Here is a 45,964-nt window from a genome sequence, read left to right as displayed (position 1 = left end):
CTCGCTGTCATCCAGGGGCTGACCGCGCTCGACCTTGCGCTCGCTCTTGCGATTTACCGCAAGCAAAGCGGCTGATGCGGCTGACAATCGTTATCCGGCATCCGCAATCCGCATGGTCGCGCCGGCATCCGGCTGCGCATCCAGTGTCTTGACCGGCCTGCAGCAGCCGACCGGCTCGTTCGGCGCCAGGCGCCTCGCCCGCGAGCACATTGAATTTGCCGCGCAGCCGCGCTCCCTGAATCGCAAGCTCGGTCTCGGGCCTGCCGGCATCGTGTGTTCGGCTTTGATCGGACGGCGGTCCTTCGCGATGAGGCGGACTGACGGGCGCGTGATCGGGCTGACGTCGGCGTTAGATTCGAACCGGTCTCTGCGCCAAAAATTCGAAATGACTTCGAAACGTATTTTCGGGGGCCAGGGAAAGAGCGCGGAATCGCGGGAGCTTCGACGAAATAAGGCTCCGCAAAGACTCTGCTGGCAGCAAAACTGAGCCGTGTTTGCGGTGAAATGGCCGGAGATTAGGAAAACCCGGGGACAAACTTCCTAGTGTGGTGGCACATACAGCAGCGCGCGAACGAGCCGCTGCATGAGGGTTTCCCTGATAACAGGGAAAAAAAAACAGGGCAATTCGCGGCTTTCGACGTTCCCATAAGGACAGCGAACCAGAAAAGTCTCTGCTTTCCGGGAACAACCCCGCATTTTTCCCTGTGACCCATAACAGCATATTTTTTCGCTGAAACAGCGAACCGAACAGCGAACGCCCAGAACTTTTTATCTAGACCTTGAATAACGGCACGAAGCGCCAAGCCTCCAATACCAGATCCCTACTCTTCAGCATTCCAAAGCTGTCTTATGCGTCATGTGGCTACAGGCCATATCCCAGTGATGTGATCATGACAGGGGCCCCCGGAAGGGGTCGGCCCCGTTCATCCCGGCGACATTCTTAGGAGAAGAGTGACGCATGTCGGCCAGATGACCACATTTGTACACTCATAAGCTCCGTCCGTCGGCTTACCTCGGCCGGGAAACGTCGAGGATCACGCCCATGCTGATACGCCCCAGGTCTAGATTACGCGATACAAACTCGGCGCCCTGGTTCATTTCCTATTCCGCAACCAAGATCGACGAAATTGCGAGGATGTTTGAACGCAACCCCAGCCACCAAATCGTGCGCAGGGCGTAAGCGCCCGCCACCGCACTTGAGATACGATCGCCGAGAAGATTCTCCCAGAATATCGTGTCAACGCTTGGTACGGCATTTTTGGACCAGCGAAGATCCAAAGACGTAGCGGCGAAGATCGAAGGAGATCAAAGAGATTCTCGCCGAGCCGGCGATCCGTGACCGCTTGAGCGGACAGAGCTTTAATCCCGTCGGACAGGACAGTGGAAAGCTGGCTGCAATTATCGAGCGTGACTTTCCGGTGTGGCGCGACATCGTCAAGAAGCCGAGCGCATGTAATTGGGGGCTGTAAACGTTGTATTTTCTGGGGATGACATCCGAGCTAGCTTCCCTCGCCGATTAACATCCCGCTTATGCCGCCGCATTCCACAATTCGCGTGACGCAATGCGCGCGCCCTCGGCCATGCACTGCAACTTCGCCCACATTACCGTTGGATGAACGCGACGAGTAAACGGGCTTTGCGCGAAGCCGCAATCCGTGGAAGCGATGACGTTCTCCCTGCCGACGATCCCGGCAAAGCGCACCAAACGATCGGCAATGAGTTCGGGATGTTCGACAACATTCGTAGCGTGGCTAACCACCCCCGGCAGGAGCTTTTTTCCTGCCGGGATCCGGGCGGCCTTCCATACCTTCCATTCGTGCTCGTGACGAACATTGGCCGCCTCAAAGCTGTAGCCGCCAACATTCACCTGCAGAATAATATCGATGATGTCCTGCAGCGGCACATCGAACATGTGCGGGCCGCTCCAGCTTCCCCAGCAGACATGATAGCGCGTTCGCTCCGTCGGTATCCCCTGGAGCGCACGATTGAGCGCGTCGATGCGCAGCTGCGCCCAGTCACGATATTGCTTGAGTGACATCGGCGGAACCAGTTTCTCGTGCATGAACGGAAAGAAGGCATCGTCGATTTGCACGGTCAACCCGGCATCGACGATGGCCTTGTATTCCTCGTGCAACGCATCGGCGAGCGCGAACAGAAAACTTTCCTCGTCCGGGTAATATTCATTCTTCGCGCTTGGCAAGGCGCTCGCCGGCGCGACGACTGGAAGGAAGGCACCGTGCACCTTCGTCTTCTCGACCGCCGCGCGCAGATTGGCTATGTCGCGCTGCAATTCCTTCTGGCCGACATACTTGATCGGAGCATTGCAGACAAACCGTTTGTTGAGCCGGCCGGCAATTCCGGTGGCGCGATCTTGCTCCTCGTAATATTCCGGGAACGCCTCACGATCACGGCCACCGGTCATCGTCGCGAGCGGATCAGCTGCCTCTTCGCTGGTAAGGGGCCGCGACGTAATGCCGGTCAGGCGCGAATGAACATAAAACGCCCAGTTTGTCCCTTTTCCGAACTCGCCGTCACTGACGATATCGATTCCGACTTCGGCTTGCTTCCTGACCACTTCTTCGATGGCCCGGCGCAGTGATGCGTCGTAGACGTCAGGCGGTGGGGGGTTGTCAGAGGCCGCGGCACGAAGAACTTCGAGAAAGTCGTTCGGTCGCACCAAGCTTCCGACATGGGTCGTCAAGATGCGATTGCTCATTCCAATCCTCCCGACCGTGTAGAGACAGCGCAATCTTTTGAAATTCTGGCGGCTCTCTGCGTCGAGAGGCTCACCGCACGGCGCTACGCCTCAAACCCGGGCGGCGGCGGGATGCCCCACATGTTGGCCGCGACGAGTTCGCGCGGCCAGACCTTGGGCTTTTGCGGGAAGTCCTGATGATGCGGGCGCGGATCGAAATAGCCAAGCCTCTCGTCCGAAATCCGATCCATATCCGCGAAGACTTCGACAATGTTGCCGTCCGGGTCGTGATGATAGGTGAAGATATTGTGGCCAACACCGTGACGGCCGGGTCCCCAGATCAACGGAATTCCGTGCGTACCGAGAATGTCGCAGGCCCGGCCGATCTGCGAGAAATCCGCCACCTCGAAGGCGACATGAAACATGCCGCGACGTGGCGACGTCATGAAGTTCAGCGAATGATGGTCTGCATTGCATCGCAGAAAGACGAAAAAATCCGCCATCCAGTCGGACCAGCGGAAGCCCAGCTGTTCGGTAAAGAACTCTGTGGATACCCTGGCGTCATTTGCGTGCATCGCAACATGACCGAGCTTGCGTGGCGCAATTCCACTTCCATTACTGGAAAACGGCACGTCAGATTGCGTCATCCCGGAATAAAGATAAACGGGATAGCCGTCCGGGTCGTGAAGCTCGATGACTTTGTCGATGCCATGAAAGCGACTGGTTTGAATTTCGTTACGAACGCCACCTGCAGTCAAAGCCCTGGAGGCTTCCTCCAGTGTCTGCTCCGGGGCGATCTCGAGCCCGACGTGTCGATGGCCGGGCTGATCACCACGGAAAAACGAAATGGCGTGATGTTCGTTACCGCACGAAAAGTACGCCTCGCCTGCCCCCGTATCCGCCGTAGTCGAGAGCCCGAGAACCTTCCCATAATGATGCAGCATTTCGTCGAGCTTCACGACATTCAGCCCGAGAAACCCAAGTTTTATTACTTTCACCGACATGTCGAAAGTCCAATAATGAGCGTGCCCTCAGTGCCACACGTCCGCGGCGATTTGCTGTGTTAAAGCGAGCTTGCGCCACTGCTCGTCCTCGCTCAGAAGGTTGCCCTCCTCAGTCGAGGCGAAACCGCATTGCGGACTGAGGCACAATCGCTCGAGCCCGACATAGCGCGCCGCCTCATCAATCCGGTGCTTGACCATCTCCCGGTCCTCAAGCTGACCGGATTTCGTCGTTACCAGTCCGAGAACGATAAGGGGACCTCCATTGGAGGAAGCCACGCGCAACGGATCAAAGCCTCCAGCTCTTTCGCTGTCATATTCGAGAAACAGCGCGTCCACATTGATCTTGTTGAACAGCGTATCGGCGACAAACTCGTACCCGCCCTTCGCCATCCAGTTCGAGCGAAGATTTCCCCGGCAAAGATGCATACTGACGGTAAGGTCGTCGGGCCGCCCTTCGAGAGCCGAGTTGATCAATTCCGCAAAGCGACCCAGCACCTGCGCCGGCTTGTCACCACGCGATTCCATCGCCTGACGCCGTTCAGGATCACACATGAACGCGAGATTACAGTCATCCAGCTGAATGTACCTGCATCCGGCGTCGTAGAACGCCCGGATCGCTCCGCGATAGGCTGCACCAAGATCTCTGTAGAGATCGTCGATATTGTCATATGCGTCGGCACTGACGATGCCCCGCCAGTCGCGCATGAGCGACACCATCATGGTCGGCGACGGAATCGTCATTTTAGGCGTGCGCGTGGTGTGTTTCGCCACATAGCTGAAATGATCGATCATCGGATGGCTCGAAAATCCGACCGGACCAACGACCTTGGCAACGCGAAACGACTCCACCTTTCCGCCGGGCATCGGAAGTTGCGCGAGACCAGCTTCCACTCCATCGAGATGTGAAAGAAAATCGGTCTGCCAGGCCTCCCGTCGAAATTCGCCATCCGTGATACCCTGAAGTCCAATTTCTTCCTGACCACGGATCGCTTCTAGGATGGCCTTGTCTTCTTTCTCTTTCAGATCGGCTGCGCTGATCTTGCCTTCAGCAAATTGACGCCGCGCCTCCTTGAGGCTTTCGGGACGAAGCAGACTACCAACTTGATCCGCCCGGAATGGTGGCTTGAGACGTGACGACATGGGCGGCCCTCCTCGATCCGATTATTGGCGGAGACTGCGGCCAGTTTAATCCCAGCACTATCGCTTCCGCTCTTTGTCGGCAGCATAGGGCGGCTGTTATGTTCGTCAATACAAATTGGTTCATTTAGGCGCACACCCGATTGGGCACGTGACACCCGTTTTCAACGTCGAATAATTTCGCTATGTTCGTATTACCAACTCTGTTCACAGCTATGAACGAGGCGAAAGATGAGAGTGCGGCGAGATCGACTGTCAGCTGCTGACGTGACAGGCGCATGGGCCATTCTACCCACGCCCGCCCTCGATGGTGCATCGGATTGGCGAAACGACAATACCGTGAATCTGGACGAGACTGCCCGCGCCGTCGATGCCTTGATCAAGGCTGGGGTGAACGGAATTCTGACGCTCGGCACCTTCGGCGAATGCGCCACCCTGACGTGGGACGAGAAGCGCGCTTTCATGGCGACATGCGCGGAAGCGGCGCGCGGACGTGTACCGGTGTTCGGGGGCACAACCAGCCTGAATACGAGGGAATCCATACGTCAGACGGCTGCTGCGTTCGATCTTGGCCTTGACGGAACGATGCTTGGCCCGCCCATGTGGTGTCAGGTCGACTTGCCTACCGCGATTCAATTCTATCGTGACGTTGCGGAAGCCTGTCCTGAAATGGCGATCTGTGTCTACGCCAATCCCGCGGCCTTCAAGTTCATGTTCCCTCGCCCGTTCTGGGAGCAGGTCGCGCAAATCCCTCAGGTCATTGCGTGCAAGTATCTCGGCATTGGCATGCTGCTCAACGACCTGGCCGTGACCAAAAATCGAATTCGCTTCTTGCCAATCGATGTGGACTATTATGGCGCCGCTCGCATGGCGCCTGACGCTTGCACTGCATTTTGGACCAGTTGCGCAGTGAACGGCCCGGCGACCGTCATTCGACTTCGCGATACCGTTGCCGAGGCCAAGCAGACCGGCGACTGGAGCAACGCCAAGGAAGTCACGGATGCGATGCGCGCTGCCGAAGCCGGTTTCTTTCCGAATGGCGATTTCAACGAATTTTCCAAGTACAACATCAGCCTCGAAAAAGAACGCATGAATGCCGCTGGCTGGATGAATGCTGGCCCTTGCCGTCCGCCTTATCACCTTGCGCCTGAATCGTTTCTGGAGGGCGCGAGGCGCTCCGGGCGCGCATGGGCGGCGCTGCACGAACGCTATAGTAAAGTCCGCTCGCGCGTAGCTGCGAATGGATAGAACGTTGTCGTAAAGGCTTTAGACCGACCTAGTCGTCGAGCGCAATCAACATATCACCGCAGTCGAGCACTCGCGGTAACGGACCATTCAAACCGATGATCTTTCCGCGAAATCCCATTTCTTCATCAATAGCAAGATCTGACTGGCGGCGACACCGTTCGATGTCCGCACATGTAAGGCGCCCATCTTTCACGAAAATCTCAAGAAGCATTGGGCCCTCAAACGCGCCGTTGTCACGACGCAGGTAGCCCATGATCCCACCATGCTGATTGCGCGCGAGCCTGTTGGTGAAGTCTGAAAGCTTTGCCACGGGTCGATCGTACGAATGGAGAATCTCAACACACGGGCGTCTGGAACAGGAGCAAGGGCTTGCCCGCGGAGCAGCTTCGCTATATTCATGATTATGATCACGTTCGCAAGTGTGAACATCGATGACATGTTCGATTTCTTGCGAGCAAGCTTATCGTGAGGTGATCGTGGCGTATTCGCGACTGTGCGGTCTTGATGATTTGAAAGTCGGAGAAATGCGCGAGTTCGAGCACGAGGGTCACCAGATATTAGTCGTCTGGCCTGATGACAGCGAGCCACGCGCGTTCCAGGCGCTGTGCCTGCATGAAGGCATCCCGCTAATCGATGGCGACTTCGATGGAGCTGTCCTTACCTGTGCTGCGCATAGTTGGGATTTCGATGCGAAGACCGGCGAAAATCTGATGCCAGGTGCCGGCTGCCTTGCCGTTTATCCGCTTCGGATCGATGGCAATGATGTTCAGGTCGATGTGGCCGCGATGCTGCCGGCACGAAAGGACTAGTTATGCAGCTAGAAGATCTCGGATTACGTTTTGGTCGGCAGGAGGCGAAGCGCCCGACACTGACGCCGCAAGAGCTGGCAGCGTGTATTGACTTTCGTCCGGACGGGGTTACCCGGATCGACCGACGAATTTATCTGGACCCGGCCATCTTCGAACTCGAGATGGAACTCATCTGGGAACGCGTCTGGATTTTCGTCGCACACGAAAGTCAACTGCAGCGGCCGGGAGATTATGTAACCGCATCGATCGGACGACAGCCGGTCTTCGCGATGCGCAGCAAAGCGGGGGATCTTGGCGTATTCCTGAATGCTTGCCCACACCGGGGTGCAATGGTCTGCCGGTTGAGCCGGGGAAACGCGCGTATCATCGCCTGTCCCTATCACGGCTGGACATTCAACTCGGATGGGTCGCTGATCGCCCCAAAGGAAGAAGCGGTCGGCGCCTATCCGGCGGCCTTCGACAAAAAAGAACTCGGCCTCAAGCGCGTGCCACGAGTCGAAAACTATCGCGGCTTCATTTTCGCCTGCCTCGATTCGGATATAGCGCCACTCGCCGATTATCTCGGTGACGCCAAGGTATTCATCGACATGCTTGTCGACCAAGGCGACGCCGTGGAGTTGATCAAAGGCGTCTGCTCTTACACCTACGATGGAAACTGGAAGCTGCAGGCCGAGAACGGCGTCGACGGCTACCACCCGAGTACGGTGCACTGGAATTTCATCGCGACGCAGCAGCATCGCGCCAAGATGGATACTCAGGGCGACAAGACCAGGGGCATGAACCCCGTGACAGATCCCAGCAAGGTCAAGGGCGGATATTTCGATTTCGGTCGTGGACACACCATGATTTGGGGAGACTGGACAAACCCGCAGGATCGTTTCAATTACAATCGCCGCGAGGAATTCGCGCGTCGAATGGGCGCCTTGCGGGCGGACTGGGTCATTGGGCGACTTCGTAATCTCCTGCTTTATCCAAGTGTTTTTCTCATGGATCAGCAAAGCTCGCAGATCCGCGTTATCCAGCCGATCAGCGTCAACAAGACCAAAGTCACTGTTTACGGCCTTGCGCCGGTTGGGGAGACCCCTGAAGAGCGCCGCAAGCGGATTCGCTATTACGAAGATTTTTTCAATGCGAGCGGTATGGCCACACCCGATGACCTTTCCGAGTTCGACGCCTCACAGATCGGCTTCAGTGCACGCGCGGTGCCCCGCAGCGATTTCAGCCGCGGAGCCGGGCATCAAATCTCGGGACCGAACGATGAAGCCAACAAACTTGGTATCAACCCGCTGAGCAGTGGCAGCTGGATAGGCGACGAAGGCATTTACCTTGGGCAGTACGCCTATTGGCGAGAACTCATGGTCCGCGGAATGGAGCGCAAGAGCGAATGACTGACAGCCTGTCGAGGTCGGCTTCAGCATTGTTGTTTGCTGAATCCGCCGCCGTGGACGAAAAGCGATGGGATGACTGGCTCGAGCTGTTTGCGGAAGATGTCGAGTATTGGGTTCCTGCCTGGGACTCCGAGCACGAGCTGACCAACAACCCCAATACGGAAATCTCGTTTATCTATTACAACAGCCGCTCAGGGCTGGAAGATCGCATCTTCCGACTGAGACTTAATCAATCGTCGGCGTCCATCCCTCTTCCCCGGACATGCCATCTTGTGACAAATATCCGCGTCGCGGCACTTGCCGACGGATATTGCGAGGTCAAGGCAAACTGGCAAACGCACTCATATCGGCTCCAGCAATCCACCACGTTCTACGGTTATTACGAATACCTTCTCAGACCATCGGAGCCGGGATGGCTGATCGCAAAAAAGAAAATCACGGTGCTTAATGACGTGATCCCGACTGTCATGGATATCTACAACATTTGAAAGCCATGCTGGCGCTCCGCAAAACTCAACCCGGAACAGGCGGTCTATCCCTGGACGAGATCGCTGTGCCGGCGGCCCCTGGCTTTGGCGAGGTGCGGATCCGTGTAAGCGCCACCGGCATTTGCGGCACTGACCTTGCAATTTACAATTGGCTGCCCTTCTTGCGAACCATGACGTTGCCCGTTGTGCTCGGCCACGAGATTTCAGGCGTGGTCGACAGCGTCGGGCCGGGCGTGACGCGCGTCAAACTTGGCGATCTCGTGTCCGTCGAGAGCCACATTCCGTGCGGGCATTGTTACACCTGTCTGCGTGGCTTTGCTCATGTATGCCCTCATACGCGCTATCCAGGCATTCACATCAACGGAGGCTTTGCCCGTTACACTACGCTACCGGAGCAGATCCTGTACGTCTTAGACCCAAGCCTGTCACACGAGGTCGCGGCTATGTTTGAGCCATTTGGCGTCGCCGTGCATGCCGTTATGGAGGGTTCGGGCGTATCTGGGCTCAACGTCGTAATTGCGGGATGCGGACCAATCGGGCTGATGGCTGTCAAGGCGGCGCGCGCACTGGGCGCAAATCGGATTATCGCCGCTGACAAGAACCCTATGCGGCTTGCGCAGGCGAAAGAATTCGGCGCAGACGAAACTATCGATGTGATTGAGCGCGATGCTCGCGGCTCTATCACTCACCTGACCGACGGCAACGGCCCCGACGTTTTCATCGATTTTTCCGCTGCGGCGGAATCGGTCCAGCTGGCGACCGAAGTGATAACGGCGGGTGGTGAAATCAGGCTCGCCGCCGCGCCTGGTGACTCAATATCGCTCGATGTTGAGAAATGGCTGCATCGCGGCGTTACCGTTCGGGGCTTGCATGGCCGCCGTCTGTTCGCGTCCTGGGTTCACGCCATGCGCCTTGTGCGTTCCGGACAGGTCGATCTGCGGCCACTGATCAGCCATGTCATCCCGCTGCAGGACGCCGTTCGCGGTTTTGAGGAAGCGCTCGATGGTCGCACTCTGAAGGTTTTAATCAAGCCTGACTAGGCCAGATGGTTGACTTCATCCTCCAGCCGTCGTCCTCCATCGCGTAGCGCTTTGAGGATCGCATCGCGATGGGCGGCCGTATCCCTTACCGATGGGAATACGACGCCCAAGGATGCGACCGGGCGTTGTTTTGCATCGAGAATCGGTACGCTGATGCCAAAGACTCCCAATTCAAACTCCTCGTTCGAATAAGCCACCTTCTCCTCCGCGGTCCGCTTTAGTTCGCTCTTGAGCGCAGCAATCGACCCGATCGTCTTAGACGTCGTCTTGCTCAACGGCAGAGACGATATGATTTCGTTGCGGTCCTTCGCCGGCAGAAACGCCATAATGGCCTTGCCGGCTGACGTGGCATGAAGCGGCATTCTCTCGCCAACTGTCATCCAGTAGCGCAGAGGCCTCTGGATCGCGTTCGCTGTCGCGACCCGCTCTACTTCATTGCCCCGGAGCACCGAGACCGACGTCGTCTCCTGAACGCGCTTTGCGACCAAATCGATGATGGGTTGGGCAATCGACGCAATGTCGAAGGACACGCGCAGGCTCGATGCCAGCTTGGCGATGGCGGGGCCTGGGGAGTAGGTGTTGGCGCCTGGGGTAAAGGTTAGATAGCCGCGGCTCTCGAGGTTTCGAAGCAACTGAGTGAGGCTGCTCTTCGGGATGTTGAGCTCGCCGGCAATCTCTGAATGCGACATCGGTCGACGAGTTGTCACGAATAGCTCGAGCACGTCGAGCACGCGGTCGGCTGACTTGACAGCAGTTTGGGCAACTGTTTTCATAACTGTACTAGTTTATATTTGTGAACGAGACATCTCAACAGCGCGTTTATCCAAGTTATGGCAACCGCAGGAGGTAGCAAGTCAGATCCGCAGCCAGCCCGCTGATTCCGGCGTCCGTCAATAGCCGACAACGGGAGAATGTGCCTCAGAAAAGCTGTCCGAAGTGACCGCAGATAATTCACATAACGCAGGAGGGAGGAATGCCAACTTGGCAAAGGCTGGCGATTGTCGCCACAGCCGCATTCGTGACAGCGGCGACGGCGGTGCAGGCCGACACGATCAAGATCGGCGCGACCGTCAGCGCGACTGGCTCTGCGGCGGCGCTCGGAGCGCCTCAGAAGGAGTCATTCGAGGTCCTTCCGACCGAACTCGGCGGTCAGAAAGTCGAATGGATCGTTCTGGATGACGCTTCGGACGGAACGAAATCCGCCGCCAATGCCCGCAAGCTCATCACCGAGCAGAATGTCGACGTGCTCGTCGGATCGACGATCGCTCCGACATCCCTTCCATTGGTCGATATCGCGGCGGAGGCCAAGGTGCCATTGCTGTCTCCGACGGCAACAGCTGCGGTGATCGAGCCGATGGACGATAGGCGGCGTTGGGCTTTCAAAATCGTCCCCAACGACCGCATCATGGTCAATGCGACCACGGATTACATGGCCAAACAAGGCGTCAAGACGCTCGGCTTTATCGGCTTCAACGATGCCTACGGTGATGGCTGGTTCCGCGAATTGGAGAAGGTAGCCGGATCGAAAGGGATCCGGATCGTCGCGCGAGAGGCGTTCGCGCGCACCGACACGAGCGTGACGGGTCAGGTCCTGAAGCTATTGGCCGCCAATCCGGATGCGATTCTGATTGCGGCTTCCGGCACACCCGCGGTCTTGCCGCAGAAATCGCTTCGAGAACGCGGATACAACAAGCCAATTTACCAGACTCAAGGTGTCGTGACGCCGGCATTCATCCAGCTCGGCGGCAAATCGGTCGAGGGTACCGTGCTCGCAGCCGGCCCCTTCGCTGTGGTGGAACAGCTGCCGGGGGACGACCCAATCCGCAAGACCGCCGAGGCGCTCATCGCGGAATACAAGAAGAAATTCAACAAACCCGCACTTATCTTCGCAGCCCATCAGTGGGACATCGCGACCATTCTGAACCGCGCCATTCCGATTGCCTTGAAAAGCGGAAAGCCAGGGACGCCGGAATTCCGCAGCGCGTTGCGCGACGCGGTTGAGAGTCTCAAGGAAGTGCCGCTCATCAACGGCTTCGCCACCTACTCGCCTACCGATCACAACGGATACGACCATCGCGCGGCCTCGATGATGAAGGTCGAGGGTGGGAAGTTCCTGCTCCTCCGCTAATATCGATTACGAGCTTTGATCGGGCACGAACCGCGCAAGTGGCTCCTGCCCGATCATGCTTTGCGAGTCGCTCACGACAGCGGCGAAGGCGCGCCTCTCTGGAGAAAGATGTGGACTCCACCACCCTCCTTTACATCGTCCAGGATGGATTGGTGAACGGCTCGGTCTATGCGCTGCTCGGGATCGCCCTTGTCCTTGTCTTCACGGTCACGCGCATCATCTGGATCCCCCAAGGTGACTTGGTAGCCTTCACTGTCCTGACTTTGACAGCTCTTCAGCAAGGCGACTTCCCAGCAATCGTATGGCTACTCGTCGGATTGTCAGTCACTGCGGGCCTATTCGACTTAATTCGCGCGCGCCGGAAACTGACCGCCCGCCTGTTTGGGAGAGTTGCGATTGTAGATGTCGTACTCCCGCTGGCGCTGGTGCTCGTCGTCCAGGTCCTTGCGCCGCTGAAGCTCGGCCTGTTTGTCGAGGTTGTACTCACAGCGGCGATCCTTATTCCTCTCAGCCTTGTCATCTACCGTCTGGTTTTTGCGCCACTGGCTGAAGCATCCGTTCTTGTGCTTCTCATCGCCGCTTTCGGTGTTCATCTCGCCCTAATCGGATTCGGTCTGCTGTTTTTCGGCCCTGAAGGCGTGCGTACAGAGTCGCTGCTCGACTTTGCGGTTTCCTTCGGGAGGCTTCTCATCACCGGCCAGAACATTGCAATGGTGATCACGACCCTTCTCTTGTTGGTGGCGCTTTGGTTGATTTTTGACCGCACGCTCACCGGGAAGGCGCTACGCGCCTCCGCGATCAATCGAACTGGCGCCCGCCTGGTGGGAATTCCCATGGCATTGTCAGGCATGTTTGCGATCGGAATCGCGGCCCTGATCGGCGTTGTCTCCGGCGTGCTGATCGGACCTGTGACGACCGTTTATTTCGATACCGGCCTGATGATTGGGTTGAAGGGTTTCATCGCCTCGATCGTCGGAGCGATGATCAGTTATCCGGTGACGGTCGGCGCAGCACTTGTTGTCGGATTGACCGAAGCCTTCGCTTCCTTTGGCCTCAGCGCCTACAAGGAAGCGATCGTTTTCTCCCTGCTCATTCCGGTGCTCCTTTGGCGATCTCTATCCTCGGTCACCGTCGAGGAGGACGAGGAATGACGACATCGCGCCGTGCAGCGATCGCATTCGCGGCTGTCACATTTGCACTGCCATTCATTCCGGGATTCCGCGACTTCTGGATCACCCTCGCGATCTATATCGGGCTGTTCGGCCTGGTGACGCTCGGGCTTGTCCTGCTCACCGGCGTTGGAGGGATGACGTCCTTCGGGCAAGCAACCTTTGTCGGTTTCGGCGCATACGCGACAGGCGTGCTGTCTGTTCGATACGGTCTATCGCCGTGGCTTGCCCTGCCGGTTTCGTTGGGGATCACAGGGCTGGGCGCCCTGCTGATCGGTGCGATAACAACCCGACTGTCGGGTCATTACCTCCCGGTGGGTACGATCGCCTGGGCAGTGGCTTTCTATTACATCTTCGGCAACACCGCCATTCTTGGCGCCCATGACGGCCTGTCCGGGATTGCACCGCTGTCGATCGGGTCCTACGCGCTGTATGACGTGCGATCTTTCTATCTCGTCCTATGGGTCTTCGTCGTCCTCGCTTTCATCCTGTCTGCCAATCTCCTGGAGTCACGCACCGGGCGCGCCATCCGCATGCTGCGTCAGGGTCGCCTCGCCGCCGAATCCTTCGGAGTTAATACCCCCCGGATCAAGCTGATTGTTTTCTGTTATGCGGCACTATTAGCGGGACTATCCGGATGGCTTTTTGCGCACTTCCAGCGCGCTCTGGCGCCCTCGGCTTTCGGGCTAAACGCAAGTATCGAATACCTGCTGATGGCGGTGGTCGGAGGAGCGGGCCACATTGTGGGTGCACTGCTCGGCTCGTCTCTCGTCACGCTGCTGAAAAATCAGCTTCAAGATCTGCTGCCCCAACTGCTCGGGCGAACAGGGAGCTTTGAAACCATTGCCTTTGGGATTCTGCTCATAGCAATCCTGCAGACCGCTCCAACCGGGATCCTCCCGCTTTTCCGACGTTTCTTTCCGGCCGCCAAGAGGCCGGACCCGGCCCCTGCCCCGGTACTGACCAGACGGAAACATCAATCGGCCGGCCCGCTACTGGAACTGAAGGGCATCAGAAAGACGTTCGGCGGTCTCGTGGCGGTCGAAAACGCCAGCTTCTCCGTCGAAGCCGGCACGGTCACCGCGCTGATTGGACCGAATGGCGCAGGCAAGTCGACCCTCTTCAATTTGATCACCGGGATTTTGTCTCCCTCAGCGGGCGAGGTGTGGTTTGCAGGCCAACGCATCGACCGGTTGTCATCGCGCGAGATTGCAGCACTTGGAATTGGGCGCACCTTTCAGCACGTCAAGCTTGCGCCGGACATGTCCGCGCTGGACAACGTCGCCCTTGGCGCACACTTGCGCGGCCATGCAGGTACCATCAGAGCCATGTTCAGATTCGACAGGGACGAGGAACGGCAACTGCTTTACGACGCAAGCCAGCAACTCGGGCGTGTGGGCCTGGCCGACCAAATCCATCGGCCGGCAGGCAGCTTCGCTCTGGGACAACAGCGGATACTCGAAATCGCGCGAGCTCTGGCGCTGGACCCCTCCCTCATGCTGCTTGATGAACCCGCCGCTGGACTTCGCTATCGCGAAAAGAAAGACCTTTCGTCGCTGATCCGGAAGGTCAGCGAGGAAGGCGTCGGCGTTCTGTTAGTCGAGCACGATCTCGAATTCGTCATGGGGCTTGCAAGCCGCGTTATCGTTCTCGATTTCGGCGTCAAGATCGCCGAGGGAACACCGGACGAGATCCGGCGAAATCCCGCGGTCATCGAGGCATACCTTGGAGACGCGGCGTGACCCAGACGATCCTGTCAACGCGCGACCTGTCGGTCTCCTATGGACGGGCCGAGGCCCTGCACAGAGTATCAATCGATCTCGCACGCGGCAGCATCGTTACTGTCATCGGCGCAAATGGCGCAGGAAAATCGACATTGCTCAACGCCATCATGGGGTTGCTGCAGAGTTCGGGCGATATCCATTTTGATGGCGCCGATATCGGCGAACTTTCTGTCGAACAGCGTGTTGCCGCCGGCATTACGCTGGTGCCCGAGCGAAGAGAATTATTCACGACATTGTCTGTCGATGACAATCTGCGGCTTGGCGCTTTTTGGACGAGACGCGATGAACTCTCTGCGCGGCTGGACACAGTCTACGCGAACTTTCCTCGCCTGAAGGAACGATGGCGGCAGCATGCCGGTACTCTGTCGGGTGGCGAGCGACAGATGCTCGCGATGGGACGTGCCCTCATGGCGAGCCCAACTCTCCTCATGCTCGACGAGCCGAGCCTGGGGCTCGCGCCGCGCATCGTCAGCGAAACCTTTCAGATTATCTCTAACCTCGGCGCGACTGGGGTCTCCATCCTCCTGATTGAACAAAACGCGCGCGCAGCACTGGACTTGGCAAGCTATGGCTACGTTATGGAGCTTGGTCGCGTACCGATTTCAGGCCCCGCACAGGTACTTGCGCGGGACGAACGCGTGGTGGAAAGCTTCCTCGGAATGGCGATGCGAAGCGACGATGACATCGGAAATCGTTAATCGGAGATCTGGACTGACCTACTTCCCGACATACCCTCGTTTATAATGAGAGTCTGTTCGCCGAGCAGGTTAACAGCGTGGTGGCCTGATTCATCGAGAGGCCTTGTCCAAACCTTTTTGGGAAAGAACCCATAATCGGCAACTCGCACTGGACTGCACAGCGAGAGCTCGCGGCCCGATACGCGTTTATGAAGTCAGCTTGCGGCGCATCAAGGCTCGTCAGGTGGGATCGAATTTTGATATCTACGAGTACGACGAGCAACTCCGCCGTCGCAGCCCTTAAGTTTCTGCCGTTGTGACCGTATGCAAGTCTATGAAAGTCGCGACAGCGCAAGCTACAGAACCCCACGAAGCAACATTCCGACGCGCTTAAATTCATTAAGCAGATCGAAAATCTATACGCGCGCTTGCTGCCCGAGGGCTTCGGTGTTTGTCGCTCGAACGGGACAATTCACCGATTGACCGGACTAGCCGCGCGGCGCACATTCTCCCGTCAGTCATTTCGCGCAGCGTTACGATGAAAAGGACGTCAGGTATGTGTCGCCAGCGCGGCCCCGGCAAACCAATCAGCTGAAATAGCGAACGCTGGCGATGGCGGCACCTTCGGCGAGGGCCCTCAGCTTGGCCCAAGCGATCTGCGGATGCGCGCGGCCTCCAACGCCGCAATCGGCGCCGGCGATCACGTTCTCCCTTCCGATCACCTCCGCGAAACGACCAATGCGTTGCGCCACCAGTGCAGGATGCTCAACAACGTTGGTGGCGTGACTGATTACGCCGGGAATAAGTATCTTGCCGTCGGGAAAGGCGCAGTCCTTCCACACTTCCCATTCATGCTCGTGACGCACGTTGCCGGCCTCGATCAGGTAGGCGCCGGCATTCACCGCTAACAGGATCGGGACCATCTCGTTGAGGCCTATATCGAAGGCGTGAGGGCCGTGCCACGAGCCCCAGCACAAATGATAGCGGACCTGCTCCTGCGGGATTCCCTTCAGCGCGTAATTCAGCGCCTCGACGCGCATCATGCAGCGCTTGCGAAATGCCTCGAGGCCCATGCCGATGCCGATACGGTCCCAAAGCGCGGGCAGCCAAGCGTCGTCCACCTGAAGGATCAGGCCGGCGTCGGCGATAGCTCGGTATTCGATGGCGAGGGCGTCGGCCAGGGCGTAGAGAAACTCTTCCTCCGACGCGTAGAAGCCTGGCGAAACCGCGCGTGCGCACCGGCACTCGATGGCGGCAAATCCGGTTCATGGTCGAGGGCGACGGCGTCACCACTACAGTGGATGGCAAAGACTGCCCTATGAAATTTGGCGACCTCGTGCTCACGCCCGACTGGGGCTGGCATGGACACCGCCACGAGGGCAAGCGCGAGGCGATGTGGCTCGACGTTCTGGACGTGCCGCTGCACAACTATCTCGGCACCGCGCGTTTTGAGCCGCCGCCTATGATCGAGGTGCCCCCACGACGGACGACACGGTCTATTCGGTGCCCAACATCCTGCCGGAAGCGCACGTCGGCCGGCGAGATCACTCGCCGCGCTTTCGTTATCCCTATGTCGACGTAGTCCGCGCGCTTTCCGGCGCGCCGCGCTCCCCGGATGGGGCGCGGCGTGTGCGCTACGTTAACCCGCTGGACGGTGGCTCGGCGATCACGCTGCTCGACTGCTTGATGATGCAACTCGACGAAGGTCAGCAGACGGAGCCGTTCCGAGAGAACGCAAACGCGCTGATGCTGGTCGTCGAAGGCGAGGGCGAGAGCACGATCAGTGGCACCAGCATCGCCTGGAAGCCGCTCGACATTATCACACTGCCGCAATGGAACTACGTCTCGCACCGCTGCACGAAGGGTCCCGCGCGGATCTTTCTCGTGACCGACCGCGAGGTGTTCCGTAGGCTGCGCGTCTATCACTCCAATCTAAAGGTCGACGAGGGCTGAGTCGAACGTGAGACTGTGCTGGTTTGATAATTTCCGCTTGGACGTGGTGGAGGGCGACGGCGTCGCCGACGTCACCGCCGCGCTGGACGTACTGCCGCGGGCTGTCTACCCGCCGCGCCTTTCTGGCGACCTGTTAGTTGCGCATCTCGACAAGGTGGTGCCGGCAGCGAGGTCGCTCGCCGGCTCCCGCAAACGCAAGCCGCTGGCCGATGTCTACTTCCGGAGCCCGGTGGCCAGCCCGACGAAAATCATCGGCGTGCCGGTGAACTATCTCAAACATGTCGAGGAGGCGCACGAGCAGCGCGACGAATTCACTACGCGCTATGCGGGGGGCCTGGAGGACCAGGGACTGTTCCTGAAGGCAAACAGCGCGCTCACGGGATTCGGCGAGGGCATGCGGATCCGCTTCCCCCACCGGCGCAACGACCACGAGATGGAACTCGGAATGGTGATCGGCCGACCGGGCTCCCATATCGCGGAGGAAGACGCGCTTGAGCACGTAGCCGGCTATACGATTGCGCTGGACTTCGTAGTGCGCGGCCCCGAGGATCGCAGCTTCCGGAAATCTCCGGACACCTATGCAGTGCTCGGTCCTTGGCTGACAACCGCAGACGAGGTGGCGGAACCGCAAGCCCTCGATCTCCGGCTGAGGGTGAACGGCGAGACGCGGCAGGAGTCAAACACCCGGCATATGATCACGTCACTGAAGCCAGATCGCGTGGGCATCGCAGTTCTACACGCTACACCCCGGCGACGTCTTCATGACCGGGACCTGCGAGGGCGTTGGCCCGGTGGCGAAGGGCGACATTCTTGACTGCGAAATCAACGGAGTGGCTGCCGGAAGGCTTATCATCGGCTAGATGCAACGCGACCACGAAATCGCAAGTCCCGCCGCCGGCGCCATGGCTGGTGTGCGAAGCAGAGCATGCCCATGCCGAAGTGTCCTTCGAAGTGCGGTACAAGCTAGCCAACGGCCGTCTTTCCCTTGCCTTGGTCGCCCATCGGCGCGCGGCTCAACTCGTTGTTGGCTTCGACGAGCCGCAGCAGCGTGTCGAGGAACTGCGCCCGCTCGACCTTGTTGAGTGGCGAAAGGATGAGTTCGTCGATCTTCTCCGTCCGCCCGGCCATGACGCTGATAATCTCCTTGCCCTTCGAAGTCGGAAACAAGGCTTTGGTCCGCTTGTCCTTGTCATGCTTGCGGATCAAGCCGCGCTTCTCTAGTCGGCCGAGTACGTTGCTGGCGGTCTGTCTGTCAATCGCGATGGAACGTGCCAACGAGATCTGCTCGATTCCCGGCGATTTCTCGATGCCCTTCAGCGCGGCAAACTGAAGCGAGGTGAGGTTCAAGTCCTCGGCCTGGTCAAGAAAGACCGATACACAGATTTGGTGCAGCCGCCGGACGAGATGGCCTGGTCGGTGAAACATCCGCTCCCGTCCCTCGGAAGCCGCCTTAGCCGACTTTTTCTTCGCAGATGCGCCGCTCACCATTCTCTTCCACCGCTGCGTTGCACCGGAACTATACGCCGACGATAACTGGCAACAAACTGCAAAGCATCGGGCGACCTGCTCCGATCCGTTATGGCACTATACTGTTAAGGTTTGAACTGCGCACCGCCCGGGACCTAGGGTTCGCGACAGACGGAATTCAAAGGACACGGCAGTGCCAGCAGAGTGCGCGGTCCCAGCAGCAAACATTGGTTTCGCTCGTTCTGATTTTGGCCGAACTTGGACGGGGTGCCTTGCTGGTGGCTCGACATCCGACTTGAGTTGCGTCCGCTTTGGTCAAAGCAGACATAAAGAAGGGGCCTCTCGGCTCCTTCTCAACGCTAAACCCAGAAACCAGCTCAAGCAGCTTTCTTGAGCCTGTGGGCTCGTTGAGCAACAGAACCTGAGGGTCATTGACCAGCGTGCGCGCGATCGAAACACGCTGCGTCTCTCCGCCGGACAACCCGCTGAAGTCCGCTCCGCGTAGCGACGCGTTACCAGCCGGAAATCGATGGGTGAGATCCCTGTCCTGTACAGCGGAATAGGGTTCAAGGAGCGAGGTGGGGCGTTAATATAGATGGGAGACATTCGGTCCGAACAGCTGTCGGCCGGAAGTGAACCTTTCTGCAATTCTGGATGCCCAGCTTGGGGAGTTCGCCATGAAGCCGCCAGATCAGGAAGCCGGTTGGAAGAACGCCAGCATTCTCAGCGATGCTTTGTCGGCCCCCGAGAACCTCACCGAGAATGAGGGTAACGGATTATGCGAACTGCGGCGCGAAGCACGAGCGAATCTTCGCGAATTCTTCTGGCTACAGTCCGCGGACAAACCTTTAGCTGCCAAATGCGCCCTGAACGAGCGCTTCCGTCTCAGAGCTTTTTGTTCGGCCAATGCGAGATCGTGTGATGCACACAATCCCCGACATGCTCTTTCAGGGTTTTCTTCGCCTTCGCGGCGTCCCGCTTGAGCGCGTAATCCAAAAGATCCCTGTGTTGGCGAACCGGAGCTTCGTCCCGGAATTTGAAGGTGATCATCTGGTAGCGGAAATAACGGTCGAACGCCGCGGCATGCGCCTCCATCAGGGTCGCGGACCCGCAATTGGAAATCAGCGCCTGATGGAATTCGCTGTCGTATTGCTTCCACTGCTCGGATGAGCCGATCTGCGATTTCATAAGCTTCTCGGTCGCCGCGAGCTTGTGATGGGCCGAGACCACCCGCCCCTCCCATTCGACATCCGCGCGCTCGAATGATTGCTCGATGGCATGACACTCGAGCAGCAGGCGCAGATCCGCCAGTTCCTTGAGATTGCCGATGGAAATCGGCGCAACCTCGAAGCCCCGCTTGCCCTCGGCGACCACGAGCTTCTCAGACGCGAGACGATTGAGCACCTCGCGCAGCGTGGTAACGCTCAGACCGTAATCCTTGCGCATCACTTCAAGACGCAGGCGCTGCGACGGTTTGAGCCGTCCGAAAATGATGTCGCCGCGGATGCGGACATAGCCCTCGTCGGCGACCGAGGTGACTTCGAGCGTTTCGACCATGGTCATCGAACGATTCTCCGCAATCGCATCTTCTTGGCAGCCGTGTTCCGGCGCGGCAAGCCAGAACCCAGCATCATATTAGATTACTAACATCGTATGATAAATGCCCAATCATCGTTTGACTGGATTTTCCTAGTATGCTGTTCTTTCCGCAAGACGGACAGCGAGCCGCAAGATCAACGGGAGGAATGCGAGATGAAATCCACCAAGGTCATGTCGTTTGCGGCCCTTGCCGCCGTCACGCTGGCGTTGGCCTCGCCGGCCGCGGGCCAGGACATCCAGGAACGGACGATCCGCTGGGGCCATCTGAACAACACCGACCATCCGGTCAGTTTCGGAGTGCAGAAATTCGCGGAAATCCTCGCTGCCAAGAGCCGGGGCAAGATGAAGGTCCGCGAATTCCCGGCCTCCCAGCTCGGCAACGAGATGCAGATGCAGAGCGCGGCCCGTGGCGGCACCCAGGAAATCGTGTCCGCCTCCACCGCCTCGCTCGCCTCCGTGGTGAAGGATTTCGGCCTGCTCGACCTGCCCTTCATCGTTGCGAATTTCGCGCAGGGCGAAGCGCTGGTCGGCGGCCCGTTCGGCAAGATGCTGCTCGACAAGCTTCCCGAGAAAGACCTGATCGGTCTCGGCTACTGGACGCTCGGCTTTCGTAACGTCACCAACAGCAAGCGCCCGATCGCAAAGCTCGAGGATTTCGAGGGGCTGAAGCTGCGCGTGCTGCCGAGTCCGGTCTATGTCGAGACCTTCAAGGCGTTCAAGGTCAATCCGGTGCCGATGAATTTCGCGGAGCTCTACAGCGCGCTGGAAACTCGTACGGTCGACGGCCAGGAGAACCCCTATTCGGTTACGTTCTCCAACAAATTCTATGAAGTCCAGAAATACGTCTCGTCGACAAATCACACCAATTCCTACAACATCATCCTGGTCAGCAAGAAATTCTGGGACAAGCTTTCGCCCACTGAGCAGAAGCTGATGCGCGAAGCTTATGCGGAATCCCGCGGCTACCAGATGGAGCAGACCAAGCTCGCGGTCGACAAATCGCTCGCCGGCTTGAAGGAGAAAGGCATGACCTTCACCGATATCAGCCTGCCGGAACTCGCGCGCATGCGCGATGCGACGAAGCCTGTGATGGACAAATTCCTCGCTGAATACGACCCCGAGACGGTCAAGCTGTTCAAGGCCGAGATCGATCGGGTTCAGAAGATTCAGTAACGTCCGGCGCGCACGGAGCGCCGAAACCGGCGCTCCGTCCGCTTTGCGATTCCCCGACAACGGCGAACCACCATGCAGCGCGTGCTTGACTGGTATTGCGGGCTGATCAAGGTGCTTGCGGTCGCCTGCCTCGCCGGCATGGTGATCCTGGTCTTCGGTAATGTGGTTTTGCGATACGGATTCAATTCCGGAATCGTCGTCTCCGAAGAGGCGTCGCGCTGGCTGCTGGTGTGGCTGACCTTTCTCGGCGCGATCGTGGCACTTCGAGAGCACCGGCATCTCGGCATCGACACCCTTGTGCGCAAGCTATCTCCGCGCGCCAAGCGTTTCGTATTCGTCATCAATTATACGCTGATGCTTTACGCAAACTGGCTGCTCCTGCTCGGCAGCTGGCGCCAGATGCTGATCACCTGGTCCGACCGATCGCCGGCGGCGGGATTCCATGTCGGCATATTCTATGCAGCGGGCGTGGTGTTCGGCGTGTCCGCGGCCGTCATTCTTCTCTACGACTTGACGCGCGTCCTGCTCGGCCATGTCCGCGAGGACGAACTCGTGGCCGTGCGCGAATCGGAAGAGGCGTGACGTGACGAGGACGGGTCACCATCCATGACCATCGCGGTCTTTACGCTGTCGCTGCTCGGCGCGATGGCGATCGGGATGCCGATCGCATTCGCGTTGCTGATCTGCGGCGTCGCGCTGATGCATTCGCTCGATATCTTCGATGCACAGATCATAGCCCAAAACACCATCAACGGTGCCGACAGTTTTCCGCTGATGGCGGTGCCGTTCTTCATGCTCGCCGGCGAGATCATGACCAAGGGCGGGCTTGCGCGGCGCATCGTCAATGTCGCGCTCACGCTCGTCGGCCATGCCCGCGGCGGCCTCGGCTATGTCGCGATCCTTGCCTCGGTGATCCTGTCCTCGCTTTCCGGCTCCGCCGCGGCGGATGCGGCCGCCCTCGCGGCACTGGTCGTGCCGATGATGGTCGCCGCTGGCCACAGCAAGATGTATTCGACGGGTCTCGTTTCCGCCGGCAGCGTCATCGGACCTGTCATCCCGCCGAGCATAGGCTTCGTGCTGTTCGGCGTGGTCGGCGGTGTTTCGATCTCGAAGCTTTTCCTTGCTGGCATTTTCCCCGGACTGCTTCTCGCGTCGGGCCTTTGCGTCGCCTGGTGGTGGGTAGCCAAGCGCGAGGATGCCAAGCGGGCGCCGCGAGCCTCCTGGATGCAGGTGCTGCGCGCCCTCGTCGACGGCTCCTGGGCGCTGATGCTACCGGTCATCATCATCGTCGGCCTGCGCTTCGGCATCTTCACACCGACCGAGGCGGGCGTCGTAGTCGCGGTCTATTCGCTGTTCGTCGCGACCTGCGTCTATCGCGAATTGAAGCTGTCCGACCTCTACCAAGTATTCCTGAATGCCGCGGTGACGACGAGCGTCGTGATGTTCCTGGTGGCCGCCGCCCTCGTCTCGTCCTGGCTGATCACGGTCGCGGAAATCACGCAGCAGGTCGTGGAACTGCTGCGGCCGTTCATGGCCAACAAGATCCTGCTCATGCTCGCGATCATGGTCATTGTCGTGATCGTAGGCACCGCGCTCGACATGACGCCCACGATCCTGATCATGACGCCGATCCTGATGCCGGTGATCCGCGAGGCTGGGATCGATCCTGTCTATTTCGGCGTGCTGTTCATCATCAACAATTCGATCGGACTTATTACCCCTCCCGTCGGGGTGGTGCTGAACGTCGTATGCGGCGTCTCCAACATCAGCATGGAAGAGATCATCAAGGGCGTGTGGCCGTTCCTACTGGCGCAGCTCGGCGTGTTGCTGCTGCTGGTGCTGTTTCCGTGGCTGGTCACGGGGCCGGCCAAGTGGCTCGGCGGGTAAGCGGAAGATTTTATGCTGCGGATCAAGATCATCAACGGACCAAACCTCAATCTGCTCGGCGTCCGCGAGCCGCACATCTACGGCACGACGACGCTCGCCGAGATCCAGAGAAGCTGCGAGAACACGGCGAGGGAATTGAAGGCACGGCTTACCTTCCTGCAGTCCAACCACGAGGGGCAGATCGTCGACTGGATCCAGGCGGCACGCGATGACGCCGATGCGGTCATCCTGAACCCTGCGGGATATTCCTTCTACTCAGTGGCGATCTTCGATGCGCTGAAGGCGTTCGAGGGACCGATCGTCGAGCTTCACCTGTCGAACATCCATGCGCGCGACGAACTGCACCGGCATTCTATCATGTCACGAGCCGCAACTGCCGTGATCTGCGGGCTCGGCCCGGCGGGCTATCTGATCGCCATGCAGGCTGCGGCACAACTCGTGGAAAAAAAAGCGAAGGCGGGCGCGACACATGCCGCCTAAAGCATTACTGGCGATCCGAAGCGATATAGAGGCTTCGGTCGAACAGGAATATTTGGAATGGCTCACCAGGGAGCACACGATTGAGCGTGTGAGCATCGATGGATTTATGTCCGCACGAATCTTTCGGTCACAGCAATCCGGGTTTGGACGCTACTTCATCCTGTATGAACTCGCCGACAGCAGCGTCGTGGACAGCCCGGCGTATCTAGAACGTCTGAACAACCCAACGCCATGGACAATACGCATGATGCCGCATCTCGGGAATTTTGTCCGGGGTGGAGGCGCAATAACGGCAGCGATTGGCGCGGGATATGGTGCGTCGATGGTGCCAATTTTGAGCGAGGCCGGCAGTAACATTGATGACCGAGACACGCTGAAGGCGTTCGTAAAGGCGGCAGGTATTGTCGCAGCGCGGATCATGGAGACAGATTCAGACCGCAGTTCCGTCGCAACTAGCGAAAAAGGTCTGCGATCAGGTGATCGGAGCTTTGGAGCACTATTGATTATCGAGGGGCTGGACGAATTGGTGGTGAGACGAGTTGTGAGCGATCTGACACGCCGAAAAGGGGCATTGGAAGAGGACTCGCCTTCGGAATTTTTGGTTTACTCCCAAATATTTCAGCTCACGCGCTAGCGGCAAGCACCGGCCGGGAATTTCCGATTACGCTGCTTTTGGCCTGAAGAGACCGGTTTACAAATTCAGTTTGCTGCCACGCGCGATACGAACCCGTCTCTACGAACAATTTGCGCTTGGATCCGCGCCCAGCGCGTTGGATTCGAACCGGTCTCAGCGCGAAAAGCACGAGACAGCTTGGAAAAACATTTTCGGGGAGCAGAGACACAGTGCGGAATCGCGCGAGCTTCGAAGAAATAAGGCTCCGCAGAGACTCTGCTGGCAGCAAAACTGAGCTGTGTTTGCGGTGAAATGGCCGGAGACCAGGAAGATTTAGGACCCATGTCCTAGTGTGGTGGCGCATGCATCAGCGTGCGAACCAGTCTCTGCATGCGCATTTCCCTGATAACAGGGAAAAAGACAGGGTAATTCGCGGTTTTCGGGGTTTCCACGCGATCTGCGAACCAGAAAAGTCTCCATTTTCTGGCCACAACTTGCGCTTTTCCCTGTGAGCCCGAACAGGGTAATTTTTTCATAGAACAGCGTAATGTGCAGGCATGAGCAGCGAGGTGATGTCAGCGTCGCAAAGCCGAGAAGCCTCTGGGCGGCGGGCGATTTCTTCTGGGGTTGATTCAGTCCGGAATCTGAACAAGGATGTGTCTGTATCGGCAAGCGTTCTCCAAACCCACCCCGTCACTGAGCACAAGAGGGCGCCTCTTCCGTTCGAGACGCTCCACGTTTGGACCTGCCTGCGTCCAGTCGGGGCTCCGTCGAACGGTCATACGACTCGCACAAACGCATCTCGGCTGGGCATCGGGCCGCCAACGCTTGTATGCATCAGAGTGGAGATCGTCGGCAATCGATCGTGGTTGCGGATAGAAACACAACTGGAGGGCCGCTCACAGTCAGAATCGGCAATCCGTGGCAGTACGGAGCAAAGAACTTAAGCTTATAGAAAGCAGCAGTGGCGCCGAACAGAAACGATTGCCGCTCATCTCAAGAGTCATCGCGTGCGGAAGCTTGGTGCGTCTTCACAGTATTAAGTGGGCTCGGCGTCATATCTCGATCTGAGCCTGTATGGACACAAAACTTGGTCAGATCGGAAGGCAGTTGCGGATCGAGCTCCTCCTGTTCGACCACTTTCGCTCCGTCCCGCGCGAGATACGCGGTGAGGACGGCTATTCCGGAATCTTGTGGGCACTCACGCGGGACGGATTTCGCGGTTATCGCCCGCCCGAACCGCTCAGCAATTTCCGGAGACATTAGATGCGGTTGGACCACGCGGCCGACGGCCTTTTCAATCGTGCGGAAGATCCACGTGCCGTCCGCATCTATGTCTGACCAGTGAAACAGCGGAACACCAACCGGGAGCTTGCCTATCAAAATCCGCAGCGCTTTCTGTGTCGCAAGCGACGGATATCCTCCCACGTATATTGTCACGCCTATGCGATCTGGATCAGCCTCAATGACGTGGCGGTTGAAGGATGCGAAGTTCTCAATGGTCAGCAGATACGTCGGCATGTTGCGAAAGCGAACGCGATCAGCTTCGTTTGGCGGAATTCCGAGGTATTGAAGCGAGGCGCTCGAGAGATCAACATCCGTGAGATTCACCTGCCCCGAGATCAGCAGAGGTGGTGCGAACTTTTCGAGCCCGAGCGTTCGTAGCGCCTCGCGCGGCCTCGCGTCGGGCGGCAGGTCAAGAATCCCGCCGAGCAGCCTTACGATCGATCCCTCCAACCGTTCCAGGCTCTTGCTGTTGCCCGATACCCTTCGCGAGAAGGTCCGGTAATCCATGCCTGCATGCCGCCCGTCGATTATCGCCTGCGCCAGCACGAACGCGCTGCGGACCTTCTCGGCATCGCCGGGCGAGAACCCATTCCACTTTCTCGCGCGCGTCCATGCGGACGCGATCTCCTCGGCGGCCGCGCTGAGGCGCGGATGCAATGCCAATCCGTCGACCACCATCGCGTACGCCTCGCGCGCGACGCCCGAGATTGGAGCCCGGCCGAGGTGCCGATAGAGCGCGTCTGCGGACTCCAGCTTCACGTGAGCGACTTGGTCGCGACGGTTGCCCCTACCATTCGCTAGCCGGACCGCCCCGGCATCTTGCGCGAGCCTGAGCTCTTTGATGAAGGCGTCCGCCGCCGTCACCGAAGCAAAGCCTGCATAATCGGGATATGCGACGGGTTCGCCGCCCCGGCTTCGTGGCGGTCGAGCAGATCCGCGAGCAGCTCCTTAGTGTCGGTGAACCGGCGCGGCACGAGTCACTCCGCCGCGATGCGCGTCTGCAGATCGGCGTCCGACATCAGGTCTGGGTCAATTGCGCGCAGCTCGCGGCGCGCGCGTTCTTTGATCTGCACGACGGTCGTGCGTGCGCCGTCGCCGATCCGGTCGACCTCGACGACCGTGTCGATATGCTCCAGAACGGCGACGCGCTTCTCGTTCGGAGCTGCGATGATGATCTGCAGTCCCAACTTCTTGTAGAAACTCATCATCTGCCGCTGGTTTTTGCCGTCCAATTTGGAGAACGCTTCGTCGAACATCGCGAGCGCCATGCCAGCCGGCCTTCCCGGGCGTCGCTGAGCGCTGCCGTAGACGGAGGCGAGCGAGGCACCTATTGCCACGTAGATCGGAACCTGCTGCTCGGCGCCCGAGCCGATGCCGCGCCTGGTCTCCCATCGCGTCGTGCGGCCCGTGGCCACATCCTCCATGTGGATCTCGAAGGTGTAGAAGTTTCGGTAATCCTCGAATTGCGTAAAGTCCTTGTCCGGATCTTCGAGCAGGGCTTCAAGCTCCGCGATCGTATCCTTGTGTGGGAAGTCCGCCGGGACCTGATCCCCGCGGAACAGCATGTCCAACGCTTCCGGCGAGGTTTTGCCGATCTCGATAATTTTCAGGATCGGCTGGAAGTCGGCAACCCTGGTATGATGGAACGAATACCGCTCGTTATGGAAGGGGTGGTCGTGCAGGCTGCGGTTCATGGCCTGCAGATCGCGTTCCATCTTGCTAATGCGCGACGTCAGCGCGTTAATGAACTCGCCCCGCAGCAGAGTCGCGGCCTTCTCGGCGGCTTCGCGCGCCTGCCGTTCGTACCGCCGCAGTTCGTTCGTTTCGATCTCCTGGATGAGCTGTTCGGCCCAGGGTCTAACTTCCCGGAGCGGTTCGCTTTCAGTGCCGACCTGTGAGCTCACGCCGAAGGTCTCGAAGTACTCGCCAAGCCCTCTGCGCACGCGCTGTTCGGTCTTCTGCCTCTCTTCATTCGCGGCCGCTTCGGCAGCGACAGCCTTGGACGCGATCGCGCGGTGGCGCTCCGTATCGTTCTTCTGTGTCGCCGCCGCGAGACGCTCGCGGTAGGCTGTCCGTCCCTTGGGGCGGGCATAGAGCGGGCGGTTCTGCTTCCAGATCGACCAAGCCAGCCGGAGGTTGAGATCCGAGCCGGGCGAGTTCTCCCCTTTCGCGAGATCGCGCTCGCAGACTTTGACCTCGACGTCGTTGTTATTGAACAGATCCTGCTGCGCGTCGCGCTCCTCGGTGCGCTTCTCCCAAAGTTCCGCCTGCGCCGTCCGCTTGGTCCTCAGCCCTCCGTCGCCCGCTCCATCAAGCGCCTTGATTCGCTCCTCCGCGTCGGCTCGCTCCTTGACCGTCTTCATATATTGCGCCGCAAGAGCTGCGGCCGATGCCGCCGGATCCTCGCAGAGCGTTTTTAGCGCGCCGTGGGCCGCGTCCACGATGCGCGCTTCCTTGACTGCGGTTTCCACCAGCTCGTCGAGTTCTTCGATCTTCTGTTCGAGATCCCGCAGCGCTTTCGCTTGCGCAGCCTTGCCGATCTTGTGTTCTGTGGGGTCGGCGGCGCGGTGGGTGCGGACGAGACCGTCGTCGTAAAGGCCGTCCTTCATCAGCGCCCGTCCGGGCAGATTGAACTGGTCCATCGTTTCGGCGAGGCGCACGGTACCGTAGCGGCGGACCAGGAACGCCCTGGCGTCCGCATCCTGCGTGCGGAAGATCGACGGGAAGCGGCCGGTCTCGGGCGGGCCCCGGTGCGCGTCGAGCTTGTTCAGGCTGACCAGCGACGCTCCTCTGAACTCGCGCCGTCCGGCCTTGAAGGCGGCGGTCGCCTTTGCAATGTGCGGCCGGTCTACAAACACCGCCTCCCTATCGCGGCCGAGCAGCCCCTCGGCGGCGGCCGTCCACTGCGGATCCGAGATTTCGACGAGATCGCACAAGACGCGCGGGGCCATGCTCTCCTGGCGCAGCTTGCGGCAGAGCTCCTGCGTGACCTCTGAAAGATGCGCGTTTGCTTGGCCGCTCCGGTGGCGGCTCGCGCGCTCGCGGAGCGCGTCGCGTTCGGAGCGCAACGCGCCCGCGTCCGCGAAAAGCTTCTGCCTCATCTCGTCCGTGCGTTTCGCGAGTTCGGGGGCGGCGGCCGCGAGGTCCTTTTCGGCTGCAGTCAGCGAATCGGGGACGCTCCCGATCTTCGCGCCAACGCCGGCGCTAACGACCTTAGCCAGGGTGGCAAGATGCGCGTCGAATCCCTGACCCTTCATAGCGGACAGCGGTTCCAGAAGCCCGATCGCTTCGACGCGCTTCTGGAATGCGGCCGCGGCCCGGGCGGCTCCCTCCTCGGCGGCCCGAAGGGTTTCCGCGGCGGCGCGCCGTCCGGATTTGGTATCGTGCTCGACGATGGCGGCGCTCAGCCGCTCGATCTCGTGCTGAATGGCCCTGAGGTCCTCGTTGAGAATCTTGAGCTCCTCACCCGCGGCATTACGTTTCGCGCGTGCGTCCTTGAGCTTGCGTCGGAGGTCGCAGTTCGCGGCTCTGGCGTAAAGCCATTCCGCGCGGCGGGCGATCCAACGTTCCTTGAACGTCCTGTCGTGGACCTCCTCCAGCTCCGTCAGAACGGTCTGCAGCGCCTTGAGCGCTTCGAGCTTCTCCCGCATCTTGCGAATAGTATCGTTGATGTTGCGGTACGTCTGGATCGACTCGCGCAACTCGCCCACCCGCATTTTGTTGTCTTCGAGAATATATTTGCGGACGAATTCGGTCGCGGTCTGGTCATGGTCGAGCGTCATCGCATTGACAACCGCCTTCTGCAGTGAATTGGCGTTCTGCTCGCCGACGAACGAGGCATGTGGCACCAGATGGCGCATGTACTCCCGCACGAAATCGATGGCCTTGTCGCGGTGGTTGACGAAGTTCTCTGCACCGATGGCATGCACAATGCGTCCACGGACGTCGTCCCAGTCTGCTGGAAAGCGGCCCTCCTTCCTGATCTCGATAAAGTCCTGCGTGGTCAGGATCTTGCCGATTGCGACGAACCGGGCGAGCACCGTCTCGTTGCTCTCCGACTTCCGCGCCTCTATGGCCATGCCGATTGTGACCGGCGGCCGTTGGCCTTCAGTGTCCGCGAATCCGAGCGCGATGTATGTGCGCGCCTGGTCACGCCGTCGCTCGTCCTCTCCGAGCGTCCCCAGGCAGTAGTTGAGGACGCTCCGTTTCGAGGTGCCACGGCTCTTGCCCTTGTCGCCGGCGACCGCGTTGAGACGGTAGATGTTGCGGTTTCCGCCGGTGAGCACAATCTGCGCCATGTCGAGGATCGTCGACTTGCCTGATCGGTTTTCGCCGAAGACCCCGGCGTGGCCACCGATCTCGATGTCCTCGAGCTCGAACAGGTGCCAGTTCACCATCGCGAGGTGGCGGAGCTCCATCATGACTCGTCTCCATCCTGCATTGGCGACCGGCTCTCCTCCTGTCGGATGTAGCGCTCGATGCGGGTGAGCGCGTCGCCACCGCTGATCAACTTGATCATCGGCCTGATCGCGACTTCGCAGTCCTGCTCGTCGGGATCGAAGTCTCCGATGTCGACGAGGCTGCGCTGAGAAGCCTCCTTCAAGATTTCGCGGAAACGGCTGATCGAGATGGCGTGCGACCCGTTCGGCTGTACCATCTCGCGGTAGCGGTCGTAATCTCCACGACCTGACAGGCTATCTGCTGGAGTCTGGCGGCTGGACCCACCTCAGCCTTGCAGCCATAGCTGAAGAGGATGAGCAGATCGCGATCGGCAATGACGATTCCTACTATCGCCTTGCCGGCGAGGCATTGCACCCCGAGCATGAATCCCTGGACACCCTTAACAAGCTGCGCCTCGAGCTAGGATCGGACGTTTTTGCTGCTCAGTATCAGCAATCGCCGGTGCCACCCGGCGGCGGAATGATCAAGCAGAAATGGTTCCGATACTACCCTGCCCTGCCCGAGCGGCAGCTTGGCCACCGCATCATCATGTCCTGGGACACGGCAGCAAAAAACGGAGCGCAGAACGACTGGTCAGTCTGCACCGTCTGGCTGCTGGCAGACAAGGTCTATTATCTTCTGGATATGGTCCGCGGCCGCTACGAATACCCCGAGCTGCGGGACACAGCGATCGCGCTAGCAGAACGGTATAAGCCCTTTGCGATCCTGATCGAAGATGCCTCGACCGGCACAGCGCTGGCCCAGGAACTGAAACTGGCCGGCCTCTACCCGGTCCGCCTGATTCCAGTCCATCACGACAAGATCGGTCGCCTATATGTTCAGCAAGGCAAATTCGAGCGCGGGCAGGTCCAGTTTCCCAAGGACCAACCTTTCATGGCGGAGGTTGAAAAGGAACTGCTGAGCTTTCCGCAGGGCAAGACCGACGACATCGTCGACAGCATCAGCCAGGCGCTCGCGTTCGACGATTGGGGCTACGACAGCACGCTCAGCTGGGTGTGACGATGGGTCAGCCTTTTGCAGAGGCCTCGTCCGCAGCATTGAACAACTCTGCAATCCGGTGCTGCAGGCGATAGCGTTCGAAGTCCGTCGCATGGCAGTTCGCCCTCCGAGCGCGCACCTCGGATTGAGGTAGAAGTAAAAATGAAGGCGGCCGCTTGATCTTTGCTGCGCGAACGCATTGAGCTCTGCGTGAGAGAATAGCCAGGCACTCTCAGTAGCCAGATCAACGAGTGCGACTAGATCGGCGGGCGACGCGCGGCAAACATGTTGAACTGGGTCACCGACATGCAACGCGCCTGCGCTCAACGCAGCTGACTGTCCTTGTTGGCCCGGCGGTTGATGCCAGCGGCCGTAGGCCGCCGGTCCCTGAGGGATTGGCAAGCCACGCAGGTGGTCGCACCCGGCATCGCGAGTCGCCGCGCCTCCGGAATGTCTTCGCCGCACTCTATGCAGTCCTTGCGGCCCGCACCGTTCGCAAGGCGGCCACGCGCCTTCGCCACCGCGTCGGATACGGTGTCATCGATCTGTTCCTGCACCGCGCCGTCGCGGGACCAACCACCAGCCATGACCTTCACCTTGTTCGTCACTAGATAAGCATTCGATCGACCAAAATCACCGCCGCCCCATCAAAATCGCGACCTTCAACACCAACAACGTCAATCGCCGCCTGCCGAAACTCCTGCGTTGGCTGGGGGACTCCGCCCCCGACATCGCCTGCCTTCAGAAACTCAAATGCACCGACAAAGAGTTCCCCGAAGCAGCCATCCGGGCGGCGGGCTACGCGTCGGCCTGGCGCGGCCAGCGCCTGGAACGGCGTGGCCATCCTATCGCGCGTTGGTGAGCCGGTCGTGACCCGCACGGCACTTCTTGGCGACCCGACAGACAAGGCGACGCACTACATCGAGGCAGCGATGAACGGGATGCATTTATCTACCCAACGGCTATCCGCAACCCGGTCCGCAGTTTGAGTACAAACTCGACTGGTTCAAGCGGCTCCGCACACATGCGCGGAAGTTGCTGAAGGAAGAGGTCCCCGTCACCCTCGCCGGGGAGTTCAACGTCGCACCGACCGAACTCGACCTTTACCCAACGAAGTCGTGGGACAACGATGCGCTGATGCGACCCGAAAGCCGCGCCGCCTCTGCCAGCCTTGTGAAGCAGGGTTGGACGGATGCCTTGCGGGAGCGGCATCCGAATTTGCAGATTATACGTTCTAGCACTACATGCGAAATCGCTGGCAGCGCAACGCGGGCCTGCGGCTCGATCACCTGCTGCTCAGTCCCTCGCTCCGCCCCCAGCTCATCAAAGCGGGAGTGGACAGGTCGGTGCGCGGCGAGCCCGAGGCAAGCGACCACGCGCCCGTTTGGGTGGAACTGAAATGCACCTGTCGCCGTTCAGGTCCTAGTCGCCGGAAGGTGTGGCGAGGCGTCGCGCGGATTCGGTGACCTGGACGTGGTCGCGCAACCGCCCCAGGGCGGTCTCCGCAAGATGGCGGTCGCCGTCGACGCCGTCGGGCCGAAGCTTCAAAATCTCCCGCGTCAGGAACCGCTCGGCGACATCATCCGGCACGTTGATGCGGTGGGCGGCATGCAGCGCCAGCCGTGTGGCACGGTTCACAACCTCTGCCTCATCGGGACTCAGTTCGTACATCCATCACCGCTCCGGAACCTGCGGGCATCCTCACGCTTTAAAACTTTAAACAAATGTTCCGGTTCCGGAAAGACACATGGCGAAAGCAAGCTGGAAGGGTCCGGGCTCTCCAATCGGTCGCAAGGGTCCGCGCAAGGCAAACCCCAAGTACAAGCGGCGATCCCGGCAGCCCTGGGAAACGGCGGAAGTGAAAGAACTTCGCGCACTGGCGAAGCAGAACACCCCCACAAGGGTGATCAGCATGAAGCTCGAACGGCCTCCCGCCGCCATCCGCAGCAAAGCGCAACGCGAGGGCATTTCCCTGCGGCCGACCAATCGCTCCCCGTATAACCGTCGCAAGGCATCGTGATGCCGGACCTCGTGCCTGGCAACGTCCCCGAGAAACCGGAGGAGTTCGAGCATATTATTACGACATGGCGCGCGAGATCGTGCGCCGTGTCTGGCACCGTTCTCACCTCTCCGACGACGAAATCATCGTCCTCGCCATGGTTGCCGCACAAATTTCGCTCGCGCGCTACGTCGAACCACACCGCGAACTGGACGCGGACGATACTCTGAACGCCATACTGGACATCCTCGATCGCGGCGAAGTTGTGCAGGCCGTATCGAGCAAGATGCTCTGGCTGTTGAACCACCGCCCGCCCTCAAGGCGGGACGCGCCCTACGGGCAGATTCTTGAGGACTTTGCGACGCTCGTGGATCCCGAGGAGCCATCCGGCCGATGATCAGCCGCGCACAGGTAGAAACAAGCGAACAGGCAGATGCTTCGGCGCGTGAGGGTCGTCTCCGCGAACTGGCTAAAAAGCTGATGTTCAAGGTGACGAAATCCGGTGAAGTGTTCGAACTGGTCAGGCGGCGAACGTAGACTCGATTTAATCGAATTCATCGAAGTTACGAAGGTTCTGAAATCAGACCCGGTCAAACTGTTGCGGGCGATCCTGGCAATTCAATAAGCGGGCGTCTGCAAAGCGTTTTAAATCACTTATTGAATTTCGTGTTACCTCTAGCTGACTGCCAAACGGGCGCGCGGCGTCTGTGGTAACCTCATTCGAGGTCTTCGGACGGACAGGTCGAACTTTTCAAGCCATTATGTCAAAATGAACCCGTTCAAATTCAAAGCAATCCTGATTGCAATTATGTTCATTGCGCCGGCGGATCTTGGACGCGCTCAGGACGCGTATCCAACTCGGCCGATCAGGATGCTTTACGGATTTCCGCCTGGAACAGATGTCGGCGCTCGGCATATCGCTGAGAAGCTTGCGGATCGACTTGGAAGGCCCATCGTTTTCGAAAACGTTGCTGGCGCTGCGGGCAATATCGCAGCGGATCAAACGGCCCATGCAGCGCCGGACGGCTACACAATCGGAATGCTGACCGGCGCCAACATCGTGCTCCGGCCCCTGCTCTATCGGACCATCCCATACGATGTTTCGAAAGCGCTTGTACCGGTGACCGTCGCATGGCGTTTTCCGAACGTGCTCGTCGTTGGAGCGGGTACGCAAGTAAAAGACCTGCCGACTTTAATTGAACGCGCAAGGCATACACCTGACGGGCTCACGTTCGGTCATTTGGGGCAAGGCTCGGTAACTCAACTGGCCGGTGAGCTGCTTAAGCTAAGGGCAAATGTCGGCCTTCGCGGCGTACCCTACCGAAGCGCGCCAGCGCTGGTCTCGGACGTGATTTCCGGGCGCATCGATATGGCGTTCATACCGCCGTCCACCGCTGTACCGCTCGCCAATCAAGGTAAAATACGTGCACTCGCAACGACGTCACTCAGACGGGTGCCGTTTGCTCTTGATCTGCCAACCATCGCAGAAGAAGGATTCCCGGGTTTCGAGGTCAGCGTCTGGTTTGGGCTGTTCGTGCCGGCCGGCACGCCGGAAGCCATTGTCGACCGGCTCGGTACCGAAATGCGGGCTATCATCGCGGCACCCGACATACGCGACTGGCTGCTTCAATTGGGGCTTGAACCCATCGGCGGCTCGCAATCAGAGTTCCGACAAATGATAACCGACGAGAAGACGGTCTGGAGTGAAATACTGCGGAAGGCGGGCATAGAACCGATCGAGTAGCCGCGGTCGGGGATTACTCCAGCCTTGGGATCACGCGTCTCGCTGCCCTGACATCGGCTGTGTCTTTGCCCTCGGTATACTGTTCGAGAATCGGCCGCAGCAATTCGTGCGCTTGGTTGGTTCTGCCCTGGCGAACCCACAAGGAAGCGAGATCGGTCGCCGTTCGCAGCTGCCAAGCTAGAGCTTTCTGCACGCGGCCTAATTCCAGGCTTTGCGTGAAGCAAGCCTCCGCATCACCGGCCGGCGGCTTAGGCATGGAGAGGAGAACGCCACCCTTCACGCGCAGAAGCTCGGGAAGGTACGACAGATAGCCTTGAGTCTCGATCAGTTGAGCGATCTCGTCAGTGAGCTTTAATGCGTCTTGATGACGGCCAATGCTTGCCAAACCACTCACCAGTTCCACATTGAAGCGAACGGTCAGGAGCTCGTAACCGATCGCATGAAGATTCTCCAGGCGGCTTTGCAGCACCTGGATGCCGGCGTCGGCGTCGCCGTGGCGGATCGCGAGTTCCGCACGAAAGGCATGACCGAGATGCAGATAGGGCCCGAAATCGTCCGCCTCCGCACGCGTGACGAACCAGTCCAACTGCTTCTCAACGGCATCGAGGTCGCCAAGCCAAAACAGCACAGAGATCGAATTCACGACCATAGCCAGCGCCATCGGATGTTTCGTGCGGACAGCCTCGTCGAACACACGGTCAATGGAGGCCTTCGCCTGCTCCGGATAGCCCTGAAGCCACAGATTTCGGATCAGAGCGTTTCCAGCCCAGCTGTAATGGTCGAAGCCGAAATGCGTCTTCCGGTTGGCTTCGGACGCCCGCCCGGCTGCTATCGCCGCTTCCAGCTGGACACGGGCTCCTGCAAGGTCGCCCATGAAGTTGAGCGAGACGCCCATCAGCGTTTGGGCCAGCGCTGTCACCGCAGGATCTTCGACCATCGCCGCGATATCCCGGGCGCGCTCTGCATATCTGAAACATGCTCTGAAGTCGCCGCCTCGCAAATGATAAAAGTGCAAGGTTCCGAGCAGGCGGATCTCGTTGAGGTGATCGCCAGTGGATCTTGCAATATCGTGACTTCTGTTCAGTGCCGCGATAGCCACTCCGTCATGGCCTCGCATCAGCATCAGGGACAAGCCAAGCGACGCCTGAAGATGCATTTCATCGGAGCCACCTCGCGTTTTGTCATTCAAAGCAGCGAGTGCGCTTTCTGACCAACGGTGGCATTCCGGGAACAGGCCCATGGCGCGAAAAACGGGCGCGGCCGCGGCGGCAAGCCCGATCCCGATGGAGGCATCGCCGCCTTCGCCAAAGCACCATTCTAAGGCCGCGCGGACGTTGTTTATGGCTGCAAAGTGCGGGGCGCGCTCCGCTCCGGTCGAAAGCGAAGACCACTCGCTTCCGGTCTGCTCGAGCCATCGCCGATAATAGGCTGCATGACGTCGAGACAGATCGGTTCGTTCATCCTGGTCCACGCTAAGCTCAAGGGCGTAGGCGCGGGTCGTGTCGAGAAGCCGGTAGCGCATCATCGCCCCGATCGGGCGCGCGGCAACCATCGACTTCTCGACCAGATTATCGATCGCTTCAAACACCGCTGTACGGTCGAGCGATGGGCTTGGTATCACGTCCAAAGCCGCTTCGAGCGTAAACAAACCGACGAACACCGCCAGACGACGCAGAACCGTACGTTCAACGTCGGACAGGAGCTCGTAGCTCCAGTCCATCATCGCCTGCAATGTCTTCTGTCGCGGCGGTGCTGTGCGGGAGCCGCGCCACAGCAGTGTCAGGTGCTGGTCAAGCAACGCCGCGGTCTGTTCAAGACCATGAGATTCGACGCGTCTCGCGGCAAGCTCGATGGCCAGTGCCACCCCGTCGAGCTTCCGGCAGATATCCGAAACAATTGCTGCCTCAGTGTCGTTGATTTCGATTCGCGCGCCACCAGCTAACGCCCGTTCCACGAATAGTTGCGCCGCCGGGAATTGCTGGATAACGGACGCGGAAAGCCCTGGGGCATCAGGCGGACAGGGCAACGCCTCCAGCCGGTAGACATGCTCACCCTCGATTCTGAGTGCTTCGCGGCTGGTCGCGAGTATATGCACTCCGGGAGCCGTCTCCGCGATAGTAGCCGCAAGCGGCGCTATTGCGTCGACGAGATGCTCGCAGGTGTCCAGGATCAAGAGAATGCGCTTGTCTTTAAGAAACTGAATGAGTGCAGGCGTCGGATTCTCCGACTGGACAGACACTCCCAGCATTGAGGTCACCGCAGTCGCCGCGAGACTTGCGTCGCCGATCATACCGAAATCGACAAAAAGCACTGAGCCGCCAAATGCCTCCGCGATGTGATGGGCGACGGCGAGCGCGACCGTCGTCTTGCCGACGCCGCCCGGACCGACGATAGTGACGATACGCTTGTCGGTGAGGCGAGCCGCCAATTCGTGGACATCGTCATCGCGGCCGATCATGCGATTGACGCGCGCGGGCAAATTGGCGTGCGAGAAATGAGCCGGAACCCGCGCACCACCGCGCCCAGAACCTGTCCGCACCACCGGAGCCACGAAACAATAGCCGCGTCCCGGGACCGTTGTGATGTAGCGGGCGCCATCCTTGCCGTCGCCGAGAGCTTTGCGAAGGCTGTTCATGTGGAAACGCAGGCTGCCCTCTTCGACGATGCTGTCGGGCCAGACCTCTGACATCAGCTTCTGCTTAGTGACCACCTCGTTCGGCGTTGTCACCAGCGCGATGAGAATGTCCAGAGCGCGGCCCCCAAGCTCGACAGGATGACCGTCTCGCTCGAGTAGCCTCTCGCTCATAGCCAGCGTGAAGGGGCCGAACGTCAGTGCATCCCTGGTTTCGCTGCCCGTCGCCGCCATGTGCTTGCCGCAACTACCCTTTTCCGCGCCGCAAAATAGGCCAGAGACACCGCGGGCGCTATACGCGGCGAAAACCTAACGCATTCTAACGACGCATAACGGGTGTTTCTCCGGTCCCTGCCGTACGTCTTTCGGCACGCAAGTGCTGACGACACAGCCCCAACCGAGGAGAGCGCCATGGATAACAGGAATGTCATCGAAGGGATCGACCAGGACCGGCGGCGGCTTCTGAGTGCCGCAACCTTAGGCATCGCCGTGGCAGGAACCGCGGGGCTTCTGCCCACTCAGCTCAGAGCAGCGACCGCCGCAGAGGCCGTCCGGCCCTTCCAGGTTCAATTCCCGGAAAGCGACCTGGCTGATCTGCGCCGCCGCGTTGCCGCGACCCGGTGGCCCGACCGGGAGACCGTGACCGATGATTCTCAGGGCGTGCGCCTCGCGACGATGCGCAAACTGGCGCAGCATTGGCAGACCAGCCACGACTGGCGGAAGGTCGAAGCCCGGCTCAATGCGTTGCCGCAGTTCGTCACCGAGATCGACGGTCTCGACATCCACTTCATTCATGTTCGCTCGAAGCATGCCAACGCGCTGCCGATGATCGTGACCCATGGCTGGCCCGGCTCGATCATCGAGCAGATGAAAATCATCGATCCGTTGACCAATCCCACCGCGCATGGCGGGAGCGCCTCGGACGCCTTCCATCTCGTGATCCCATCGCTGCCCGGATACGGCTTTTCCGCCAAGCCGACCGCGCCGGGATGGACGCCAGTCCGCATCGCGCGCGCCTGGGCGACGCTGATGCAGCGCCTTGGATACACGCATTACGTCGCGCAGGGCGGCGACTGGGGCAATGCGGTCTCGGAGATCATGGCTCTGCAGCAGCCGGCCGGACTGCTCGCGATCCACACCAACATGGCCGCGACCGTGCCGGCCGAAATTTTGAAGGCGCTTTCGGCCGGCGGCCCCGCTCCGGCGGGCCTGTCTCCGGACGAGCAGCGCGCCTGGGACCAGCTCGATGACTTCTACAAGAAGGGTCTGGGCTACGCGATCGAAATGAACAACCGCCCGCAGACGCTTTATGGGCTCGTCGACTCGCCCGTCGGTCTCGCGGCCTGGATGCTCGATCACGACATCCGCAGCTATCGGATGATTGCGCGCTCATTCGACGGCAAGCCGGAAGGACTTACGCCGGACGATGTCCTCGACAACGTCACGCTCTACTGGCTGACCAACACAGCGATCTCCTCCGCGCGTCTCTACTGGGACACAGCGCAAGCCTCGACGGGTGGCGGCTTCTTCGACGTCCGTGGATTAAAAATTCCGGTCGCCGTCAGCGCTTTCCCCGACGAGATCTATCAGGCGCCGCAAGGCTGGGCCGAGAAGGCCTACCCCAAGCTCATCCACTACAACCGGCCAGCAAAGGGCGGGCACTTCGCCGCCTGGGAGCAGCCTGAGCTGTTCACCGAGGAAATGCGCGCCTCGTTCCGGTCCGTCCGTCGGGCGCTCTGATCCACACCGAGCAAAGCCGGCGCGCCAGCTCGGCGCGCCGACCCAAAGCATCCCGACACACGAACTACGAAAGACCGATCCGATGACCCATTCAACAAAGACACACCGTGTGCGTCTCACTCAGGTGTCTCCCAGCTACTGGCGCGTAACCTTCGATCATCCGCCGCTCAACATCTTCGGACCCGAAACGATTCCCGAACTCGAGGCGATCGTCGAAGCCATTGAAAGCGATCGAGACTTGAAGGTCGTCGTGTTCGATAGCGCCATCGACGGTTTCTTCATCACCCATTACGACTTTCTCGCCGAGCCAAAATCTTTCCCCGCCGGGAAAACGGGCTTGCAACCCCTTCCCGACATGCTCGCGCGCATCAGCCGCGCCCCGGTAGCCTCGATCGCTTCGATTCGGGGACGGGCTACCGGTGTCGGCAGCGAGCTTGCGCTGGCCTGTGACATGCGTTTTGCGAGCCGCGAAAAGGCCATCCTCTCGCAGTGGGAACTCGGTGCCGGCCTGGTCCCTGGCGGCGGACCGATGGCCCGTCTGCCGCGTCTCATTGGCCGCGGACGCGCTCTCGAGGTTCTGCTCAGCGCGAACGATATTGGCGGCGATCTCGCTGAGCTCTACGGTTACGTCAATCGGTCGATGCCGGACAGTGAACTCGACGGCTTTGTCGAGGCACTCGCGACCCGGATCGCATCTTTCGACAAGCAGGCGATCGGCGAGATCAAGCATCTCGTCAATCTGGCGAGCCTGCCATCCGACGCGGAGATGATCCCGGAATGGGATGCGTTCGCCGCATCCGTTCAGCGGCCTGCGGCGCAGATCCGGCTGAAGAAGCTTCTCGACCAGGGCTTCCACAAGCCTGGCGACGTCGAAACACGCCTCGGCCATTACGTCGGCGCGCTGGGGCGCAGCTAGCTCGAAACCTTGCATCCTCAGGAGAAAGACCGTGACCGAAAACCAAATCGTCGATTCCGCCTTCACCGCCATCATCAACGCGCCGATTGATCGCATCGATATCCCGCAATGGTGCTTCAATCTGGCAGAGCGTGAGTATCAGAGCTGCTCACCCGCGCACGTATCCGCCGGAGTCACGACGGCCGAGGACGGGCAGCGAATGTCCATCAATGTCGAGGTCATCGGCGGAAGCCTGATGGTGCAGCACTATGTCGAGACTCTCAGCCGCAAGGACCATCTCGTCCTCGAATCCGAATCCGACGTGTTCACGCCGACCGGCCGGACCAGCATCCATGTCACCTGGGAATTGAGCGTGAAGGAGCTGGACAAGGGGCGATGCGAATTCACCAATCGGGTGAGGTCCTACGCGACCGAGGAGATGATGAATTTCCTCGCCCGGCAGGGAATCCCCTTCGATCAGTTCCGCGCGCAGCGCCAGCCGGCGTCCATCGCGCACAACAAGGGCGAAACGCCGTTGTTTGCCGCCAGCATCGAACGTGCCGCGCTGGGAAATAGCTGAACAGAAGCGCGGCCGATGCCGCGATGGAGCGTGCCATGACTCATAGTCCCTCTTTCGACAGAGAAATCACCGGACTTCTGGTGGTCGATCCATACAACGACTTCATTTCCGAGGGCGGCAAGATCTGGCCGCGCATCAAGGCCGTGGCCGAAGCGAACAACTGCGTTCCTAACATGTCGCGAATCCTGAACGCGGCGCGCGAGGCAAAGGTGCAGGTCTTCTACGCCATGCATCACCGCTATCGGCCGGGCGATTACGCCTCCTGGAAATATATCGCTCCGATCCAGCGTGCCGCATGGAAACGCAAGAGCTTCGAATACGGCACCTGGGGCGGAGAGTTTCGCGCCGAGTTTGTACCCGCCCCCGGAGACATCGTCGCGCAAGAGCACTGGTGCTCGAGCGGTTTCGCCAATACCGACCTTGACCTGCAGATCAAGCGACACGGGATCCATCAGTTGATCGTCATTGGCCTCGTTGCTCATACCTGCATCGAGGCGACCGTGCGCTATGCAGCGGAACTCGGCTACGACGTGACCGTCGTGCGGGATGCCGTCGCCGATTATTCGGACGAGATGATGCACGCCGCGCTCGACATTAACATGCCGAATTACGCCAGCGCCATCGTGGACACGAAATACATCGTCGACGCACTCAAATCGTTCGACACCGTAGCTATGGCCGCGCAGTAACTCGCGCAGTTCGAACGGGATGTGTTGCCATGAAGAACAAACTCCTCATCGCCGCCGTCCTCACGATGGCTTTGGCCGCCCCGGTCGCCGGATTTCTGGGAGAAGCGCAGATGCAACAGTCCGTCACGTCCCCTCTCCCGTTTGTTCACGGCTATTCGGCCGGAGATTCGGCACAATCGGAACTCGCTTCGCTCGAACGCGCAACCGAATGGCTCAATTCGCCTCCGCTTTCACCCGAAGCTCTGCGCGGCAAGGTCGTTATCGTCGATTTCTGGACCTACACCTGCATCAACTGGCTGCGCACGCTGCCTTATGTGCGTGCATGGCACGAGAAATACAGCAAGCACGGTCTGGTGGTGATCGGTGCTCACTCGCCGGAATTCGCCTTCGAAAAGAACCTCAACAATGTCCGACGTGCGACCGGGGAACTGGGGGTGAGCTTTCCGGTCGCGGTCGATAGTGACCACACCATCTGGCGCGCATTCCAGAATCAATATTGGCCAGCGCTTTACTTCATCGACGCCAAGGGCCGGCTTCGGCATCGTCAGTTCGGGGAAGGCTCCTACGAACAGTCGGAGATGATCATCCGCCAATTGTTGACCGAGGCGGGCGCCACAGACATCCCTTCCGGGCCCGCTCCCGTGCAGGCCCGCGGCATCGAACAAGCTGCCGATTGGCGCAACCTGAAGTCACCCGAAACTTACCTCGGCTATGATCGCGCTGAGAACTTTTCGTCGCCCGGCGCGAGGATCCGCAACCGTCCGCACACCTACGCCATCCCGACTGAACTGAGTCGCAACGAATGGGCACTGTCCGGTGACTGGACCGTCAAGGGCAATGCGGCGGTCGCGAACAAGCCCGGCGGCCGGATCGCGTACCGCTTCCATGCCCGCGATCTCCATCTCGTCATGGGACCGGTGGCGCCTGGCACATCCGTGAGATTTCGTGTGCTGATCGATGGGCATCCGCCGCACGACGCTCACGGTCTCGACGTTGACAGGCAAGGCAACGGCACACTCTCCGAGCAACGACTGTTCCAGTTGATCCGACAACCTGGACCAATTGGAGACCGGCAATTCGAAATCGAATTCCTCGATCCGGGTGCCGAGGCCTTCGCATTCACCTTCGGCTGATCACGACACACCTCTCGAACCCAGGAGCTTCACAATGGACATCTCCGACCTCCGATCCAGCATTGACCGACGCGACTTTCTCAGCACAGCCGCGATGACCGCAGCGGCAGCGCAGTTTGGCTTGATTGCTCCCGCAGTGGCTCAATCTGAACCCACCAAGCAGGCCGGCATCAAACCGGCGACAACCGCCTCGTTCGCTCCGCTCAAGCAGATCGAAGCCGGAACCCTGAACGTCACATATGCTGAGGCTGGTCCCTCGGACGGTCAGCCCGTTTTGCTGCTCCATGGCTGGCCTTACGACATTTACGCTTTTGCCGAGGTCACGCCCCTGCTCGCATCGGCGGGCTTCCGTGTGATCGTGCCCTATCTGCGCGGCTATGGCGCGACCCGCTTTCTGTCGAACGGCACGGTACGAAACGGCCAGCCGTCGGCGTTGGCGGTGGACACCATCGCCCTCATGGACGTCCTCAAGATCGAGAAGGCCGTGCTCGGCGGCTTCGACTGGGGCGCACGAACGGTCAATATCGTCTCGGCGCTCTGGCCGGAGCGGACCAGCGCCACCGTCTCGGTCAGCGGCTACCTGATCGGGAGCCAGGAGGCCGGCAAGGTACCTCTGCCGCCCAAGGCGGAGCTCGAATGGTGGTATCAGTTCTACTTCGCTACGGAACGCGGGCAGGTCGGTTATGACAAGTACCGGCGCGAATTCTCGAAGCTGATCTGGCAGCTTGCGTCGCCGCAATGGAAGTTCGACGACGCCACCTTCGATCGTAGCGCTGCAGCATTCGACAATCCCGATCACGTCGCCATCGTGATCCATAACTATCGCTGGCGCATGGGCCTCGCCGACGGCGAGGCGCAGTACGCCGCATTCGAGAAGAAGCTCGCGCAATTCCCCTCGATCTCTGTGCCAACCATCACGCTGGAGGGCGACGCGAATGGCGCACCTCATCCGGATCCGAGCGCCTATGCGAAGCGGTTCACCGGCAAGTACCAGCATCGCCTGATCAAGGGAGGCGTCGGTCACAACCTCCCGCAGGAAGCACCGAGGGCCTTCGCCGAGGCAATCGTCGACGTGTCCAAAGCGTGATCGGACGTCGCGAGAACAGTTCAGATTACGGAGAGAAAAGATGAGCTCAAAAGTCCTGTATACAGCAAAGACCCATACCACAGGCGGTCGCGAGAATGGTGTTTCGCGAAGCTCCGACGGACAGCTGGACGTCAGGCTTTCAACACCGGGCTCTAACCGGATCGGAACCAATCCTGAGCAGCTGTTCGCTGCGGGCTGGTCAGCCTGCTTCGAGAGCGCGATATCGCTCATCGCAAAGAAGAAACATGTCGCCCTCCCCGAGGGAGTCACGATTGAGGCCGAAGTCGACCTCAACCTCTCCGAAGGCGGCTACTCGCTGAGCGCGCGGCTCAACGTCGGGATCCCGGGCGTTGACCGCAATATCGCTCAAGCGCTCGTCGACGAAGCCGATAACATTTGCCCATACTCGAAAGCGACACGCGGCAATATCGACGCGTCGATCCGGCTCGTTTGACCGGACCTGATCTGTCCGACCCGCTATACAGGAGACAGCCCCATGGCATTTACCCTTCGGATCAATGGAACGCAGCACAGCGTGGATGTCGACGACGACACACCGCTGCTTTGGGTGCTGCGGGATGTTCTCGGCATGACCGGCACGAAATTCGGCTGCGGCATGGCGCTGTGCGGTGCCTGCACCGTCCATATAGACGGGACCCCTGTACGATCCTGCATCACGCCGGTCGACAGCGTGGGTAATTCGGCGGTCACGACGATCGAGTCAATCGGTTCAACACCCGCCGGCGCTAGCATTCAGAGGGCGTGGCTGGATCATCAAGTGCCGCAATGCGGCTACTGCCAATCCGGACAGATTATGTCCGCCGCAGCCTTGCTTGCGGGCAACGCTAACCCAAGCGACTCCCAGATCGACGACGCCATGTCCGGGAATATCTGTCGCTGCGGAACCTATGTCCGCATCCGCGAAGCCATCAAATCAGCAGCGGCTTCGAGCCGCCAGGGAGGTTGATCATGGTCGGCCCCCTCAACGATTCCTCCACCAAGTATTCACCTTCTCGGCGCGACATATTGAAGGTCGGCCTTGGCACCGGCGGCGCGCTCTTCTTTGTGTTCGGATTGCCGACGCTCGCTCAGCGCCTTCAACCCGATCCGGGCGGCGCTGCCGAAACCAACGCTGCAGCCGAGCCTGAAGCCGCTTTTGTGCCCAACGCGTTCATTCGGATTCCGCCGAGCGGACCCGTCACACTGACCATGCCTTATGTCGAAATGGGTCAAGGCACGTATACCTCCATCCCGATGCTGATCGCCGAGGAGCTCGACCTGGACCTGAGCCAGGTCCGCCTTGAACACGCGCCACCGGACGAAAACCTTTATGCGAATCCGCTGCTTGGCGTACAGGCAACAGGCAATTCCAACGCGATCCGAGGCGCGTGGCAGCCTCTGAGAGAGGCCGGAGCTAAGGCGCGCGTGATGCTGATCGCCGCCGCAGCTAAGCGTTGGGGCGTTGAGCCATCGAGCTGCGGCACGGAGCGCGGCGAAGTGGTGCATTCCTCGACAAACCGGCGCATCGCTTATGGCGAACTGGTCACCGACGCGGCTGCGATGCCGGTTCCCGAGAATGTCGCACTGAAGCAGCCGAAGGACTTCAGGCTGATCGGCACGCCGGCAAAGCGGCTCGATCTTCCTGCCAAGGTCAATGGTACGGCCACTTTCGGCATCGATGCGCGGCTGCCAGGCATGGCATTCGCGACGCTGGCGCAATCGCCCGCGTTTGGTGGTCGCGTCAAAAGTGTCGACGATAGCGCCGCCAAGGCCGTGAAGGGTGTGCGTCAGATCGTGCGGCTTGACGATGCCGTCGCCGTGGTCGCCGACCACATGGGCGCGGCGAAAAAGGGCCTAGTGGCGCTGGCGATCGAATGGGACGACGGGCCGCATGCGAAGCTCGACACCAGCGATATCCTCGCAGAACTCGAGCAGGCGACGCAGAAGCCAGCTGTCGTGGCGCAACGTATCGGCGATGCAAATTCAGCCATCTCGGGTGC

General features: G+C 59.8%; 47 protein-coding genes and 3 pseudogenes. 35 read left to right on the top strand and 15 right to left on the bottom strand.

The genetic code is table 11. The features are described from left to right. Nucleotides 1-46: 46 nt before the first annotated feature. On the top strand, nucleotides 47-487 hold the full coding sequence (locus VNZ93_RS23265; protein ID WP_325711072.1) for a hypothetical protein: 441 nt from the start codon (nucleotides 47-49) through the stop codon (nucleotides 485-487). 292 nt (nucleotides 488-779) lie between these two features. Continuing rightward, nucleotides 780-944: a fumarylacetoacetate hydrolase family protein gene (locus tag VNZ93_RS25000; RefSeq protein ID WP_414710173.1), complete on the top strand. Its 165-nt coding sequence runs from the start codon at nucleotides 780-782 to the stop codon at nucleotides 942-944. A gap of 584 nt (nucleotides 945-1,528) precedes the next feature. Here VNZ93_RS25000 and VNZ93_RS23260 read toward each other — a convergent pair. From VNZ93_RS23260 to VNZ93_RS23250, 3 genes are all read right to left on the bottom strand, one after another. After that, nucleotides 1,529-2,716, bottom strand: coding sequence for a cobalamin-independent methionine synthase II family protein (locus VNZ93_RS23260; RefSeq protein ID WP_325711070.1), 1,188 nt, complete (start codon nucleotides 2,714-2,716; stop codon nucleotides 1,529-1,531). An 83-nt stretch (nucleotides 2,717-2,799) separates the two neighbouring features. After that, nucleotides 2,800-3,699, bottom strand: coding sequence for a VOC family protein (locus VNZ93_RS23255; RefSeq protein ID WP_325711067.1), 900 nt, complete (start codon nucleotides 3,697-3,699; stop codon nucleotides 2,800-2,802). Between the two features lie 27 nt (nucleotides 3,700-3,726). After that, nucleotides 3,727-4,839, bottom strand: a complete 1,113-nt coding sequence (locus VNZ93_RS23250) for a 5-methyltetrahydropteroyltriglutamate--homocysteine S-methyltransferase (RefSeq protein ID WP_325711064.1) — start codon at nucleotides 4,837-4,839, stop codon at nucleotides 3,727-3,729. A gap of 228 nt (nucleotides 4,840-5,067) precedes the next feature. On the opposite strand from VNZ93_RS23250, the gene VNZ93_RS23245 reads away from it, so the two are divergent. After that, nucleotides 5,068-6,084 (top strand): dihydrodipicolinate synthase family protein, encoded by a 1,017-nt coding sequence (locus VNZ93_RS23245; protein WP_325711061.1) that lies wholly within the window; start codon nucleotides 5,068-5,070, stop codon nucleotides 6,082-6,084. A 28-nt stretch (nucleotides 6,085-6,112) separates the two neighbouring features. On the opposite strand, the gene VNZ93_RS23240 is transcribed toward VNZ93_RS23245, so the two are convergent. Continuing rightward, nucleotides 6,113-6,394, bottom strand: coding sequence for a hypothetical protein (locus VNZ93_RS23240; RefSeq protein ID WP_325711059.1), 282 nt, complete (start codon nucleotides 6,392-6,394; stop codon nucleotides 6,113-6,115). A gap of 121 nt (nucleotides 6,395-6,515) precedes the next feature. Here VNZ93_RS23240 and VNZ93_RS23235 point away from each other — a divergent pair, with 121 nt between their 5' ends. The 4 genes from VNZ93_RS23235 to VNZ93_RS23220 are packed head-to-tail and all read left to right on the top strand — an operon-like array spanning nucleotide 6,516 to nucleotide 9,809. Continuing rightward, on the top strand, nucleotides 6,516-6,893 hold the full coding sequence (locus VNZ93_RS23235; protein WP_325711056.1) for a Rieske 2Fe-2S domain-containing protein: 378 nt from the start codon (nucleotides 6,516-6,518) through the stop codon (nucleotides 6,891-6,893). A gap of 2 nt (nucleotides 6,894-6,895) precedes the next feature. Continuing rightward, complete coding sequence (locus VNZ93_RS23230) at nucleotides 6,896-8,281, top strand: Rieske 2Fe-2S domain-containing protein (protein WP_325711053.1); 1,386 nt, start codon at nucleotides 6,896-6,898, stop codon at nucleotides 8,279-8,281. Then, nucleotides 8,278-8,769, top strand: coding sequence for an aromatic-ring-hydroxylating dioxygenase subunit beta (locus tag VNZ93_RS23225; protein WP_325711050.1), 492 nt, complete (start codon nucleotides 8,278-8,280; stop codon nucleotides 8,767-8,769). The genes VNZ93_RS23230 and VNZ93_RS23225 overlap by 4 nt, the downstream gene beginning before the upstream one ends. Before the next feature lie 5 nt (nucleotides 8,770-8,774). Beyond that, complete coding sequence (locus tag VNZ93_RS23220) at nucleotides 8,775-9,809, top strand: alcohol dehydrogenase catalytic domain-containing protein (protein ID WP_325711080.1); 1,035 nt, start codon at nucleotides 8,775-8,777, stop codon at nucleotides 9,807-9,809. Here VNZ93_RS23220 and VNZ93_RS23215 read toward each other — a convergent pair. After that, nucleotides 9,806-10,540, bottom strand: a complete 735-nt coding sequence (locus VNZ93_RS23215; RefSeq protein WP_325711047.1) for an IclR family transcriptional regulator — start codon at nucleotides 10,538-10,540, stop codon at nucleotides 9,806-9,808. The genes VNZ93_RS23220 and VNZ93_RS23215 overlap by 4 nt on opposite strands. A 242-nt stretch (nucleotides 10,541-10,782) precedes the next feature. Between VNZ93_RS23215 and VNZ93_RS23210 the strand changes: the two genes are divergently transcribed. From VNZ93_RS23210 to VNZ93_RS23195, 4 genes are all read left to right on the top strand, one after another. Beyond that, entirely contained in the window at nucleotides 10,783-11,937 is a 1,155-nt protein-coding gene (locus tag VNZ93_RS23210; RefSeq protein WP_325711044.1) for an ABC transporter substrate-binding protein, read from the top strand. Nucleotides 11,938-12,047: 110 nt separating this feature from the next. Further along, nucleotides 12,048-13,088, top strand: a complete 1,041-nt coding sequence (locus tag VNZ93_RS23205) for a branched-chain amino acid ABC transporter permease (RefSeq protein WP_325711041.1) — start codon at nucleotides 12,048-12,050, stop codon at nucleotides 13,086-13,088. Continuing rightward, nucleotides 13,085-14,848, top strand: coding sequence for a branched-chain amino acid ABC transporter ATP-binding protein/permease (locus VNZ93_RS23200; protein ID WP_325711038.1), 1,764 nt, complete (start codon nucleotides 13,085-13,087; stop codon nucleotides 14,846-14,848). Before VNZ93_RS23205 ends, VNZ93_RS23200 begins: the two co-directional genes overlap by 4 nt. Next, the gene (locus tag VNZ93_RS23195) at nucleotides 14,845-15,588 is read left to right on the top strand and encodes an ABC transporter ATP-binding protein (protein WP_325711035.1); all 744 of its coding nucleotides are present in this window, start codon (nucleotides 14,845-14,847) and stop codon (nucleotides 15,586-15,588) included. Before VNZ93_RS23200 ends, VNZ93_RS23195 begins: the two co-directional genes overlap by 4 nt. 566 nt (nucleotides 15,589-16,154) lie before the next feature. Here VNZ93_RS23195 and VNZ93_RS23190 read toward each other — a convergent pair. Next, on the bottom strand, nucleotides 16,155-16,688 hold the full coding sequence (locus VNZ93_RS23190) for a hypothetical protein (protein ID WP_325711032.1): 534 nt from the start codon (nucleotides 16,686-16,688) through the stop codon (nucleotides 16,155-16,157). A 146-nt stretch (nucleotides 16,689-16,834) separates the two neighbouring features. Between VNZ93_RS23190 and VNZ93_RS24995 the strand changes: the two genes are divergently transcribed. From VNZ93_RS24995 to VNZ93_RS23175, 4 genes and pseudogenes are all read left to right on the top strand, one after another. Then, nucleotides 16,835-17,149 (top strand): cupin domain-containing protein, encoded by a 315-nt coding sequence (locus VNZ93_RS24995; RefSeq protein ID WP_414710172.1) that lies wholly within the window; start codon nucleotides 16,835-16,837, stop codon nucleotides 17,147-17,149. Continuing rightward, a complete protein-coding gene (locus VNZ93_RS23185; RefSeq protein WP_325711029.1) occupies nucleotides 17,071-17,520 on the top strand; it encodes a hypothetical protein in 450 nt (149 codons plus the stop codon). The genes VNZ93_RS24995 and VNZ93_RS23185 overlap by 79 nt, the downstream gene beginning before the upstream one ends. Before the next feature lie 7 nt (nucleotides 17,521-17,527). Continuing rightward, nucleotides 17,528-18,166: pseudogene (locus VNZ93_RS23180) on the top strand (fumarylacetoacetate hydrolase family protein); the annotation flags it as partial. 115 nt (nucleotides 18,167-18,281) lie between these two features. Beyond that, entirely contained in the window at nucleotides 18,282-18,380 is a 99-nt protein-coding gene (locus VNZ93_RS23175; RefSeq protein WP_325711026.1) for a hypothetical protein, read from the top strand. Nucleotides 18,381-18,483: 103 nt separating this feature from the next. Here VNZ93_RS23175 and VNZ93_RS23170 read toward each other — a convergent pair whose 3' ends face one another. From VNZ93_RS23170 to VNZ93_RS23160, 3 genes and pseudogenes are all read right to left on the bottom strand, one after another. Further along, nucleotides 18,484-19,008 carry a MarR family winged helix-turn-helix transcriptional regulator gene (locus tag VNZ93_RS23170; protein ID WP_325711023.1) on the bottom strand — a complete coding sequence of 175 codons (525 nt, stop codon included), beginning with the start codon at nucleotides 19,006-19,008 and terminating at the stop codon, nucleotides 18,484-18,486. Between the two features lie 157 nt (nucleotides 19,009-19,165). Next, nucleotides 19,166-19,471, bottom strand: a pseudogene (locus VNZ93_RS23165) (ATP-binding cassette domain-containing protein); the annotation flags it as partial. Nucleotides 19,472-19,872: 401 nt separating this feature from the next. Then, a complete protein-coding gene (locus tag VNZ93_RS23160; RefSeq protein ID WP_325711020.1) occupies nucleotides 19,873-20,550 on the bottom strand; it encodes a GntR family transcriptional regulator in 678 nt (225 codons plus the stop codon). Nucleotides 20,551-20,739: 189 nt separating this feature from the next. Between VNZ93_RS23160 and VNZ93_RS23155 the strand changes: the two genes are divergently transcribed. The 5 genes from VNZ93_RS23155 to VNZ93_RS23135 all read left to right on the top strand — a co-directional run bounded on the left by VNZ93_RS23155 (nucleotide 20,740) and on the right by VNZ93_RS23135 (nucleotide 24,760). Further along, nucleotides 20,740-21,759, top strand: coding sequence for a DctP family TRAP transporter solute-binding subunit (locus VNZ93_RS23155; RefSeq protein ID WP_325711017.1), 1,020 nt, complete (start codon nucleotides 20,740-20,742; stop codon nucleotides 21,757-21,759). Nucleotides 21,760-21,831: 72 nt separating this feature from the next. Then, entirely contained in the window at nucleotides 21,832-22,341 is a 510-nt protein-coding gene (locus VNZ93_RS23150; RefSeq protein ID WP_325711012.1) for a TRAP transporter small permease, read from the top strand. 24 nt (nucleotides 22,342-22,365) lie between these two features. Further along, nucleotides 22,366-23,646 carry a TRAP transporter large permease subunit gene (locus VNZ93_RS23145; protein WP_325711009.1) on the top strand — a complete coding sequence of 427 codons (1,281 nt, stop codon included), beginning with the start codon at nucleotides 22,366-22,368 and terminating at the stop codon, nucleotides 23,644-23,646. A 12-nt stretch (nucleotides 23,647-23,658) separates the two neighbouring features. Further along, nucleotides 23,659-24,126, top strand: a complete 468-nt coding sequence (gene aroQ / locus VNZ93_RS23140; RefSeq protein WP_325711006.1) for a type II 3-dehydroquinate dehydratase — start codon at nucleotides 23,659-23,661, stop codon at nucleotides 24,124-24,126. Next, complete coding sequence (locus VNZ93_RS23135; protein ID WP_325711004.1) at nucleotides 24,116-24,760, top strand: hypothetical protein; 645 nt, start codon at nucleotides 24,116-24,118, stop codon at nucleotides 24,758-24,760. The genes aroQ and VNZ93_RS23135 overlap by 11 nt, the downstream gene beginning before the upstream one ends. A 975-nt stretch (nucleotides 24,761-25,735) precedes the next feature. Here the strand turns inward: VNZ93_RS23135 and VNZ93_RS23130 are convergent. The 3 genes from VNZ93_RS23130 to VNZ93_RS23120 all read right to left on the bottom strand — a co-directional run bounded on the left by VNZ93_RS23130 (nucleotide 25,736) and on the right by VNZ93_RS23120 (nucleotide 30,683). Continuing rightward, the gene (locus tag VNZ93_RS23130; RefSeq protein WP_325711001.1) at nucleotides 25,736-26,785 is read right to left on the bottom strand and encodes a Wadjet anti-phage system protein JetD domain-containing protein; all 1,050 of its coding nucleotides are present in this window, start codon (nucleotides 26,783-26,785) and stop codon (nucleotides 25,736-25,738) included. Between the two features lie 218 nt (nucleotides 26,786-27,003). Then, nucleotides 27,004-30,423 carry an SbcC/MukB-like Walker B domain-containing protein gene (locus tag VNZ93_RS23125; RefSeq protein ID WP_325711077.1) on the bottom strand — a complete coding sequence of 1,140 codons (3,420 nt, stop codon included), beginning with the start codon at nucleotides 30,421-30,423 and terminating at the stop codon, nucleotides 27,004-27,006. Nucleotides 30,424-30,443: 20 nt separating this feature from the next. Continuing rightward, nucleotides 30,444-30,683, bottom strand: coding sequence for a hypothetical protein (locus tag VNZ93_RS23120; protein WP_325710998.1), 240 nt, complete (start codon nucleotides 30,681-30,683; stop codon nucleotides 30,444-30,446). Nucleotides 30,684-30,946: 263 nt separating this feature from the next. Here VNZ93_RS23120 and terL point away from each other — a divergent pair, with 263 nt between their 5' ends. Next, nucleotides 30,947-31,486 carry a phage terminase large subunit gene (gene terL, locus VNZ93_RS23115; RefSeq protein WP_325710996.1) on the top strand — a complete coding sequence of 180 codons (540 nt, stop codon included), beginning with the start codon at nucleotides 30,947-30,949 and terminating at the stop codon, nucleotides 31,484-31,486. Nucleotides 31,487-31,788: 302 nt separating this feature from the next. Here the strand turns inward: terL and VNZ93_RS23110 are convergent, their stop codons facing one another. Further along, nucleotides 31,789-32,052, bottom strand: a complete 264-nt coding sequence (locus tag VNZ93_RS23110) for a DksA/TraR family C4-type zinc finger protein (protein ID WP_349256019.1) — start codon at nucleotides 32,050-32,052, stop codon at nucleotides 31,789-31,791. Nucleotides 32,053-32,111: 59 nt separating this feature from the next. Here VNZ93_RS23110 and VNZ93_RS23105 point away from each other — a divergent pair. Then, a pseudogene (locus VNZ93_RS23105) lies at nucleotides 32,112-32,931 on the top strand (exodeoxyribonuclease III). Here VNZ93_RS23105 and VNZ93_RS23100 read toward each other — a convergent pair. Next, nucleotides 32,888-33,136: a hypothetical protein gene (locus tag VNZ93_RS23100; RefSeq protein ID WP_325710991.1), complete on the bottom strand. Its 249-nt coding sequence runs from the start codon at nucleotides 33,134-33,136 to the stop codon at nucleotides 32,888-32,890. The pseudogene VNZ93_RS23105 and the gene VNZ93_RS23100 overlap by 44 nt on opposite strands. 76 nt (nucleotides 33,137-33,212) lie before the next feature. Here VNZ93_RS23100 and VNZ93_RS23095 point away from each other — a divergent pair, with 76 nt between their 5' ends. The 4 genes from VNZ93_RS23095 to VNZ93_RS23080 all read left to right on the top strand — a co-directional run bounded on the left by VNZ93_RS23095 (nucleotide 33,213) and on the right by VNZ93_RS23080 (nucleotide 35,208). Next, nucleotides 33,213-33,485 (top strand): hypothetical protein, encoded by a 273-nt coding sequence (locus VNZ93_RS23095; protein ID WP_325710988.1) that lies wholly within the window; start codon nucleotides 33,213-33,215, stop codon nucleotides 33,483-33,485. 64 nt (nucleotides 33,486-33,549) lie between these two features. Continuing rightward, nucleotides 33,550-33,861 (top strand): hypothetical protein, encoded by a 312-nt coding sequence (locus VNZ93_RS23090; RefSeq protein WP_325710985.1) that lies wholly within the window; start codon nucleotides 33,550-33,552, stop codon nucleotides 33,859-33,861. Next, entirely contained in the window at nucleotides 33,858-34,001 is a 144-nt protein-coding gene (locus VNZ93_RS23085) for a hypothetical protein (protein ID WP_325710982.1), read from the top strand. Before VNZ93_RS23090 ends, VNZ93_RS23085 begins: the two co-directional genes overlap by 4 nt. Nucleotides 34,002-34,233: 232 nt before the next feature. After that, nucleotides 34,234-35,208 carry a tripartite tricarboxylate transporter substrate binding protein gene (locus VNZ93_RS23080; RefSeq protein ID WP_325710980.1) on the top strand — a complete coding sequence of 325 codons (975 nt, stop codon included), beginning with the start codon at nucleotides 34,234-34,236 and terminating at the stop codon, nucleotides 35,206-35,208. A 13-nt stretch (nucleotides 35,209-35,221) separates the two neighbouring features. Here VNZ93_RS23080 and VNZ93_RS23075 read toward each other — a convergent pair whose 3' ends face one another. After that, nucleotides 35,222-38,074, bottom strand: coding sequence for an ATP-binding protein (locus tag VNZ93_RS23075; protein WP_325710978.1), 2,853 nt, complete (start codon nucleotides 38,072-38,074; stop codon nucleotides 35,222-35,224). A 177-nt stretch (nucleotides 38,075-38,251) separates the two neighbouring features. On the opposite strand from VNZ93_RS23075, the gene VNZ93_RS23070 reads away from it, so the two are divergent. From VNZ93_RS23070 to VNZ93_RS23030, 9 genes are all read left to right on the top strand, one after another. Next, the gene (locus tag VNZ93_RS23070) at nucleotides 38,252-39,580 is read left to right on the top strand and encodes an epoxide hydrolase (protein WP_325710975.1); all 1,329 of its coding nucleotides are present in this window, start codon (nucleotides 38,252-38,254) and stop codon (nucleotides 39,578-39,580) included. An 82-nt stretch (nucleotides 39,581-39,662) separates the two neighbouring features. Next, nucleotides 39,663-40,496 (top strand): enoyl-CoA hydratase/isomerase family protein, encoded by an 834-nt coding sequence (locus VNZ93_RS23065; RefSeq protein ID WP_325710972.1) that lies wholly within the window; start codon nucleotides 39,663-39,665, stop codon nucleotides 40,494-40,496. Nucleotides 40,497-40,527: 31 nt separating this feature from the next. Further along, nucleotides 40,528-41,055 carry a hypothetical protein gene (locus tag VNZ93_RS23060; protein ID WP_325710969.1) on the top strand — a complete coding sequence of 176 codons (528 nt, stop codon included), beginning with the start codon at nucleotides 40,528-40,530 and terminating at the stop codon, nucleotides 41,053-41,055. Between the two features lie 35 nt (nucleotides 41,056-41,090). After that, complete coding sequence (locus VNZ93_RS23055) at nucleotides 41,091-41,744, top strand: isochorismatase family cysteine hydrolase (RefSeq protein WP_325710966.1); 654 nt, start codon at nucleotides 41,091-41,093, stop codon at nucleotides 41,742-41,744. A gap of 29 nt (nucleotides 41,745-41,773) precedes the next feature. Then, complete coding sequence (locus VNZ93_RS23050; protein WP_325710963.1) at nucleotides 41,774-42,877, top strand: redoxin domain-containing protein; 1,104 nt, start codon at nucleotides 41,774-41,776, stop codon at nucleotides 42,875-42,877. A gap of 34 nt (nucleotides 42,878-42,911) precedes the next feature. Beyond that, a complete protein-coding gene (locus VNZ93_RS23045) occupies nucleotides 42,912-43,964 on the top strand; it encodes an alpha/beta fold hydrolase (protein ID WP_414710170.1) in 1,053 nt (350 codons plus the stop codon). A gap of 40 nt (nucleotides 43,965-44,004) precedes the next feature. After that, nucleotides 44,005-44,418: an organic hydroperoxide resistance protein gene (locus tag VNZ93_RS23040; RefSeq protein ID WP_325710960.1), complete on the top strand. Its 414-nt coding sequence runs from the start codon at nucleotides 44,005-44,007 to the stop codon at nucleotides 44,416-44,418. 42 nt (nucleotides 44,419-44,460) lie between these two features. Continuing rightward, on the top strand, nucleotides 44,461-44,931 hold the full coding sequence (locus VNZ93_RS23035) for a (2Fe-2S)-binding protein (RefSeq protein WP_325710957.1): 471 nt from the start codon (nucleotides 44,461-44,463) through the stop codon (nucleotides 44,929-44,931). Between the two features lie 2 nt (nucleotides 44,932-44,933). Then, the coding region (locus tag VNZ93_RS23030) for a molybdopterin cofactor-binding domain-containing protein (protein WP_325710954.1) at nucleotides 44,934-45,964 on the top strand (1,031 nt) is incomplete at its 3' end.

Origin of the sequence: Pseudorhodoplanes sp. (assembly GCF_035565795.1) — a bacterium.
In the GTDB taxonomy this organism is placed as follows: Bacteria; Pseudomonadota; Alphaproteobacteria; order Rhizobiales; family Xanthobacteraceae; genus Pseudorhodoplanes.
Note: the sequence above shows the minus strand (reverse complement) of the source record. Positions and strands in the feature narration are given on the sequence as shown.

What these genes read in the sequence shown, in the direction of transcription:
- VNZ93_RS23260 (WP_325711070.1), bottom strand. Translation starts at nt 2,716, where the DNA reads ATGAGCAATCGCATCTTGACGACCCATGTCGGAAGCTTGGTGCGACCG.
- VNZ93_RS23255 (WP_325711067.1), bottom strand. Translation starts at nt 3,699, where the DNA reads ATGTCGGTGAAAGTAATAAAACTTGGGTTTCTCGGGCTGAATGTCGTG.
- VNZ93_RS23250 (WP_325711064.1), bottom strand. Translation starts at nt 4,839, where the DNA reads ATGTCGTCACGTCTCAAGCCACCATTCCGGGCGGATCAAGTTGGTAGT.
- VNZ93_RS23245 (WP_325711061.1), top strand. Translation starts at nt 5,068, where the DNA reads ATGAGAGTGCGGCGAGATCGACTGTCAGCTGCTGACGTGACAGGCGCA.
- VNZ93_RS23235 (WP_325711056.1), top strand. Translation starts at nt 6,516, where the DNA reads ATGACATGTTCGATTTCTTGCGAGCAAGCTTATCGTGAGGTGATCGTG.
- VNZ93_RS23230 (WP_325711053.1), top strand. Translation starts at nt 6,896, where the DNA reads ATGCAGCTAGAAGATCTCGGATTACGTTTTGGTCGGCAGGAGGCGAAG.
- VNZ93_RS23225 (WP_325711050.1), top strand. Translation starts at nt 8,278, where the DNA reads ATGACTGACAGCCTGTCGAGGTCGGCTTCAGCATTGTTGTTTGCTGAA.
- VNZ93_RS23220 (WP_325711080.1), top strand. Translation starts at nt 8,775, where the DNA reads ATGCTGGCGCTCCGCAAAACTCAACCCGGAACAGGCGGTCTATCCCTG.
- VNZ93_RS23210 (WP_325711044.1), top strand. Translation starts at nt 10,783, where the DNA reads ATGCCAACTTGGCAAAGGCTGGCGATTGTCGCCACAGCCGCATTCGTG.
- VNZ93_RS23200 (WP_325711038.1), top strand. Translation starts at nt 13,085, where the DNA reads ATGACGACATCGCGCCGTGCAGCGATCGCATTCGCGGCTGTCACATTT.
- VNZ93_RS24995 (WP_414710172.1), top strand. Translation starts at nt 16,835, where the DNA reads ATGGTCGAGGGCGACGGCGTCACCACTACAGTGGATGGCAAAGACTGC.
- VNZ93_RS23175 (WP_325711026.1), top strand. Translation starts at nt 18,282, where the DNA reads ATGACCGGGACCTGCGAGGGCGTTGGCCCGGTGGCGAAGGGCGACATT.
- VNZ93_RS23170 (WP_325711023.1), bottom strand. Translation starts at nt 19,008, where the DNA reads ATGGTGAGCGGCGCATCTGCGAAGAAAAAGTCGGCTAAGGCGGCTTCC.
- VNZ93_RS23160 (WP_325711020.1), bottom strand. Translation starts at nt 20,550, where the DNA reads ATGACCATGGTCGAAACGCTCGAAGTCACCTCGGTCGCCGACGAGGGC.
- VNZ93_RS23155 (WP_325711017.1), top strand. Translation starts at nt 20,740, where the DNA reads ATGAAATCCACCAAGGTCATGTCGTTTGCGGCCCTTGCCGCCGTCACG.
- VNZ93_RS23150 (WP_325711012.1), top strand. Translation starts at nt 21,832, where the DNA reads ATGCAGCGCGTGCTTGACTGGTATTGCGGGCTGATCAAGGTGCTTGCG.
- VNZ93_RS23145 (WP_325711009.1), top strand. Translation starts at nt 22,366, where the DNA reads ATGACCATCGCGGTCTTTACGCTGTCGCTGCTCGGCGCGATGGCGATC.
- aroQ (WP_325711006.1), top strand. Translation starts at nt 23,659, where the DNA reads ATGCTGCGGATCAAGATCATCAACGGACCAAACCTCAATCTGCTCGGC.
- VNZ93_RS23135 (WP_325711004.1), top strand. Translation starts at nt 24,116, where the DNA reads ATGCCGCCTAAAGCATTACTGGCGATCCGAAGCGATATAGAGGCTTCG.
- VNZ93_RS23125 (WP_325711077.1), bottom strand. Translation starts at nt 30,423, where the DNA reads ATGGTGAACTGGCACCTGTTCGAGCTCGAGGACATCGAGATCGGTGGC.
- VNZ93_RS23120 (WP_325710998.1), bottom strand. Translation starts at nt 30,683, where the DNA reads ATGGTACAGCCGAACGGGTCGCACGCCATCTCGATCAGCCGTTTCCGC.
- terL (WP_325710996.1), top strand. Translation starts at nt 30,947, where the DNA reads ATGATCAAGCAGAAATGGTTCCGATACTACCCTGCCCTGCCCGAGCGG.
- VNZ93_RS23110 (WP_349256019.1), bottom strand. Translation starts at nt 32,052, where the DNA reads ATGGCTGGTGGTTGGTCCCGCGACGGCGCGGTGCAGGAACAGATCGAT.
- VNZ93_RS23100 (WP_325710991.1), bottom strand. Translation starts at nt 33,136, where the DNA reads ATGTACGAACTGAGTCCCGATGAGGCAGAGGTTGTGAACCGTGCCACA.
- VNZ93_RS23095 (WP_325710988.1), top strand. Translation starts at nt 33,213, where the DNA reads ATGGCGAAAGCAAGCTGGAAGGGTCCGGGCTCTCCAATCGGTCGCAAG.
- VNZ93_RS23090 (WP_325710985.1), top strand. Translation starts at nt 33,550, where the DNA reads ATGGCGCGCGAGATCGTGCGCCGTGTCTGGCACCGTTCTCACCTCTCC.
- VNZ93_RS23085 (WP_325710982.1), top strand. Translation starts at nt 33,858, where the DNA reads ATGATCAGCCGCGCACAGGTAGAAACAAGCGAACAGGCAGATGCTTCG.
- VNZ93_RS23080 (WP_325710980.1), top strand. Translation starts at nt 34,234, where the DNA reads ATGAACCCGTTCAAATTCAAAGCAATCCTGATTGCAATTATGTTCATT.
- VNZ93_RS23075 (WP_325710978.1), bottom strand. Translation starts at nt 38,074, where the DNA reads ATGGCGGCGACGGGCAGCGAAACCAGGGATGCACTGACGTTCGGCCCC.
- VNZ93_RS23070 (WP_325710975.1), top strand. Translation starts at nt 38,252, where the DNA reads ATGGATAACAGGAATGTCATCGAAGGGATCGACCAGGACCGGCGGCGG.
- VNZ93_RS23065 (WP_325710972.1), top strand. Translation starts at nt 39,663, where the DNA reads ATGACCCATTCAACAAAGACACACCGTGTGCGTCTCACTCAGGTGTCT.
- VNZ93_RS23055 (WP_325710966.1), top strand. Translation starts at nt 41,091, where the DNA reads ATGACTCATAGTCCCTCTTTCGACAGAGAAATCACCGGACTTCTGGTG.
- VNZ93_RS23050 (WP_325710963.1), top strand. Translation starts at nt 41,774, where the DNA reads ATGAAGAACAAACTCCTCATCGCCGCCGTCCTCACGATGGCTTTGGCC.
- VNZ93_RS23045 (WP_414710170.1), top strand. Translation starts at nt 42,912, where the DNA reads ATGGACATCTCCGACCTCCGATCCAGCATTGACCGACGCGACTTTCTC.
- VNZ93_RS23040 (WP_325710960.1), top strand. Translation starts at nt 44,005, where the DNA reads ATGAGCTCAAAAGTCCTGTATACAGCAAAGACCCATACCACAGGCGGT.
- VNZ93_RS23035 (WP_325710957.1), top strand. Translation starts at nt 44,461, where the DNA reads ATGGCATTTACCCTTCGGATCAATGGAACGCAGCACAGCGTGGATGTC.